Annotated in this window: 48 protein-coding genes (2 of these 48 running past the window's edge); 14 read left to right on the top strand and 34 right to left on the bottom strand. The window is 61.7% G+C overall.

What is annotated here, in order from left to right:
- The 4 genes from ABID16_RS13215 to ABID16_RS13200 form a co-directional block, all read left to right on the top strand.
- Positions 1-1,669, top strand: the 3' portion of a protein-coding gene (locus tag ABID16_RS13215) for a glycoside hydrolase family 2 TIM barrel-domain containing protein (protein ID WP_354556813.1). The gene continues 578 nt to the left of window position 1, outside the view; the window shows 1,669 of its 2,247 coding nt (coding positions 579-2,247); its start codon lies off the left edge, out of view; it ends in the stop codon at positions 1,667-1,669.
- Between the two features lie 15 nt (positions 1,670-1,684).
- A complete protein-coding gene (locus tag ABID16_RS13210; RefSeq protein ID WP_354556812.1) occupies positions 1,685-2,758 on the top strand; it encodes an ABC transporter ATP-binding protein in 1,074 nt (357 codons plus the stop codon).
- A 353-nt stretch (positions 2,759-3,111) separates the two neighbouring features.
- Complete coding sequence (gene kduD / locus ABID16_RS13205) at positions 3,112-3,894, top strand: 2-dehydro-3-deoxy-D-gluconate 5-dehydrogenase KduD (protein ID WP_354556811.1); 783 nt, start codon at positions 3,112-3,114, stop codon at positions 3,892-3,894.
- 69 nt (positions 3,895-3,963) lie between these two features.
- Complete coding sequence (locus ABID16_RS13200; protein WP_354556810.1) at positions 3,964-5,511, top strand: cryptochrome/photolyase family protein; 1,548 nt, start codon at positions 3,964-3,966, stop codon at positions 5,509-5,511.
- On the opposite strand, the gene ABID16_RS13195 is transcribed toward ABID16_RS13200, so the two are convergent.
- From ABID16_RS13195 to ABID16_RS13155, 9 genes are all read right to left on the bottom strand, one after another.
- Positions 5,508-6,749 (bottom strand): pilus assembly protein TadG-related protein, encoded by a 1,242-nt coding sequence (locus tag ABID16_RS13195; protein WP_354556809.1) that lies wholly within the window; start codon positions 6,747-6,749, stop codon positions 5,508-5,510. The genes ABID16_RS13200 and ABID16_RS13195 overlap by 4 nt on opposite strands.
- 322 nt (positions 6,750-7,071) lie before the next feature.
- Positions 7,072-8,427, bottom strand: coding sequence for an alpha-glucosidase/alpha-galactosidase (locus ABID16_RS13190; protein ID WP_354556808.1), 1,356 nt, complete (start codon positions 8,425-8,427; stop codon positions 7,072-7,074).
- A 266-nt stretch (positions 8,428-8,693) separates the two neighbouring features.
- Entirely contained in the window at positions 8,694-10,055 is a 1,362-nt protein-coding gene (locus ABID16_RS13185) for an FGGY-family carbohydrate kinase (protein WP_354556807.1), read from the bottom strand.
- Positions 10,056-10,061: 6 nt separating this feature from the next.
- On the bottom strand, positions 10,062-10,391 hold the full coding sequence (gene rhaM, locus ABID16_RS13180; protein ID WP_354556806.1) for an L-rhamnose mutarotase: 330 nt from the start codon (positions 10,389-10,391) through the stop codon (positions 10,062-10,064).
- Entirely contained in the window at positions 10,388-11,389 is a 1,002-nt protein-coding gene (locus tag ABID16_RS13175; RefSeq protein ID WP_354556805.1) for an ABC transporter permease, read from the bottom strand. The genes rhaM and ABID16_RS13175 overlap by 4 nt, the downstream gene beginning before the upstream one ends.
- On the bottom strand, positions 11,386-12,366 hold the full coding sequence (locus ABID16_RS13170; protein ID WP_354556804.1) for an ABC transporter permease: 981 nt from the start codon (positions 12,364-12,366) through the stop codon (positions 11,386-11,388). The genes ABID16_RS13175 and ABID16_RS13170 overlap by 4 nt, the downstream gene beginning before the upstream one ends.
- Positions 12,363-13,877, bottom strand: a complete 1,515-nt coding sequence (locus ABID16_RS13165; protein WP_354556803.1) for a sugar ABC transporter ATP-binding protein — start codon at positions 13,875-13,877, stop codon at positions 12,363-12,365. The genes ABID16_RS13170 and ABID16_RS13165 overlap by 4 nt, the downstream gene beginning before the upstream one ends.
- Positions 13,878-14,004: 127 nt before the next feature.
- A complete protein-coding gene (gene rhaS / locus ABID16_RS13160; RefSeq protein WP_354556802.1) occupies positions 14,005-14,997 on the bottom strand; it encodes a rhamnose ABC transporter substrate-binding protein in 993 nt (330 codons plus the stop codon).
- 36 nt (positions 14,998-15,033) lie between these two features.
- A complete protein-coding gene (locus ABID16_RS13155; RefSeq protein WP_109854711.1) occupies positions 15,034-15,837 on the bottom strand; it encodes a DeoR/GlpR family DNA-binding transcription regulator in 804 nt (267 codons plus the stop codon).
- Between the two features lie 182 nt (positions 15,838-16,019).
- Here ABID16_RS13155 and ABID16_RS13150 point away from each other — a divergent pair, with 182 nt between their 5' ends.
- Positions 16,020-18,122 carry a bifunctional rhamnulose-1-phosphate aldolase/short-chain dehydrogenase gene (locus ABID16_RS13150; protein ID WP_354556801.1) on the top strand — a complete coding sequence of 701 codons (2,103 nt, stop codon included), beginning with the start codon at positions 16,020-16,022 and terminating at the stop codon, positions 18,120-18,122.
- 110 nt (positions 18,123-18,232) lie between these two features.
- Complete coding sequence (rhaI, locus tag ABID16_RS13145; protein WP_354556800.1) at positions 18,233-19,519, top strand: L-rhamnose catabolism isomerase; 1,287 nt, start codon at positions 18,233-18,235, stop codon at positions 19,517-19,519.
- 186 nt (positions 19,520-19,705) lie between these two features.
- Here rhaI and ABID16_RS13140 read toward each other — a convergent pair whose 3' ends face one another.
- The 10 genes from ABID16_RS13140 to ABID16_RS13095 all read right to left on the bottom strand — a co-directional run bounded on the left by ABID16_RS13140 (position 19,706) and on the right by ABID16_RS13095 (position 30,710).
- A complete protein-coding gene (locus tag ABID16_RS13140) occupies positions 19,706-20,083 on the bottom strand; it encodes a DUF6165 family protein (protein ID WP_354556799.1) in 378 nt (125 codons plus the stop codon).
- The gene (locus ABID16_RS13135) at positions 20,083-21,687 is read right to left on the bottom strand and encodes a tetratricopeptide repeat protein (protein WP_354556798.1); all 1,605 of its coding nucleotides are present in this window, start codon (positions 21,685-21,687) and stop codon (positions 20,083-20,085) included. The genes ABID16_RS13140 and ABID16_RS13135 overlap by 1 nt, the downstream gene beginning before the upstream one ends.
- Before the next feature lie 82 nt (positions 21,688-21,769).
- Positions 21,770-23,365 carry an FGGY family pentulose kinase gene (locus ABID16_RS13130; RefSeq protein WP_354556797.1) on the bottom strand — a complete coding sequence of 532 codons (1,596 nt, stop codon included), beginning with the start codon at positions 23,363-23,365 and terminating at the stop codon, positions 21,770-21,772.
- On the bottom strand, positions 23,358-24,065 hold the full coding sequence (locus ABID16_RS13125) for an HAD family hydrolase (RefSeq protein ID WP_354556796.1): 708 nt from the start codon (positions 24,063-24,065) through the stop codon (positions 23,358-23,360). The genes ABID16_RS13130 and ABID16_RS13125 overlap by 8 nt, the downstream gene beginning before the upstream one ends.
- Positions 24,066-24,077: 12 nt before the next feature.
- Positions 24,078-25,556 carry a mannitol dehydrogenase family protein gene (locus tag ABID16_RS13120; protein WP_354556887.1) on the bottom strand — a complete coding sequence of 493 codons (1,479 nt, stop codon included), beginning with the start codon at positions 25,554-25,556 and terminating at the stop codon, positions 24,078-24,080.
- Between the two features lie 33 nt (positions 25,557-25,589).
- On the bottom strand, positions 25,590-26,366 hold the full coding sequence (locus tag ABID16_RS13115) for an L-iditol 2-dehydrogenase (RefSeq protein WP_354556795.1): 777 nt from the start codon (positions 26,364-26,366) through the stop codon (positions 25,590-25,592).
- Complete coding sequence (locus ABID16_RS13110) at positions 26,363-27,361, bottom strand: ABC transporter ATP-binding protein (protein ID WP_354556794.1); 999 nt, start codon at positions 27,359-27,361, stop codon at positions 26,363-26,365. Before ABID16_RS13110 ends, ABID16_RS13115 begins: the two co-directional genes overlap by 4 nt.
- Before the next feature lie 10 nt (positions 27,362-27,371).
- Positions 27,372-28,202 (bottom strand): carbohydrate ABC transporter permease, encoded by an 831-nt coding sequence (locus ABID16_RS13105; protein WP_354556793.1) that lies wholly within the window; start codon positions 28,200-28,202, stop codon positions 27,372-27,374.
- Positions 28,203-28,205: 3 nt separating this feature from the next.
- Positions 28,206-29,075: a carbohydrate ABC transporter permease gene (locus ABID16_RS13100; RefSeq protein WP_354556792.1), complete on the bottom strand. Its 870-nt coding sequence runs from the start codon at positions 29,073-29,075 to the stop codon at positions 28,206-28,208.
- Between the two features lie 321 nt (positions 29,076-29,396).
- A complete protein-coding gene (locus ABID16_RS13095; protein WP_354556791.1) occupies positions 29,397-30,710 on the bottom strand; it encodes an ABC transporter substrate-binding protein in 1,314 nt (437 codons plus the stop codon).
- Positions 30,711-31,000: 290 nt separating this feature from the next.
- Between ABID16_RS13095 and ABID16_RS13090 the strand changes: the two genes are divergently transcribed.
- Positions 31,001-33,589, top strand: coding sequence for a patatin-like phospholipase family protein (locus ABID16_RS13090; protein WP_354556790.1), 2,589 nt, complete (start codon positions 31,001-31,003; stop codon positions 33,587-33,589).
- On the opposite strand, the gene ABID16_RS13085 is transcribed toward ABID16_RS13090, so the two are convergent.
- The 6 genes from ABID16_RS13085 to ABID16_RS13060 form a co-directional block, all read right to left on the bottom strand.
- On the bottom strand, positions 33,570-34,532 hold the full coding sequence (locus ABID16_RS13085; protein ID WP_354556789.1) for a sugar-binding transcriptional regulator: 963 nt from the start codon (positions 34,530-34,532) through the stop codon (positions 33,570-33,572). The genes ABID16_RS13090 and ABID16_RS13085 overlap by 20 nt on opposite strands.
- Positions 34,533-34,581: 49 nt before the next feature.
- Positions 34,582-35,886, bottom strand: coding sequence for a plasmid replication protein RepC (gene repC / locus ABID16_RS13080; RefSeq protein ID WP_354556788.1), 1,305 nt, complete (start codon positions 35,884-35,886; stop codon positions 34,582-34,584).
- 321 nt (positions 35,887-36,207) lie between these two features.
- The gene (gene repB, locus ABID16_RS13075; protein ID WP_354556787.1) at positions 36,208-37,260 is read right to left on the bottom strand and encodes a plasmid partitioning protein RepB; all 1,053 of its coding nucleotides are present in this window, start codon (positions 37,258-37,260) and stop codon (positions 36,208-36,210) included.
- A 26-nt stretch (positions 37,261-37,286) separates the two neighbouring features.
- A complete protein-coding gene (repA, locus tag ABID16_RS13070) occupies positions 37,287-38,531 on the bottom strand; it encodes a plasmid partitioning protein RepA (protein WP_354556786.1) in 1,245 nt (414 codons plus the stop codon).
- Positions 38,532-38,795: 264 nt separating this feature from the next.
- Positions 38,796-39,497, bottom strand: coding sequence for an RES family NAD+ phosphorylase (locus ABID16_RS13065; RefSeq protein ID WP_354556785.1), 702 nt, complete (start codon positions 39,495-39,497; stop codon positions 38,796-38,798).
- A complete protein-coding gene (locus ABID16_RS13060) occupies positions 39,494-39,907 on the bottom strand; it encodes an MbcA/ParS/Xre antitoxin family protein (protein ID WP_354556784.1) in 414 nt (137 codons plus the stop codon). The genes ABID16_RS13065 and ABID16_RS13060 overlap by 4 nt, the downstream gene beginning before the upstream one ends.
- 156 nt (positions 39,908-40,063) lie before the next feature.
- Between ABID16_RS13060 and ABID16_RS13055 the strand changes: the two genes are divergently transcribed.
- Positions 40,064-41,488, top strand: coding sequence for a phosphomannomutase (locus ABID16_RS13055; RefSeq protein ID WP_354556783.1), 1,425 nt, complete (start codon positions 40,064-40,066; stop codon positions 41,486-41,488).
- A 33-nt stretch (positions 41,489-41,521) separates the two neighbouring features.
- Here the strand turns inward: ABID16_RS13055 and aroQ are convergent, their stop codons facing one another.
- Positions 41,522-41,983: a type II 3-dehydroquinate dehydratase gene (aroQ, locus tag ABID16_RS13050; protein WP_354556782.1), complete on the bottom strand. Its 462-nt coding sequence runs from the start codon at positions 41,981-41,983 to the stop codon at positions 41,522-41,524.
- A gap of 110 nt (positions 41,984-42,093) precedes the next feature.
- Entirely contained in the window at positions 42,094-43,233 is a 1,140-nt protein-coding gene (locus tag ABID16_RS13045) for an MBL fold metallo-hydrolase (protein WP_354556886.1), read from the bottom strand.
- A 257-nt stretch (positions 43,234-43,490) separates the two neighbouring features.
- Here ABID16_RS13045 and ABID16_RS13040 point away from each other — a divergent pair, with 257 nt between their 5' ends.
- The 3 genes from ABID16_RS13040 to ABID16_RS13030 all read left to right on the top strand — a co-directional run bounded on the left by ABID16_RS13040 (position 43,491) and on the right by ABID16_RS13030 (position 47,116).
- On the top strand, positions 43,491-44,519 hold the full coding sequence (locus ABID16_RS13040; protein ID WP_354556781.1) for an enoyl-CoA hydratase/isomerase family protein: 1,029 nt from the start codon (positions 43,491-43,493) through the stop codon (positions 44,517-44,519).
- Positions 44,520-44,533: 14 nt separating this feature from the next.
- Positions 44,534-45,409 (top strand): 3-hydroxyisobutyrate dehydrogenase, encoded by an 876-nt coding sequence (gene mmsB, locus ABID16_RS13035; RefSeq protein ID WP_354556780.1) that lies wholly within the window; start codon positions 44,534-44,536, stop codon positions 45,407-45,409.
- Positions 45,410-45,814: 405 nt separating this feature from the next.
- On the top strand, positions 45,815-47,116 hold the full coding sequence (locus tag ABID16_RS13030; RefSeq protein ID WP_354556779.1) for a pilus assembly protein TadG-related protein: 1,302 nt from the start codon (positions 45,815-45,817) through the stop codon (positions 47,114-47,116).
- 509 nt (positions 47,117-47,625) lie between these two features.
- On the opposite strand, the gene ABID16_RS13025 is transcribed toward ABID16_RS13030, so the two are convergent.
- Complete coding sequence (locus ABID16_RS13025; protein WP_354556778.1) at positions 47,626-50,316, bottom strand: ATP-binding protein; 2,691 nt, start codon at positions 50,314-50,316, stop codon at positions 47,626-47,628.
- A 154-nt stretch (positions 50,317-50,470) separates the two neighbouring features.
- Here ABID16_RS13025 and ABID16_RS13020 point away from each other — a divergent pair, with 154 nt between their 5' ends.
- Both ABID16_RS13020 and ABID16_RS13015 read left to right on the top strand, forming a co-directional pair.
- The gene (locus ABID16_RS13020; protein ID WP_354556777.1) at positions 50,471-50,956 is read left to right on the top strand and encodes a response regulator; all 486 of its coding nucleotides are present in this window, start codon (positions 50,471-50,473) and stop codon (positions 50,954-50,956) included.
- Between the two features lie 18 nt (positions 50,957-50,974).
- Positions 50,975-51,715, top strand: a complete 741-nt coding sequence (locus ABID16_RS13015) for an EAL domain-containing protein (RefSeq protein WP_354556776.1) — start codon at positions 50,975-50,977, stop codon at positions 51,713-51,715.
- An 18-nt stretch (positions 51,716-51,733) separates the two neighbouring features.
- Here ABID16_RS13015 and ABID16_RS13010 read toward each other — a convergent pair whose 3' ends face one another.
- A complete protein-coding gene (locus ABID16_RS13010; RefSeq protein WP_354556775.1) occupies positions 51,734-53,056 on the bottom strand; it encodes an NAD(P)/FAD-dependent oxidoreductase in 1,323 nt (440 codons plus the stop codon).
- A 228-nt stretch (positions 53,057-53,284) separates the two neighbouring features.
- On the opposite strand from ABID16_RS13010, the gene ABID16_RS13005 reads away from it, so the two are divergent.
- Positions 53,285-53,761 (top strand): Lrp/AsnC family transcriptional regulator, encoded by a 477-nt coding sequence (locus ABID16_RS13005; protein WP_354556885.1) that lies wholly within the window; start codon positions 53,285-53,287, stop codon positions 53,759-53,761.
- Positions 53,762-53,769: 8 nt separating this feature from the next.
- Here ABID16_RS13005 and ABID16_RS13000 read toward each other — a convergent pair whose 3' ends face one another.
- The 5 genes in view from ABID16_RS13000 to ABID16_RS12980 are tightly spaced (at most 9 nt apart) and all read right to left on the bottom strand, a layout consistent with a single transcriptional unit that may run on beyond the window.
- Entirely contained in the window at positions 53,770-55,425 is a 1,656-nt protein-coding gene (locus ABID16_RS13000) for an ABC transporter ATP-binding protein (RefSeq protein WP_354556774.1), read from the bottom strand.
- A 1-nt stretch (position 55,426) separates the two neighbouring features.
- Positions 55,427-56,278, bottom strand: coding sequence for an ABC transporter permease (locus ABID16_RS12995; protein WP_354556773.1), 852 nt, complete (start codon positions 56,276-56,278; stop codon positions 55,427-55,429).
- Complete coding sequence (locus ABID16_RS12990) at positions 56,278-57,228, bottom strand: ABC transporter permease (RefSeq protein ID WP_354556772.1); 951 nt, start codon at positions 57,226-57,228, stop codon at positions 56,278-56,280. The genes ABID16_RS12995 and ABID16_RS12990 overlap by 1 nt, the downstream gene beginning before the upstream one ends.
- Positions 57,225-57,473, bottom strand: coding sequence for a hypothetical protein (locus ABID16_RS12985; RefSeq protein WP_354556771.1), 249 nt, complete (start codon positions 57,471-57,473; stop codon positions 57,225-57,227). The genes ABID16_RS12990 and ABID16_RS12985 overlap by 4 nt, the downstream gene beginning before the upstream one ends.
- 9 nt (positions 57,474-57,482) lie before the next feature.
- Positions 57,483-57,671, bottom strand: partial view of an ABC transporter substrate-binding protein gene (locus ABID16_RS12980; RefSeq protein WP_354556770.1) — the 3' end only. The gene runs 1,413 nt beyond the window's last position; only the last 189 of its 1,602 coding nucleotides appear in the window; the start codon falls outside the window, past its right edge; the stop codon is at positions 57,483-57,485.

The raw sequence follows: 57,671 nt of genomic DNA, 5'->3' as shown, positions 1-57,671 counted from the left end.
GCTGTCGCTGAAATCCGCCGACGGCAAGGTCATCGCCTCGACGGAAAAGACCGTTTCGGGCGCCTCCGAAATCGTCTCCTTCACCGACATGGCAGGCCTTTCGATCTGGGAGCCGGAAAATCCGGTTCTCTATACGCTCGAAGCCGTGCTCGTGACGGCCAGCGGCACGGACAACCTATCCGCCAATTTCGGTTTCCGCACCGCGCAGTTCACGCCGGAAGGCTTCTTCCTCAATGGCAAGCCGCTGAAGATCCGCGGGCTGAACCGCCACCAGTCCTGGCCCTATACCGGCTATGCCATGGGCAAGCGCGCGCAGGAGCGGGATGCCGAGATCATGAAATATGATCTCAAGTGCAATCTGGTCCGCACCTCGCACTACCCGCAGTCCCCGTGGTTCCTCGACCATTGCGACCGCATCGGCCTTCTCGTGTTTGAAGAAATCCCCGGCTGGCAGCATATCGGCGGCAAGGACTGGCAGGCCGAAAGCGTCAAGAATGTCGAGCGGATGATCCGCCGCGACTGGAACCACCCCTCCATCATCCTATGGGGCGTGCGCATCAACGAGTCGCAGGACAATCACGACTTCTATGTCGAGACCAACAAGACCGCGCGCGCGCTCGATCCCACCCGCCAGACCGGCGGCGTACGCTACATCACCGACAGCGAATTCCTCGAAGACGTCTTCACGATGAACGACTTCGTTCTCGGCTCGGAAGAAATGCCGGGCGCGAACCGTGGCCGCATTCCGCTGCGCGACCAGCAGGAATGCACAGGCCTGAAGCAGAAGGTTCCCTACATCATCACCGAATTCGGCGGCCATATGTATCCGACGAAGCGGCATGACCAGGAGCAGCGCCAGGCCGAACACGTCACCCGCCACCTGCAGGTGCTGAACGCCATGTATGGCGATCCGTCGATTTCCGGCGCCATCGGCTGGTGCATGTTCGACTACAACACGCACAAGGACTTCGGCTCGGGCGACCGCATCTGCCATCATGGCGTGATGGATATCTTCCGCGAACCGAAATTTGCCGCTTACGCTTACAAGAGCCAGTGCGAACCGTCCGATGAAGTCGTCATGCAGCCCGCCTCCTTCTGGGCGCGCGGCGAGCGCAATATCGGTGGCATCCTGCCGCTGATCGTGCTGACCAATTGCGACGAGGTCGAGATCTCCTATGGCTCCGGCATCCGCAAGCGCGTCGGCCCGGACCGCGAGCGCTTCCCGCATCTGCCGCATCCGCCCGTCGTCATCGACCATCGCCATTTCTCCAAGGACGAACTCGGCCTCTGGGGCATGGAATGGCAGCCGGGCGAACTCGTCGGCTTCATCGACGGCAAGGAAGTCGCCCGCATGGCGATGGTCGCCGATCCGGTTCCGGCAACCCTGCAGGTCGTCGCAGACGACAAGACGCTGCCTGCCGCTACCAAGGATCAGGTCCGCTTCATCGTCCGCGCGCTCGATCAGGCGGGCAATATCCTGCCCTTCCTCGACGAGCCGGTGCATGTCGAGGTCTCGGGCGTGGCCAAGCTGCTCGGCCCGGAAACCATCATTCTGACTGGCGGTGCAACGGGCTTCTGGATCGAATCGACCGGGACAACGGGTGCCGTCACCGTGAAGGTTTCTTCGCCGCGCTTTGCGACGCAGACCCTGTCACTCTCGGCCGTTTAAGGGGACATCATGGCGATGAGCGAGCTGTCACTGAAATCCGTCCGCAAGACCTTCGGCGCGCTGGAGGTGATCAAGGGCGTCGATCTGGAGATCGAAAAGGGCGAGTTCACCGTCTTCGTCGGCCCGTCCGGCTGCGGCAAGTCGACATTGCTGCGCATGATCGCGGGGCTGGAGGACATCTCCTCCGGCGACCTCGAAATCAGCGGCCAGCGGATGAACGAGACCGACCCGTCGAAGCGCGGCATCGCCATGGTCTTCCAGTCCTATGCGCTCTATCCGCATCTCACCGTGCGGCAGAACATGGGCTTTGCGCTGCGCTTCGCCGGCGTGCCCAAAGCGGAAATCGAGAAACAGGTGATGGATGCGGCACGCATCCTCGAGCTTGAAAAGCTGCTCGACCGCAAGCCAAAGGCGCTGTCCGGCGGCCAGCGCCAGCGCGTGGCAATAGGCCGCGCCATCGTCCGCCACCCCAAGGTCTTCCTCTTCGACGAACCGCTGTCGAACCTCGATGCCGAACTGCGCGTCCACATGCGCGTCGAGATCGCCAAGCTGCACAAGAAGCTCGGCGCGACCGTCGTCTACGTCACCCACGACCAGGTCGAGGCCATGACGCTCGCCGACAAGATCGTCGTCCTGCGCGACGGCCGAATCGAACAGGTCGGCTCGCCGCTCCAGCTCTATACCGACCCCGACAACCGCTTCGTTGCCGGCTTCATCGGCTCGCCGAAGATGAATTTCGTGCCCGCCACGGCAGTCACTCAGAATGGCCAGACTCTCATCCGCCTGGACGATTCCGGCATTCTGCTGCCCGCCGGTCATCTGGCGACGACGCTTGCCGACGGTACCCGTCTGGTGGCCGGCCTGCGCCCGGAAATCTTCAAGGATGGGGGCGATTCAAGTCTTCTGCTGGATGTCGAAATCGTCGAGCATCTGGGCTCTGAAACGCTGGTCCATGCGCGCAGCGGCGAAACCCTGCTCATCGTGAAATTCGGCGGCATCCGCCCGATGAAGGATGGCGAGAAGATCCGCGCCGAGTTTGATGCGGCAGGGGTTCTGTTCTTCGGGATGGACGATCAGCGGATCAGGTAGGACGATTTTCCGTCCTGCCGTCTGGCCCCCTCACCCCGCCTCCGCTTCGCTCGGCGACCCTCTCCCCGATGGGGCGAGGAGGAACGGAGAGGCTGCGGCGCCTTCAGTCTTTCACCTTCGAAGGGACCGGCGCCCTCAACCTGAATAGGGAGCGCCAAGGACGCGGCTTGCCCGCTTCTCCCCTCCGGGGAGAAGATGCCGGCAGGCAGATGAGGGGGCTACCCCACACGCAAACGATCATTCATCGCGCCCTAAAAACCCAAGCGAACGCAAATTATTTTCAGACTTGCGTCCCCAGCGCTCAGCCTTCATGACTTCCGCCAAACGATACAAGCCACATGCGGGAGGAAACGATGACGGCGACGTTCGATTGGGCACAGGCTTTTTCGCTTGAGGGCAAGCGCGCCCTCGTGACCGGCGGGGCTGCCGGCATCGGTCAGGCGATTGCCTTGGCACTCGCCGCCTCCGGCGCAGACGTGGCCTTCACCACCCATTCGCGTCCCGGTGACGAAACATCAGCAGCGATTGCCGCCCATGGCCGCAAGGCGAAGGATGTGCATGCCGATCTCGGCACGCTGGATGCCGCAGGCGCCGAAGCGTTGGTGGAAAAGCTGGAAGCCGAATTCGGCGGCATCGACATTCTCGTCAACAATGCCGGCATCATCCGCCGCGCCGATCTCGCCGTGCATAGCGAGGAAGACTGGCGCGCCGTTCTCTCGACCAATCTCGATTCCGTCTGGTATCTCTCGCAGGCGGCCTCCCGCCGCATGCAGACCCGCAAGCACGGCCGCATCATCAACATCGCCTCGCTCCTCTCCTTCCAGGGCGGTATCCGCGTTCCGGGCTACACGGCCTCCAAACATGCCGTCGCCGGTCTCACCAAGGCGCTTGCCAACGAGCTTGCGCCGCATGGCGTGACAGTCAATTCGATTGCGCCCGGCTATATCGCCACCGACAACACCACGGCGCTGCGCGCCGATCCCGACCGCTCGCGCCAGATCCTCGAGCGCATCCCCGCCGGCCGCTGGGGCGAAGCCTCCGACATCGCCGGCACCGCCGTCTTCCTCGCCTCGCCCGCTGCCAATTACGTCACCGGCGCGGTGCTCAATGTCGATGGCGGCTGGCTGGCGCGCTGACGGCGCGGCAATCCGCGCTACCCCCGTTATCGTATTGGCTGCATGTGACCCAAGGCAAAGCCGGAGCCCATGCAGCCCACGCGCAACCTCATCGTCATTCTCGGCGACCAGCTGACACCCGTCCTCTCGAGCCTGACGGAGGCAGACCCGGCGCGCGACACCGTGCTCATGGTCGAGGTGGCGGAGGAAACGACCTATGTCCGGCATCACAAGAAGAAGCTGGTGCTCATTCTCTCCGCCATGCGGCATTTTGCCGAGGAACTTGCTGAGAAGGGCTTCAAGGTCCGGTATATCCGGCTAGATGACGAAGACAATACCGGCTCTTTCGGAGACGAGCTCGCCCGCGCCGCGAGAGCCCTGAAGCCGGAGCGGATCATCGTCACCGAAGCGGCGGAGCGACGTGTCGTCGAGGCCATGAAGGGCTGGGAAACGCAGATCGGCATCCCGGTGGAAATCCGCCAAGACGACCGCTTCCTAGCCTCGCACGCAGAGTTCCAGCGCTGGGCCGAAGGCCGGCGCGAGCTGACCATGGAATATTTCTACCGCGACATGCGCCGCAAGACCCGGCTGCTGATGGAGGGCGACAAGCCTGTAGGCGGGCGCTGGAATTTTGATGCGGAAAACCGCAAGCCCGCCACCGCGACGCTATTCAGGAAAGAGCGCAAAGGCATCAAGCCGGACAAGATCACGAAAGACGTGGCCGCGCTCGTGGAAGCACGCTTTCCCGATCACATGGGCTCAACCGAAGGCTTCTCCTTCGCCGTGACCCGGAAGGATGCAGAAGCCATCGCTGACACATTCATTGCCGACTTCCTGCCCTTCTTCGGCGAGACGCAGGACGCGATGCTGGCGGGCGATCCGTTCCTCAACCACGCGCTCCTCTCCTTCTACATCAATATCGGCCTTCTCGACCCGCTGGAAATCTGCCGCGCCGCCGAGCGCGCCTATCTGGAAGGGGATGCGCCCATCGAGGCTGTAGAGGGTTTCATACGGCAGATCATCGGCTGGCGCGAATACGTGCGCGGCATTTATTGGCTGGCCGGACCAGGCTACGAGCACAGGAATTTCTTCGAGGCCAGGCGCCCCCTGCCCGATTTCTTCTGGACCGGAAAGACGGACATGCGCTGCCTCTCGACCGTCATCGGCGAGACCATTGATCACGCCTATGCCCATCATATCCAGCGGCTGATGATCACCGGCAATTTCGCGCTGCTCGCCGGACTCGACCCTTACGCGCTGCATATCTGGTATCTGGAAGTCTATGCCGATGCCTTCGAATGGGTGGAACTCCCGAACGTCGTCGGCATGAGCCAATATGCCGATGGCGGCTTTCTCGCCTCCAAGCCCTATGCGGCAAGCGGCGCCTATGTCTCGCGCATGTCCGATTATTGCACAGGCTGCCGCTACGACGTCAAGCAGAAGACGGGCGACAAGGCCTGTCCCCTCAACGCGCTCTACTGGCACTTCCTCGACCGCCACGCCGACAAGCTTTCCCGCAATCGCCGGCTCGCGCAGCCCTATGCCACATGGCGGCGGATGGATGAGGGACAGAAGGCAGTTTACCGCGCCAGTGCGGAAGCGTTTCTGGCGCGGCTGGATGCGGGCGGGGCAGTTTAATGGGTGAGAATGGTGGAGCTTGCGAGGCTTTCCGGCGGCACCGGAACGGCGGTCGCGTCGTAACCGGAGTTCAGCACGAGGTTCACGCCTGACGTAATGTTGACCTCGTGGGCGACGATGAGCGTCCAGGCCGATTGATCGGCCACGTTGACCGGGGATTCCGGGCAGTTCACGGTTCCCACATCGGCTGGACTACAGGTTCCGGGAGCCTGTCCGACGACGAGCTTGCCGCGCGACAGATAGATCGTTCCGAGCAGTTTGGATGCGGCGCGGCTGGCGATCTGATGCGTCCTGCCGATGTCGGCGTTTCTGTCCTCGAAAAACAGGATCCCGGCCAGCGGTCCGTTGACGGGTGCACTCAAGTCAAGTGTCGTGGTGGGACTGAAATCCAGTTCGGCGTTGTGCCCGGTCAGGTAGACGGCTGCATCGACCATGATCAGACTCGAGTTTCCCTGCGCCCGCAAGTCGCCGTCTTTCATGATATAGGTTCCGTGCATCATTCGAACACGCGAATTGTCTTTGATCGTCAACCCGTTGCAATAGACGCCGGGCTTGAGCGTGACATCCTGGTTGTCTATGCGCATGTCGGTAAAATCACATTTGCCAACAACAGGTGCCGCCCGGGAGTTCAGCGGGTCTGCCACGACAGGGCAGTCTATGCTCGGCATCGGATTAAAATTCGAAGTCCCGCCCTGATAGCCGCCGCTGGAACAGATGATTTTCGCCGCGATGAATGCCTTGACGTTGGCAACAATGCCCTGGGCCGATCCGGAATTCGAATTGACGCTGCAATCCGGCGCGGTGACACGTCCGTTCTGGACATTCAGGATATGCTGCCCATCTCCGAGCGCAAGCAGGCACAGGACGCTCGAACTGCCGGCGCGTGCCGTAGCCTTTGCGCTCACCGCGTAGCCGCCATTTCCACCGATATTCAGGAAGCGCAACGGCGCTTTGGCAGTCACGACAACAGTGACCGCCCTGATCGTATCATCGACGGTGACCTCAGCCGTTGCATTCAACTTCGCCTCGTCAAATGCGGCCTGCGCTGCCGAGAGTGCCACCTGCGTGATCGCGTTGCTGTCGCTGCGGCTGAGACGGTATTGGGTGGCCCCGGTTAGCGCGGCGCTGTCGGCGATGTTCTGAATGTGGGACCGAATGCGCATGGAACTGGCGATATCGATGGCGCCACCAGCCGCCAGCATCAGGCCGCCAAAGAAGAGAACGAACATCAACGGCATGCTGCCCTGCCGCGAGCTGACTATGGAGCGCAGACCGGAGGGGCATGTTCCGATTGTCTTGGCTGCGAATAGAATTAGAAAATCGTGCATTTTCGACAGCCGATTTCGTGCGTTCGTCGTCATCCGCCCGCACGCTCGCACCTTCCGGTTTTAAATTGGTAAAATCGGCCGGTAAAACCCATGCCTTTCATAAGAATTCGATGTTTTTCTTGTCTTTAATAAATGGGTACGTCAGCAGACCAGCCCGCCCTGCTCAGGACGGACTGGCTTTTGCGGATGAAACCGGCCCATTGGACGATATGCGCGGCGGAACTGGAACGGCTTACTTAGCCCGCGCCCATTCCGGCAGCCAGTCGCCATGCGCAGCGATCAGGTCGTCCGTCATCGACCAGATCTGGTCGAGATCGAGTTCGGCCGCCGTGTGCGGGTCCATCATCGCGGCATGATAGATATGCTCGCGATTTTCCGTCATCAGCGCCTGCACGGTCAGTTCCTGCACGTTGATGTTGGTGCGAATCAGCGCCGTCAGCTGCGGTGGCAGCGCGCCGATGAAGGTCGGCTGAATGCCGTTATTGTCGACCAGGCACGGAACTTCCGCCGCGCAGTTTTCCGGCAGCGAGGTGATGCAGCCATTGTTGCGCACGTTGCCATAGATGACAGAAGGTTCGCCGGTCCAGACCGAGTTGACGATGGACGAGGCATATTCGTGGCTCGCCTTCACCTCGATCTTTTCGGCCGCCTTGTAGGCATCGGCCTGCGACTTCCAGCGCTCGATCTGCTCGATGCAGCGCTTGGGATATTCGTCCAGCGGAATGCCGTATTTCTCGATCAGGTCCTCGCGGCCTTCCTTGATGAAATAGGGTGTGTATTCGGCAAAGTGCTCCGAGCTTTCGGTGACGAAATAGCCAAGCCGGGTCAGCATCTCGTAGCGCACCTTGTTGGGGCAGCGCGGGTTCCAGTGGCTGGGCTTGGGGAAGCGGCCTTCGCGATAGCCCTTCAGCAGCTCCGGATAGAGGTTCTTGTACGAGCCATCGGCCTGGCGATGCTCGAAATTGAGATAGAAGGCCATGTGGTTGATGCCGGCGGCGCGGTAGCGGATTTCCTCGACCGGGATTTCCAGATCGCGCGCCAGTTCATAGGCCGTGCCCTGAACCGAGTGGCAGAGACCGACCTGCTTGATCGTCGGGTATTTCTCCGCAATCGCCCAGGTGTTGATCGCCATCGGGTTCACATATTGCAGCATGATCGCATTGGGGCAGACGGCGAGGATGTCTTCGCAGATCTTCCACAGATGCGGCACGGTGCGAAGCCCGCGCATGATGCCGCCAACGCCGAGCGTATCGGCAATGGTCTGGCGCAGGCCATATTTCTTCGGCACTTCGAAATCGGTGACCGTGCAGGGCTCATAACCGCCGATCTGGAAGGCGACGACGACGAAGTCGGCCTTGTCGAGCGCGCGACGCTGGTCCGAATGCGTCTCGATCTTTGCCGGTACGCCCAGCGTGTTGATCAGCTTGGAAGCGACGATCTCGCTTTCGGCCAGCCGCTGCGGGTTGATGTCCATCAGCGCAATTGTGGCGCCGGCCAGCGCCGGCCGCTGGAGGACGTCACCGATGATGTTCTTCATGAAGACTGTGGAGCCTGCGCCGATAAAGGCAATTCTCGGGTTCCGGTTCATCGTGTCTCAGGCTCCTCGCTTGTAGCCTCAAATTCTGCCGAGGCCATATTATGCTTAGTGGAACGCGCAGGGTCAATTTGCGCCCAAACGCCTATGAATGCTTGATTATCCTTGGGAAGGCGAGGATGGAAAGAGAAGGCTTGTGCTTTTATGGGTAATTTTGTGCTCTTGTCGATCGAGAGGGTCTGAGGTCGCGTTTCCTCTCAGTCCTCTTGACGGAAATGTGCATGCGAAGATTGCAAGGCTGAGGCCAGCTCACTCCGGCCTCAAGCGCTGGCCCGTGCAGTCCAGTCGGCAGCATAGGCCCGAAGCGCCACCTCGTTGGCGGGGCGCTCGATTGCACCCTTGCCGCTTGCGGGGCGTGCATGCCCGACCAGAAGCGCCGCGCCAATGCTGGTTCCGGTGCCGGCCACTGCCTCCACGGGGCGGCCGGTGGTGGCGGCGAGCATGGCGAGATAGGCGCTGTTTTCCGCGAATGGACCTTCCACGAGAACAGGGCCTTGGGCGCCGACAATGTCGAGACCCGTGGCGGTCATCAAGGCGAGATAGAAGGACACAGTGACATAGCGTTCCGCGGGCGTGAGCCGCGCCTCGTCCACGGTCCAGGCTGCGCTGCGCCCCTGGAACGGGCCGGACTGATTTTCGACCGCCGGGAGCAGCATCGCGCCGCGCGCCAGAACGGAATCGATGTCGGCGGGCGCGAAATTCTTCGGCCTCTCGCCGATCAGGCGCTCGAACTCGCGTCCGCCCATGAAGCGGGCAGACGGCACCGGATCGCCATAGGCATTGACATTGACCAGCGTGTCGCGCGCGGGATCGAGCGCGACTTTCGCGCCGCCCACGGCCATGGAGATGACCCAGGTTCCGGTCGAGACGACGGAGAACGGCGCTACACGCGCGGCGAGATGGGCGTAGAGAGAGGCGTTGGAATCGTGAATACCGCAGATGACGGGCGTGTCGCCCGCAAGCCCGGTCCTGGCCGCGATGTCCGGCAGGATCGAGCCCAGCCGGTCGGCGGCACGGGCGACGGGGGCCATCAGCTCCGTCCAGCCCTCGCGCTCGACGAGGGAGGAATATTTTCCCTCCTCCGGCATCCAGAGATCGGTGTGGCAGCCGAGCGATGTGACTTCATTGACCGCAACGCCGCTGAGGCGAAAGGCCCAGTATTGCGGATAGGTGAGGATCGTGCGGGTCCGAGCCTGCAGGTCCGGGAAGGTGCGGAACTGCCAGAAGAGCTGTGCCCCGAGATTGAGGCCGAGCGGCAGGCGGGCGGAACCGGTTTCTGCAAAGGGCGGACGGATGGCGTCATAGTCGGCCGCCAGCCTATCCGGTCCGTCGAATTCGTAATCGAGAGCGGGTGCTGCAAGCTGGCCGGCTGCATCGAGAAGAACAGCGGAGGCACCATGCGTCGTGATGGAAATCGCATCGACACCGAACTCTGTCTGAAAACGTTTCAGCCCGTCCAGAATGAATTGCCACAGGCCTTCGACGTCGTAATGCGGATAGGGCGGGCCTTGTAGCACCGCGTTCGGCCGCTTCGTCACGGCGATTTCGCTGAGGCTCTCCCGGTCCACGAGGGCGACCTTGGCATTGGTCTTGCCAATATCGATGACGGCGATGTGCTTCATGCCCGTTCATTCCATGTGAAAGACGGGCGTCAGATCGATGGCGATCGGCTCGTTTTTCTCGTTCGTCGCCATGATGTCGGCCATATGCGCCCACCATTTCTGCATGACTGCCGTCTTGGGCAGGTCTGCCATCGTGTGGTCCTTGCGCCGCCAGAACACGCCGTAGAGCACATTCGTCTCCTCATCGAGGAAGATCGAATAGTCGGAAACGCCAGCCTCGTGCAGCAGGTCGACCAGTTCCGGCCAGATCTCGTCATGCCGGCGCTGGTACTCGTCCCGCATGCCGGGATTGAGGAACATCTTGAAGGCATGTTTCTCCAGACTGGCGTGGCTCATCGGCGGCGGTTCCTGAACTTGCGGAAGAGGATCGGCAGCGCGATGACGAAGATCAGCAGCGCGCCGATGAAGATAGACATGACGATGCCCGGCACGTTGAGAAGCCCCAGGCCGAAAGTGACGAGGCCCATGATGAGGGCCGCAATCACAACGCCCTGGATCGTGCCTGCGCCGCCGAGAATGGAAACGCCGCCGAGCACGACCATGGTGACCGCTTCCAGCTCCCAGCCGACGGCAATCGAGGGGCGGGTGGAATCAAGCCGTGAGGTCAAGAGCACCGAGGCAACGCCCGACATCAGTCCCGTCAGCAGGAAGAGGATGAACTTCACCCTTTCGACGCGGATGCCGGAAAAGCGCGCAGCAACATCGTTATTGCCGATGGCGAAGACCTGCCGGCCGAAATTCGTCCGGTGCAGGAGCACGTAATAGATGAGCGAGAAGACGAGGAAGAGCACGAACTCGAAGGAGAAGACCCAGAAGACATAACCCTGGCCGAAATAGGCAAAGCTCTCCGGGTAGCCCTTAAAGGCCCCATCGCCCAACACGATGTAGGAAATACCGCGGAAGAAGCTCATCGTGCCGATGGTGACGACGATGGAGGGCAGCCCGAGACCGGTCACGAGAAAGCCATTGAACGCACCGCAGACGAGGCCGGTGACGACCCCGATCAGCACCAACTCCGGCGTCCCCGCGCCATATTGCAGCGCGAGCCCCATCATGGTCGAGGCGAGCGCGATGATCGAGGCGACCGACAGGTCGATCTCGCCGGCAATGATCAGCAGCGCCATGGCCAGCGCAATCAGCACCTTTTCGGTGAAGTTGAAGGTCGCATCCGACAGCGACCACGGCGACAGGAAGTAGGGCGAGGCGAGCGAACTGACGACGAAAAGCACTGCAAAGACAACCAGCAGCAGGCTCGGCCAGGAGAAAATCGCTGCCTTGAGCGGCGTTCCCAGCCGATCTGGAATGCGGCGGGTTTCGGTGGATTGGATGCTCATGCCGCGGCCTCCGCATTTTTGAGAATGAGGCGCTGGCCGCGCTTGGCACCGCGCCCGTTCAGCACAACGGCGAGAATGATGGCCGCGCCCGAGATCGCCATCTGCCAGAAGGGCGAGATGTTGATGACCGGCAGAGCGCCGTTGATGACGCCGAGGAACAACGACCCAAGCACCGCGCCCGCGACCGTACCGACACCGCCCGAAATCGAGATGCCGCCGATGACGCAAGCCGCAACCACGGTCAGCTCATAGCCGCGTGCCACTTCCACCGAGCCGATGACATAGCGCGACACCCAGAGATAGCCGCAGAAGCCGGAAAGCAGACCGGACAGGCAGAAGGCGTAGAAGGTCGTGCGCCCGACATCGATCCCGGCATAGACGGCAGCCGTCGGGTTGACGCCGACCGCGTAGAATGAGCGGCCGAGCGAGGTGCGCGACATGAGGATCACGAAGGCCGCGACAATCGCCACCGCATACCAGATGAGGAGCGGCAGGCCGAGGAATTCGATGCGCGTATAGGCGACGAAAGCAGCCGAAAAGGCATCGGCATTCACCCATTGCCCGCCGGCGATGAGGAAAATGACGCCGCGATAAATGGTGAGCGAACCGAGCGTGACGACGATCGCCGGAATGCCGAGCCGCCAGATGAAGAGCCCGTTGAGCGCGCCGAGCAGCAGACCGCAGGAGGTCGCGATCAGCATCAGGGCGGGCACGGGAATGCCGGGGGCTGCCTTGTTGATCAGCGCCACGATCATGCCAGAGAGCGCAAGGTTCGAGGCCATCGAGAGATCGATGGAACGGGTGAGGATCACCACCATCTGACCCAGAGCCAGGATCATGAGGATCGAGGAATCCTCCACGATACCTGCCAGCCTGCCGGGCGTGGCGAAGCCGGGCGCGCGCATGTTGGTGGCAAAGACGAGGACCGCTATCAGCACCGCCAGCCAGAACTCGCGTAATCTGAGGATCTGGCTCATGCCGCCTCTCCAATTCCTGCCGCTGCCCGCACAAGCGCTTCCGCCTTCAGGCTGGCATTGTTTTCAAATTCGGTGACGATGCGGCCCTCGCGCATCACGACGATGCGGTCGCTCATGCCCATGATTTCGGGGAGTTCGGACGAGACCATGATCACGGCAAGGCCCTGGGCAGCCAGTTCCGACATGAATTCATGCACGGCGGCTTTCGAGCCGATATCGATGCCCTTGGTCGGCTCGTCGAGAATGATCACACGCGGCTTCGTCGCAAGCCATTTGGCGATGACGACCTTCTGCTGGTTGCCGCCGGAGAGATTGCCGACATGCTGGTCGAGCGAGGCGGCGCGCAGATCGAGCCGCTCGGTATATTCTCGCGCCAGCCTGAACTCTTCCGCCAGCCGCAGGAAACCGTGTTTCGAGGTCTTGTTGAGCGAGGCGAGCGTGACGTTCTGGAAAATCGGGAGACCCGTGACCGCGCCCTGCTTGCCGCGATCTTCCGGCACATAGACGATACCACGGTCCACCGCTTCCGCCGGCGAGCGGATGACCGCGACCTCGCCATCGATGCGGACCGCGCCCTTCGACGGTTTCGTGATCCCGAACAACGCCTGCATGACTTCGCTGCGCCCCGCGCCGACGAGACCGTAGAAGCCGAGGATTTCGCCCTCGCGGAGCGAAAAGGCAATGTCGTCGAACTCGGTCGGGTGGCAATAGCCGACAACCTTGAGCACTTCCGGGCCCGCCGTGACCTGCTTCTTCGGGAAGACCTGATCGACCGCGCGGCCGACCATCATGCGGACGATCTCCTGCTGGGATGTGTCCTGCAACAGGCCCTCGCCCACCATCTCGCCGTCGCGGAAGACGGTGTAGCGGTCGGCGATGCGGTAGATCTCGTCGAACTTGTGCGAGATGAAGAGGATCGCTTTCCCTTGAGATTTCAGAAGCTCGATGAGCTCGAACAGGTCCTGGATTTCCTTGTAGGACAGTGCGGCCGTCGGCTCGTCCATGATGACGACCTCGGCATTGACCGACAGCGCGCGGGCGACGGCCACCAGATGCTTGTTGGCAATCGACAGGTCCTTCAGCTTCGTCTCAGGCGCGATATGGCCGGCGCCGATTTCGGCAAGCAGAGCCTTCGCGCGCGCGTTCATCCCGCGCCAGTCGATCAGCTTCAGCGATGTGCGGGGCGCGTGCCCCAGAAAGATGTTTTCCGCAACAGACAGCTCATCGAAAAGCACGGTTTCCTGATGGATGGCGGTAATGCCGGCCTGGAAGGCGGCATGCGGCGAGGCGAGCGTGACCGCCTTGCCGGAAACCCGGATCTCGCCTTCGTCCGGCTGGTAGATGCCGGTCATCGTCTTGACCAGCGTCGACTTGCCTGCGCCGTTTTCGCCGATCAGGGCAGTCACTTCGCCCGGATAGAGCCGCAGCGCCACCTTGTGCAGCGCGCGCACGCCGGGAAAGGACTTGGAGATGCCCGACAGCTCAATCTTTGGTTCTTTTTGGCTCGTCATCGGCCGCGTCCGGTCTGTCTTTGCAATAGGCAACAGGGGATAAAAGAAAGCCGGCGAACCGGCTTTCGCGACATCGGATCTGGTGCGGCGGAACGAGACGCTCCGCCGCTTGATGGCCTTGGGAGGCTCAGTAGATCTTCGAGAACTTCTCGATGTTCGACTTGTCGAACTGGTAGGGAGCCGCCATGGCTGCCGAGTTCGTGTCGTCGAGCTTGATCGAGCCGACCTTGCCGAGCGAGAAGGACGCACCCGGTTCAGCCTTCTTGCCCTTGATCAGCTGGTCGGAGATGTAGACGGCCGAGTAGCCGAGATCGATCGGGTTCCACAGCGCCACGCCCTGCGACGCGCCGTTGTCGATGAACTTCTTGAACTCCGACGGCAGCGCGAGACCGGTGACGTTGATCTTGCCGATCAGCTTCTGGTCGGTCACGACCTGAGCGGCAGCCACGACGCCGACCGTGGTCGGAGCAATGATTGCCTTCAGGTTCGGATAGGACGAGATCAGGCCCTTGGCTTCGTTGGTCGACTTGACCGAGTCGTCATCGCCATAGGCGACGGTGACGAGCTTGATCTTCGGGAACTTGGTCGGCAGGATCTTCTTGGCGGCGTCGATCCAGGCGTTCTGGTTGGTCGCCGTGGACGAAGCCGACAGGATTGCCACTTCGCCGCCATCCGGCAGGTGGTCGGCGGCGAGCTTGATGATCGTTTCGCCGATCAGGTTCGTGTCCGACGGGTTGAGATGCATCATGCGGCCGCCCTTGGCGACGCCCGAATCCCAGGAAATGACCTTGATGCCGCGATCCATGGCCTTCTTGAGCGCCGGAACGAGCGCGTCCGGATCATTGGCGGAAATCGCAATCGCGTCGACCTTCTGGGCGATGAGCGAATTGATGATTTCGATCTGGCCTTCAGCCGTGGCCGAAGTCGGGCCGGTATAGATGACCTCGATGCCGCCGCCGAGTTCCTTGGCGGCTTCCTGAGCACCCTTGGCAGCGGCGTCGAAGAAGCCGTTGCCGAGCGACTTGACGACGAGCGCGATTTTCTCGGCGGCAGAAGCCGGTCCGGCCATGAGTGCGGCGGCAATGGCCGTCGAGATTGCGAGTTTCTGAAGAAGTTTCATGTTTAGTCCTCCCGTTGAAGTTCCCCCCGCCTGGCGTCACGCCACGATCGGGGCCTGTTCCTTGGCTATTTTATCCACGACGATCAGGCCGACGCCCGCTTCCTCCAGCATCTGTCGGTCCTCGTCGCGAATTCCGTCATCCGTGATGATTGTCGTCACGCGGTCCAGCGGGCAGAGCACCAGGCTGGAACGCTTCTTGAATTTTGAAGAGTCGGCGAGCACGACCAGTTCGTCCGCCTGCCCGATCAGCTTCTGCTCGGCCTGGATCAGCAGCGGATCGGCCTCCATGAGGCCGAGCTTGCTGAGGCCCTGAGCCCCCATGAACATGCGCTTGGCGTAGAAATTCCGCGTCACGTCGTTCTCGAAGGGGCTCAGAATAATGTTCTGCTCGCGATAGAGCACGCCGCCCGACAGCATGATGGTGTTCTTGGAATTCTTGAGCAGATGTTCGGCAATCGGAAACGAGTTGGTGAAGATCTGCATGCGGCGCGCTGCCAGCAGATGCACCATCTGGAAGGTCGTCGTGCCGCCATTGATGATGATCGGGTCGCCATCGGCGCAGAGCTCGACCGCCTTCAGCGCAATCGCGCGCTTTTGAGCGATATTGATTGTTTCATTGACGGAATAGGGCCGGCCGGCAAGGCCGGGAAAGGCCGGCGGATTGATCGCCTCTGCCCCGCCGCGCACCCGGCGCAGCTTCTTCTGCACATGCAGCGTCGCAATGTCCCGGCGGATCGTCGCTTCAGACGATTCCGTCAGTTCAACCATTTCGCCGACGGTCACGACAGGCTTTTCCTGGACCGCTGACAGAATGATGCGATGGCGCTCTTTCTCGTGCATGAATTCCTCCCTGCGCTGAACATATTCATCGATTTTTAAAGTTGTCAATCACAATCAATCAAAAATCGTCATATTGCGCTGCAATATGATTGATAATGATCGAAATCGATTGACTTGCGTCGTGATTTGCCGCATCGATACCGCAAATCTTAGACACATGCGTTTGACGCTGGGAGGAAGACATGTCGACATCTGACGCCGGTTCGCGGCTGAAAAACCTGTGGGATAAGGCGCGCGCCAGCGGCATGAGCGAGCCTGAACTTCTACTTTATCGCTCGAATCTCCTCGGGTCCGACAAGCGCGTGACCAACTATGGCGGCGGCAATACGTCAGCCAAGGTGATGCAGAAGGACCCGCTGACGGGCGACCTCGTTGAAGTTCTCTGGGTCAAGGGCTCGGGCGGCGACGTCGGCACGATCAAGATGGACGGGTTCGCCACCCTCTACATGGACAAGCTGCGGGCGTTGAAGGGCATCTATCGCGGCGTCGAGTTCGAAGACGAGATGGTCGGCTACCTGCCGCATTGCACCTTCAACCTCAATGCGCGCGCCGCCTCCATCGACACGCCGCTGCATGCCTATGTGCCGAGGAAGCATGTCGACCACATGCATCCGGACGCCATCATCGCGATTGCGGCTTCCGCCAATTCGAAGGAACTGACGCAAAAGATCTTCGGCGGCGAAATCGGCTGGCTGCCCTGGAAGCGTCCGGGCTATGAACTGGGCCTGTGGCTTGAAAAGTTCTGCCTCGAAAACCCGACCGCCAAGGGTGTCGTGCTGGAAAGCCACGGCCTGTTCACCTGGGATGACGATGCCGAAGCCTGCTATGCGCTGACCATCGACATCATCAACCGGGCGATTGCCTGGTTCGAGACGGAAACCGCCGGCAAGGCCATCTTCGGCGGCGAGAAGCACAAGGCACTCGCTCCGGCCGAACGCCGCGCCGTTGCTGCGAGCCTCATGCCCGCCATTCGCGGCATGATCTCGAAAGAGGCCCACATGGTCGGCCATTTCGACGACCAGGATGCCGTCCTGCAATTCGTCTGCGCGAAGGACATGGAAGCGCTCGCAGCACTCGGCACCTCCTGCCCGGACCATTTCCTGCGCACCAAGATCCGTCCGCTGGTGGTCGATTTCGACCCGGCCAAGCCCGATATTGCCGCGACGCTTGAAAGCCTCGCGCCCAGCGTGGAGGCCTATCGCAAGGACTATGCGGCCTATTACGAACGCTGCAAGCATCCCGACAGCCCAGCGCTCCGCGACCCCAACGCGATCGTCTATCTCGTCCCCGGCGTCGGCATGATCACCTTTGCCAAGGATAAGGCGACGGCCCGCATTTCCGGCGAATTCTACACGAACGCCATCAACGTCATGCGCGGTGCTTCCACGGTCTCGACCTATGTCGGCCTTCCGGAACAGGAAGCCTTCGATATCGAATACTGGCTGTTGGAGGAAGCAAAGCTCCAGCGCATGCCCAAGCCGAAGTCGCTCGCCGGGCGCATCGCCATCGTCACCGGCGGTGCTGGCGGAATCGGCTCGGCCACGGCCGCCCGGCTGCTCTCCGAAGGCGCTTGCGTCGTGCTCGCCGATATCGATGAGGCAGCACTTGCCGCGACCATCGACAATCTTGCCGGCCGCTATGGCAAGGATGTCGTGCGCCCGGTGAAAATGAACGTCACCGACGAAGCGGGCGTCATATCGGCCTATGCCGACATGTCGGTCGAGTTCGGCGGCGTCGATATCGTGGTGTCGAATGCCGGCATCGCGTCGTCTGCTCCGGTAGAGGAAACCTCGCTGGATCTCTGGAACCGCAACATGTCGATCCTGTCGACCGGCTATTTCCTCGTGTCGCGTGAAGCGTTCAAGGTTCTGCGCAGCCAGGGGATCGGCGGCTCCGTGATCTTCATTGCCTCCAAGAACGGCCTTGCCGCCTCGCCGAATGCGTCCGCCTATTGCACGGCAAAAGCCTCCGAAATCCACCTCGCCCGCTGCCTCGCGCTGGAGGGTGCGGAAGCTGGCATTCGCGTGAATGTCGTCAATCCTGACGCGGTGCTGCGCGGCTCGAAGATCTGGTCCGGCGAGTGGCTCGACCAGCGCGCCTCGACCTACAAGACCGACAAGGAAGGGCTGGAGGAAATGTATCGCCAGCGCTCCATGCTGAAGCGCTCGGTCCTGCCGGAAGACATCGCGGAAGCGACCTATTTCTTCGCCTCCGAGGCCTCGGCCAAGTCGACGGGTAATATCATCAACGTGGACGCCGGCAACGTCCAGGCATTCACGCGATAAAGGCGACGCCCTCCTCTCCCCTTGTGGGAGAGGATAGCCTGCCCCAAGAGGCGTTAGCCGATTGGCTTGGCAGGCTTGGTGAGGGGTAAACGCCAAGAGGAGGAATTCCCATGACACAAATCGACAAGAGCGTCGTGGACGCTCAGAACGACAAGGCATCCGCCGCACTCAAGGCGGATTATGCGGCGCTTGGCGAACACCTTTCCCGCCGCGGCATCAACATCGACGCCATCAAGGCGAAGGTCGCACACTACGGCGTCGCCGTTCCGTCCTGGGGCGTCGGCACGGGTGGCACGCGCTTTGCCCGCTTCCCCGGCGCCGGCGAGCCGCGCAACATCTTCGACAAGATGGATGATTGCGCCGTCATTCATCGCCTGACAGGGGCGACGCCCTCCGTTTCGCTCCACATTCCTTGGGACAAGGCCGATCCCGCAGCACTCAAGGCCAAGGCGGAAGAGACCGGCCTGACCTTCGACGCGATGAATTCCAACACGTTCCAGGACCAGGCGGGCCAGAAGCATTCCTACAAGTTCGGCTCGCTCTCGCATGCAAATGCCGCAACACGGCAACAGGCGGCCGAGCACAACATCGAGTGCATCGAGATCGGCAAGGCCATCGGCTCCAAGGCGCTGACGGTGTGGATCGGCGACGGCTCCAACTTCCCCGGCCAGACGAATTTCACGAAGCAGTTCGAGCGCTATCTGGAAGCGATGCGCAGCGTCTACAAGGCGCTTCCCGACGACTGGCGCATCTTCACCGAGCACAAGATGTACGAGCCGGCCTTCTATTCGACCGTCGTGCAGGACTGGGGCACCAACTACATGATCGCCGAAGCGCTGGGCCCCAAGGCCTACTGCCTCGTCGATCTCGGCCACCATGCGCCGAACGTGAATATCGAGATGATCGTCGCCCGCCTCATTCAGGCAAAGAAGCTCGGCGGCTTTCATTTCAACGATTCGAAATATGGCGACGACGACCTCGATACGGGCTCCATCGACCCCTATCGCCTCTTCCTCGTCTTCAACGAACTGGTGGATGCGGAAATGCGGGGTGCCGCGGGCTTCAGCCCGGCCCACATGCTGGACCAGTCGCACAACGTCACCGACCCGATCGAAAGCCTGATGGTCTCGGCCATGGAAGTGCAGCGCGCCTATGCCGCCGCGCTTCTCGTCGACCGCAAGGCGCTCGAAGGCTTCCAGGAAGAGAACGACGCCCTCATGGCGACGAACACGCTGAAAAAGGCGTTCCGCACCGATGTCGAGCCGATCCTCGCCATGGCGCGTCTGGAAAAGGGCGCAGCGATCGACCCCGTCACTGCCTATCGCGCCTCCGGCTATCGCGCCAAGGTGGCGGCCGAACGTCCGGCTGTGTCCGGTGCAGGCGGCGGGATTGTGTGAACCCCTCCTCTCCCCCTGTGGGAGAGGATAGCCTGCCCCAAGAGGCGAAGCCGATTGGCGTGGCAGGCTTGGTGAGGGGTGTTCGGAGTCCACGGCAGGGGCTGACCCCTCGCCTGCGATTTCTAACACTTAGCTGACGCTAAGATGTTGAAATCGCTTCCTCTCCCACAAGGGGAGAGGATGGTCTCACGCATACGGCCGATATGACTTCTCTTCGACCAGTTCCGAGGACAGCGCGAAATTGATTTCGCGCTTCACATCCGCGCGCTGGTCATTGGTCACGTAGACGGCGCGGGCGAGTTCGATGAAGCGGGGGCCGAAATTCTGCTCGCGCTCGCAATCGCGGATCTCGTCCTCGATGTCCCAGAGCGCGGTGTTGACCTCCTTGAGGCGCAGCTTGAGCCGCAAAACCTGCGTGGCGACCGGCGAGAGCTTGCGGTTGAGGAGCCACAATTCGCGCGTCACATTGGCGAGCTTCTTCGGGTCGTCCATGCGTTCGGACTTGATTTCGAGGATCGTGATCTTGTCGACGAGTTCACCCCAGGAGATCGGCACTTCGATCATCAGTCTTTTTCCTTTTCTTGTGCGAGCACAGCAATCGATTCGGCAATACGTTCATAAAGTTCAAACCAGTCGTCACCCGCGCCTGCCCGCATCAGGCGCATGGTCGGATACCAGGGCGAATCCGTGCGCTCCAGCATCCAGCGCCATTCCGCGACATGGCGGAGCGCCACCCAGACCGGGCGGCCAAGCGCACCGGCGAGATGCGCAATCGACGTGTCGCAGGTGACGACGAGGTCGAGATTGGCCATGACGGCGGCCGTGTCCACAAAGGCGTCCGGTCCGCGATCGAAACCGTCGCCGAAGACCTGAATTCCTCGCGCGACCGTCTCCGGAAGCTCGTCTGCCCCCACATCCATATGCAGGGCATAGAGCGCGACACCGGGAAGTGCTGCGAGCGGCGCAAGTGCCTGCGGCGGGATGGACCGGCGCAGATCGACGCGAAAATCCTGGCTGCCGCGCCAGCAGAGGCCGACCTTGAAGCCAGCGCCCGGCATGCGCGCATGCCAGAGGTCTACCAGTTCCGCTTCGGCTGAAAGATAGGGCACCGCTGCGGGGATCGTCTTTTCAACCGTGGAAAAGGCGCGCGGCAGCGAGCTGATGGCAATCGTCGCGTCGAAGGCGCCGGTAAAGTCGTTCGTGTCGCGCCATGCGACCTGCGCGCCCGACGTCGCGAGCAACCGCTTCATCTTGGCAGGCCCCGCAAAGGTCACGTCGGCGCCATTGTCCGCCAGCAGCTTCACATAGCGGAAGAACTGGATCGTATCGCCCAGTCCGTGGTCGTTGACGACCAGCACGCGCTTGCCCGCCATGGTTTCGGGCCGCGCCACATCGAAGCGCATGTCGGAGCTCGGTATCGGCCGTTGGCTGTCGATCCAGCGGTTCTCGTAGCCCTCCCATCCCTCTTCGAATTGCCCGAGAAGCAGTTGCAGGCTGCCCTTGCAGCTCAGTGCCTCTTCGAGCTTCGGATCGAAGGCGAGCGCGCAGTCGTAATAGTCCATCGCCTCGCGGAACTCACCCTTGGCGCGCGCGACGACACCAAGCCCGCAATAGGCCTCAGCACAATCAGGCTTCAGCAGGGCGGCGCGCATGAAGGCCTCGCGCGCCTCGTCATCCCGTCCAAGCCGGCGCAGTGCGCTGCCAAGGTTCAACTCGGCCTCGACCAGAGCCGGATCGAGCGCAAGCGCCTTCTGCAGCATGTCCACCGCCTCGGCCAGTTTGCCGCCCTGATAAAGCGCGGCGCCCAGATTGGATTTTGCGCCGGCATCGTTTGGCGCAAGCGCAACCGCGCGGGCGAAGTCGGCCGCCGCCAGATCGAGCCGGTTGAGGGCAAATTGCAGGCAGCCGCGATTGAACAGTGCATCGAAATAATCGGGAGCGAGTTCGATGGCACGGCCGTAAAAAGCCAGCGCCCCTTCATGATGTCCCGTCGATTGCAGGATAAAGCCGCCCGAGCAGAGCGCTTCGGGAAAATCGGGCTCAGCCGCAAGGGCTGCATCGAAGAATTCTATGGCCCGTTCCAGCCGGCCTTCCGCCTTTTCCTTCAGGCCGAGGTAGTAAAGCGCACGCGCGTCTTCCTTCACGGTCCGGGCTGTGGAACTGGTCATCGATGCGGGTCCTTGGGGTACACGCGGGGCAAGCGTGCATGTCTCAACACACACAATGCCGCCAAGGACTTGCGCGAGGCTTTCAACCCGGCTGGCGCATGAGTTCGGCAAGCTCGGCGCGCTGGCGCTGCAGGGCGAGGAAGATCGCGTAGTCGCGTTCGTGAGCCCTTGCCGCCTCGGGACGTGGCGTGACCGCCTTCGTCGCTGGTGTCATGCGAGTGGAGGCGTCAGCGAGATCGCGATAGAGCCCTGCCGCCAGCCCTGCATTGACCGCCGTTCCGAGCAGGACCGCGTCGCGCCCCTCGTGGAGGCGGATCGTCCGGCCGGTCACATCGGCATAGAGCTGCGGGATCAGCGGATGGCCGGCAAAGCCGCCCGTCATGAACAGGCTCTCGATCTGCCCGCCCTGCGGCAGATGCTCGACGATCTGGCGGATGTTGCAGGCCAGCGCGATGCAGGCGCGCCAGTAGAGCTGCGCCAGTCCGTTGAAACTTTCGTCGAGCGTCAGTCCTGCCATCAGGCCGGTCTGGGCGGGATCCGGCACCGGTGAACGCGAGCCGTGAAAATCGGGCAGGATGGCAAGTGGCAATCCATAACCCACGCCCAACTCTGCCACGCGAGCGGCAATATGATCGAGCAGCTGCAGATGCTTCTCCCGTGTCGGCACCCCGCCTTGGGGGTGCGTGCGGATGATGTGGTCGAGCAGCGCGCCGGAGGCCGATTGCCCCGCCTCCATGAGCCAGAGGCCCGGCAGGCCGGCATCGCGAAAGCCGCCCCAGCAGCCGGGATGGTTGAATTCGTGGCCGGTGAAGGTGACCACGCAGGTCGAGGTGCCTGCGACCAGCGCCGCCTTGCGTTCCAGCGTTGCCAGATCGGCACCGCAGAAGACGCCAATGGCGCCGGCGTAACCGTCGATGAGCCCGGAGGCGACGACACAATCGGGGCCAAGGCCAAGCTCCGCCTGCGCTGCGGGACTTAGCCGCCCGGCCGTCTCATAGGGCGCGCGCGACCGCGCCGGCAAGCCGGCCTTTTCGGCGAGATCGCCAAGGCCGATCCTGGAATAGAAATCATCCGGCCGCGCACCGGGTGCCGCCGGGCCGTAACCCCATTTGGATGAAAGCGACGAATGTGAATGGCTGTTGCTGCCCGTGGCTCGCCCCGTGGCACACCATGTCAGGTAGTCGCAGAGGTCGAAGGCGGAGCCCATGCGCGCCCAGACCTCCGGCAGATGGCGCTTCAGCCAGAGCAGCTTCGGCAATTGCATTTCCGGCGACAGCTTGCCGCCAAAGCGGGTGACGAGCGGATCATCGATCGAGCATTCTTCCGCCTCATCGATCGAGCGATGGTCCATCCAGAGCATGGTATCGGCTTCCGCCGCACCGCCTGCGGTGACCGGCAAAGGCCGACCTTCGCTATCGCGCACAACCAGCGAGCAGGTGGCGTCGAAGCCAATGGCAGCAACCTCGGCGGGGTCGACCTGCGCCTCGTGCAAGGCAGAACGCACGCTTTGGATCACCGCCTGCCAGATTTCGTCGCTGACCTGTTCGTAATGTCCGGCCTGCGGCTCAAGCACCCGCGTGGGTGAAACGGCGCGCGCCAACTGGCGGCCGTCCAGCGTGAAGACCCCTGCCCTTGCACTGGCGGTCCCCACGTCCACCGCAACGATAAACTCACCCATGAAGGCTGTCTTCCGCACTCCTCAACCCGTCGACAAACTGCAGCAAATCCGCCATGGCGTCAAACCATGCATCGGGCTTCAATGCTGCAATCTTCTGGCGGAAGGCAGCCGATTGCGCATGCCCCCCGCCGCCAAAGGCGAGCACGCGCATGCCCGCCGCCCGCGCCGCCTCGATGCCGGCCGGGCTGTCTTCGATCACAATACAATTTGCCGGCGAAAAACCGCATTGACGAGCAGCGTGGAGAAACAGATCGGGCGCCGGCTTGCCAGCCTTCACCATGCTCGCGCTGAAGACTTTTGACCCGAAGGCTTGAGTAAGCCCGGTCACGGCAAGGCTCTTTTCGATCCGCTCCGGCAGGCTGGAGGAAGCAACGCAGGTTGCGACACCGCGTTCGGCAAGCCCCTGAAGCGCGGTGTGAATGCCCGGCATCGGAAGGAGTTCGGTCTCATAGCGGGCGAAAAGCCGCCGGCGGATCATCGCCGGAAAATCCTCCGGCAGACGATGCGCGAATTCATGCTCGACGATCTTCGCAACCGCCCCGAGACTGCGGCCGAGGAACCTGTCCGCGATCTCCTCGTCGGTTAGCGTCACCTGCTGGTCCTTCAGCATTTCGCCGAGGACCGAAAGCGCGATCGGCTCACTATCGACGAGAACCCCGTCGCAATCGAAGATTACCAGCAGGTCGCCGTCGCCTCGCATCGCCTCAAGCCTTCAGAGCTTGCCGTCGACATAATCCGACAGTGTCGCCGCCGTCCCCTTGGCGCGCAGGCTCGCCAGCCCCTTGGAAAAGCTCTCGACAAAACGAGGGTCCGTCCCGACATCGCCAAAGATATCGCCGAGCGCCAGAAACGCCTTGGGGTCATCGCGCGAAGCCAGCGCCGCCTTCTGCAGCCGCTCGGCGCTCTCGTCGTTGAAGACGATCTGTTTGCCGCTGTCCGACGTGCCTTCGAAATATTTGCACCACAGCGCAGAGACCAGCGAAAGACCGGTGACGTCCTGCCCCTTGGCGAGCCGGGCGGCGGTCGCCGGCAGGATGAATTTCGGCTGGCGGTTGGAGCCGTCCTGCGCCAGACGCGGGATCGTGTCGCCGATCTTCGGATTGGAGAAGCGGCGGTCGATAAGGTCGAAATAGTCCGCGAGACTCGTATTCGGTACGGGCGGCACCACGGGAATGATCTCGTTATGCTCGAGCCTGGCCAGAAACGCCTTGATCAGCGGGTTCTCCATCGCCTCGTGGACGAAATGGATGTCCATGAGCGACGCCGGATAAGCAATGGCCGCATGGCCGCCATTGAGGATGCGGAGTTTCATCAGCTCATAGGGCGCGACATCGGGCACGAATTCCGCGCCCGCGTCCTCAAACGCCGGGCGGCCGAGCGGGAACTTGTCCTCCAGCACCCATTGCTTGAATTCTTCGCAGAAGACAGGCCAGCCATCCTCGATGCCATAGGTGTCAAGGGCGATATCGATCTCGCGCTTGCCGGTGGCCGGCGTGATGCGGTCCACCATGGAATTCGGGAAGGCGACGTTCTTCTCGATCCAGTGGGCGAAGTCTGGATCGGAGAGCGCAGCGAGCCCCGCCACGGCCGCTTCCGTCACCTCGCCATTGCCCGGAATGTTATCGCAGGACATGACGGTGAACGGCGGATGACCCGCCGCGCGGCGTTTCTTGAGGCCCGCAATGATCAGGCCGAAGACCGTCTTCGGGTGGTCCGGGTTGGCAGCGTCGCCGACAATGGCCGGATGTTTCGGATCGAACTTGCCCGTGGCCGGATCGATGAAATAGCCACCTTCGGTGATGGTCATCGACACGATACGGATCGCCGGATCGGCGAGCCTGTCGATGATCGAGTTGAAATCGGGGGCGGCGATGAAGTCTATCATCGGCCCGGTGATCGTTGCCGCCGAGCGGGAGATATCCTGCTCCACCACCGTGGTCAGATAATCCTGCGCCTTGAGAACCTCCTTCATCTTGGCGTCCGAGGGCATGATGCCGGCGCCGATGATTGCGAAGTCGAGGTTCTTGCCCTGATTGAACAGGTCATGCAGATAGACGGCCAGATGCGCGCGATGGAAATTGCCGACGCCGAAATGGAGAATGCCGGCGGTGAGATCCTCGCGCCGATATGTCGGTACGGAGGCCTTCTCGGCTAGTTTCGGCAGGTTGACTAAGGAAAGTCTGGTCATGATTTTCTCCCCGGCTTGGCGGGCATTTCTCTCTGTTCAGCTCATCCAGTTGCCGCCGTCGACATTGTATGTCTGGGCGACAATGTAATCGGCTTCGGCGCTCGCGAGGAAGATGGCCATGCCCACAAGGTCATTTGCAGTTCCCATGCGGCCAAATGGCACTTCTTTCCCGACCAGTTTCTTCTTTTCGCCGAGCGGCCGGTTCTCGTACTTGGCAAAGAGCGCGTCGACGCCATCCCAGTGCTCGCCGTCCACGACGCCCGGCGCAATCGCGTTCACATTGATGCCGTGCTTGATGAGGTCGAGTCCTGCCGACTGCGTCAGCGAAATGACGGCCGCCTTGGTGGAGCAGTAGACCGCCACCAGCGCCTCGCCGCGCCGGCCGGCCTGGCTTGCCATGTTGATGATCTTGCCACCCCTGCCCCGCGCAATCATCGACTTCGCCGCCGCCTGCAGCGTGAAGAGCGTGCCGGCGACGTTGATCGAGAAGAGTGTGTCGAAGCTCTTGCGGCTGATCTCCACGATGGGGGCGAGATCGAAGAGCGCCGCATTGTTGATCAGGATGTCGATGCCTCCGGTCCGCGCATCGACGGCGGCAATCGCCGCGTCGATGGAGGCCTGATCCGTCACGTCCATTTTCACGGCATAGGCCTGTGGCCCAAGCTCGCGTGCGGTTTCCTCGGCGCGCTCGATATTGATATCGGCAATGGCGACAGTCGCGCCCTCGCGGATATAGGCTTCGGCGAAGGCCCGACCGATGCCGCGCGCAGACCCGGTGATCAGCGCCGATTTTCCCTGTAAGCGCCCGCTCATACGGCCAGTCCCTCATTGTTGAACTTGTGGATGCGCCGCTCGTCCGGGGTCAGGTAGATCGTGTCGCCATGTTTCAGCATGGCGTCGCCGGCGGTGCGCAAGGTGAGCGTCCCGGCGGTGTCCGTATGCACATGGCAGAACGTGTCGGAGCCGAGATGTTCGGCCACGCCAACCGTGCCCTTCCATGCCCCTTCCGTGGTCGAGACGGCGATGTGTTCCGGGCGGATGCCGATGGTCTTGACGCCATGGCTTGCCGCCGCCGCACCCTCGATCAGGTTCATTTTCGGCGAGCCGATGAAACCGGCCACGAAGAGATTGCGCGGGCGGCTGTAGAGCTCCAGCGGCGAGCCGACCTGCTCGACATTGCCGCGATTGAGCACGACGATCTTGTCCGCCATGGTCATGGCTTCCACCTGGTCATGCGTCACATAGATCATCGTCGTGCCGAGCTGCTGGTGCAGTTCGGAAATTTCGAGCCGCATGGTGACGCGCAGCGCCGCATCGAGGTTCGACAGCGGCTCGTCGAAGAGAAAGGCCGTCGGCTGACGCACGATGGCGCGGCCGATGGCGACGCGCTGGCGCTGGCCGCCGGAAAGCTGACCGGGCTTGCGCTCCAGATAGTCGGTGAGGTTCAGAACCTTCGCCGCCTCCGCCACCTTGCGGTCGATCACCGACTGCTCCTCGCCCGCCATCTTCAGCGGGAAGGCGATGTTCTTGCGCACTGTCATATGCGGATAGAGCGCATAGGACTGGAAGACCATGGCCAGCCCGCGCTTCGCCGGCGCTTCCGAGGTTACATCCTTGCCGTCGATCTCGATCGTGCCGCCGGACGTGTCTTCCAGCCCCGCGATCAGCCGCAACAGCGTGGACTTGCCGCAGCCGGACGGGCCGACAAAGACGACGAATTCGCCGTTTTCGATTTCCAGGTCGATGGAGGGAATAACCTTCATCTCGCCGAAAACCTTGGAAACCTTGTTCAATCTTATGCTGCCCATGTCGGTCTCCTTATTTGACTGCGCCGAAGGTGAGGCCACGCACGAGCTGTTTCTGCGAGAACCAGCCCATCACCAAGATTGGCGCAATGGCGAGCGTGGAAGCCGCGGAAAGCTTTGCCCAGAAGAGGCCTTCGGGACTGGAATAGGATGCAATGAAGGTGGAAAGGGGTGCTGCCTGCGAGGCCGAAAGGTTCAGCGTCCAGAAGGCCTCGTTCCACGAGAGAATGATGTTGAGAAGCACGGTCGAGGCGATGCCGGGAACCGCCATCGGCGCCAGAACATAGACGATCTCCTTGCCGAGCGTTGCCCCGTCCATGCGCGCGGCCTCAAGGATTTCGCCGGGAATTTCCTTGAAGTAGCTGTAGAGCATCCAGACGATGATCGGCAGGTTCATCATGGTGAGAATGATGATGAGGCCGAGCCTGGTGTCGAGAAGCCCGAGATTCTTGAAGGCGAGATAGAAGGGCACGAGGACCGCCACCGCCGGCATCATCTTGGTCGAAAGCATCCACATCAGGATGTCCTTCGTCCGCTTGCCGGGATTGAAGGCCATGGCCCAGGCGGCGGGAATGGAGATCAGCAGCGCAATCAGCGTCGAGCCGAAGGAGATGGCGGCCGAATTCCACACATGTAGCAGATAATCCGAGCGCTCCTGCACCTCGCGGTAGCTGTCGAGCGTCCAGTGGAAGTTGAGAAACACCGGCGGAAAGGCAATCGCGTCGCCTTCCGATTTGAAGCTGGTGATGATCGTCCAGAGGATCGGGAAGAAGAGGATGAGCGCGATCACCCAGGCAATGATGGTGAAGGTAATGCGCCGCGATGTGGTGACCGATCGTGCCATGGTTCAAGCCTCCAGGTTCTTGCCGATGATGCGCATCAGGAAGAATGCGACGATATTGGCGACGACGACCGCGATGATCCCGCCGGCGGATGCGCTGCCGACATCGAAGTTCAAAAGCGCCTGCGTGTAGACGAGGAAGGGCAGGTTCGTGCTCGCCGTGCCCGGGCCGCCATTGGTGGTGACGAGGATCTCGGCAAAGACGCCCAGCAGGAAGATCGTCTCGATGAGGATCACGACGGTGATGGCCCGCGAAAGATGCGGCAGCACCAGATAGATGAAGCGGCTGACGACGCCCGCGCCGTCCATTTCGGCGGCTTCCATCTGTTCGCCGTCCAGCGATTGCAGGGCCGTCAACAGGATCAGCGTCGCGAAGGGCAACCATTGCCAGGCGACGATCAGGATGATCGAGAGCAGCGGAATCTGCGCCAGGAAATCGACCGGCGGCAGGCCGACCAGCGAGAAGAGCCAGGCGAAAATCCCGTAGATCGGGTTCATCAGCATGTTCTTCCAGACGAGCGCCGCCACCGTCGGCATGACGAAGAAGGGCGAGATCACCAGAATGCGCACGATCCCCTGCCCGAAGATCGGCTGATCTATCAGCAGCGCCAGAAACAGGCCGCCGATAACCGTGATCAGCAGCACGCCACCAACGAGATAGATCGTGTTGAGCACGGCTGCGCCGAAGTTCGGGTCGGTAATGAAGTAATAGTAATTGTCGAGCCCGGCAAAGGAGACGACCGGATTGAGCAGCGTGTAGTTCTGGAAGGAATAATAGAGGGTTGCCGCCAGCGGCACGGCCATCCAGACCAGCAGCAGGATGACGGCCGGGGCCATCATCGCCCGCGCGGTCGTGCGCATCTGCATCGTTGCCATGGCTCTCTTCCTCTCCGAGTTATGGCGTACGGTTCCGGCGCAAAGGTCGGTCCGGGCGTCCTGGGTTTTCCTTGAATATTCGCGAGGTTTTCGGGTGGGGCACCCCTCACCCCGCCTCCGCTTCGCTCGGCGACCCTCTCCCCAAAGGGGCGAGGGTGTCCGGGGGCTGCGGCTTGCCCCCTTCTCCCCATCGGGGAGAAGATGCCGGCAGGCAGATGAGGAGGGCAGCACAAAGTGCTGCATTCAATTCCCCATCATCGCCCCCTTTGCCCAGACCGCCGCTCCTTCAAGAGCGGCGGCCCATTTCGTCAGGAGGAAGCCTTACTTGATATAGCCGCCCTTTTTCATTTCGCGCTCGGTTGCGGTCTGGGCAGCCTTCAGCGCTGCATCGACCGTTTCCTTGCCGGCAAGGGCTGCGGAGAACTGCTGGCCCACCGCCGTGCCGATGCCCTGGAATTCAGGGATGGCGACGAACTGGACGCCGACATAAGGAACCGGCTTGACCGTCGGCTTCGTCGGGTCTGCGGCATTGATCGAGTCCAGCGTCATCTTGGCGAAGGGTGCGGCCTTCTGATAGTCGGCATTGGCATAAAGCGACTTGCGCGTGCCCGGAGGAACGTTTGCCCAGCCTTCCTTGGAAGCGACCAGCTCGGTGTAATGCTTGCTGGTGGCCCAGGAAACGAACTTCTCGGCTGCGTCGATCTTCTTGGAGCCGGCGGGGATCGCAAGGTTCCAGGCCCAGAGCCAGTTGGCACGCTTGCCAAGGCCGTTGTCGGGGGCGAGCGCATAGCCGACCTTGTCGGCAACCTTCGAAGCCTTCGGATCGGAAACGAAGGAGGCTGCGACGGTCGCGTCGATCCACATGCCGCACTTGCCCTGCTGGAAGAGCGCGAGGTTCTCGTTGAAGCCGTTGGACGATGCGCCATCGGGGCCGGCGTCCTTCATCAGCTTGACGTAGAATTCCAGCGTCTTCTTCCATTCCGGCTGGTCGAATTGCGGGGTCCACTTTTCGTCGAACCAGCGTGCACCGAAGGAGTTGGCGGTCGCCGTCAGGAAGGCCATGTTCTCGCCCCAGCCGGCCTTGCCGCGCAGGCACACGCCGTTGATGCCTTCCTTGCGGTCGGTCATCTTGCGGGCCGCGTCCGCAATGAAGTCCCAGGTGGGTGCGTCAGGCATTTTCAGCCCGGCCTTCTCCATCAGGTCCTTGCGGTACATGACCATCGAGCTTTCGCCATAGAAGGGCGCGGCATAGAGCTTGCCATCGGCGCTGATGCCGTTGCGGATCGCCGGCAGAAGATCGTCGACATCGTAGTCGGCGCCGAGCTTGTCGAGTGCGACGAGCCAGCCGTTCTTGGCCCAGATCGGAACTTCATAGGTGCCGATGGTCAGCACGTCATACTGACCGCCCTTGGTGGCGATGTCCGTCGTCACCTTCTGGCGCAGCACGTTTTCTTCGAGCGTCACCCAGTTCAGCTTGATGTCCGGATTGGCCTTGGTGAAGTCGTCGGTCAGCTTCTGCATGCGGACCATGTCGCCGTTGTTGACAGTGGCGATCGTCAGGGTCGTTTCGGCATTGGCGATACCGGCCATTGCGAGCACCGAAGCGGCGCCCAGCAGCCATGTCTGAAATCTCATTGTTTCCTCCCAGAAGCGATAGTGAGCAATTGCTATGCTCATGGGCAAATGATCAGTCCAGGGCGGATTTTGTCAATGGGAAATCGTTGCTGCAGTGCGAATAAAAGCCCTATCCAATTGTTTAAAATCGCCGAATTCTGGCGTGAGGTAATTTTCTCCTCGACCGGGAGAGTTCGGCAATCTCCCGCCTTGGTTTGCCTTCTTGCCAACAATTCGCCTTAGCGTAGAATATGGGCGAACATGTCTCGCCGGGGGGACCGGCGAGACGAGTGCGGTCGAAGGGGGCGGTCATGGCAGAGATAAGAGACGGCAAGGCTGTGCACAGCGATGCGGCTGTCAGCGGCAGGTCAACGGCGCTGGATTTCGGGCAGGCCCTGAAGCTCGAACATGCGACCGCCGGCATTTCGCCCGCGCCTGTCCGGGCGTCGAAAGCAGAACCTGCACCGCATGAAGCCGAAACTGTCGAAAGACCAACAATCGGTCTTGCCCTTTCGGGGGGCGGCATCCGTTCGGCAGCCTTCTGCCTTGGTGTCCTGCAGTCGCTCAAGGCAAACGGGCCCTTCGAGGCCATCGACTATCTCTCCACGGTCTCCGGCGGCGGCTACACGGGAGCCGCCCTCATTGCCGGCATGGAACGGGAAGACGGCAAGTTTCCCTTCTCGACGGAGATCGGCGGAAGCAACCAGCCCGACAACGACATTGCCGATAGCCGTGCGGTCAAGGAAATCCGCGATCGCAGCCGCTATCTCATGCCGGAAGGCAAATTCGACCTCTTCATATCCTTCGCGATCATCCTGCGCGGCCTGATGGTCAATGCGGTCTTCATCGGGGCCGTCCCCCTCCTCGCCGCTGCCATCACCCTCTTTCTGAACCCACACCTGACCTCCGACTCGGCAACGGGAAACCTCATCCCCGAGCCGGGCTGGCTGGCAAACCATATCGGAAGCGCGTTCTGGGTGTCCAAGTTGCTGGCCATCGTCTTCGGCCTCTACCTGCTCTTCTGGGCGATCGGGCGATCGTTCAGGGAACAACGCAACGCCGATCTCTCGGACCCCGAATCGCGACCCGCAAAATACGCGGGCTGGGCGCTTCTCGGCCTGATCGTCGTTTTCTTCTGGGAATTGCAGCCGCCCATCATTCACTGGGTTTCCCAGCATTTCACGCAGTCCAACGACCAGCAAAGTGTCTGGCGGAGTATTTCAGGCATCGTGACCGGACTGTCCGCAGGCACCGGCCTGCTGGCCATCAGCTGGCGCTGGTTGATGGGTGCGATACAGACCGCCTCCAAGAGCTTCGGGCTTGGGCCGCTGATGAAAGCCCTCACCGCCAAGGCGGTCCTCTTCCTGCTGGCCGCCGCCCTGCCCGCTCTCATCTACGTGCTCTACATCTGGCTTGTTCTGGCGGGTGCTGCCGATAAAGACGGCAACCTCGTCATGACATCGGCGTCGATCAAGGACTTCGCCGGTGAAGGCACCCTTGTCTGGCTGTCTGTTGTTGTCGCCACCACGCTGCTGCTCGCGATTGCCGTATGGCAGATCAAGCACGGCCCCATCACACAGTTTCCTCCGAGGAACGGGAACGAGGCGCGGCCCATCGGTCCATTTTTCTGGACGGCTGCCATCCTCGCGACAGGCGCGGTCTGCAGCTATCTTTTCTATCAATTTTTACCGCTTGCGATGTTCCAGTCTCGTCTCGGCGGAGGAATCTATCTTTTCGGTGCGGTATGTCTGACGATCATCGCGGCGCTCTTCTCCGAGAACGCCAATTCGCTTCATCAGCTCTATCGCGACCGCCTCAACCGGGCATTCGCAATGGGGGCGGAAGGAGGCCGCTCGTTCCTGCTGTCGCGCCTCAATGATCCCTTTCCGTCCGGTGGCAAGCGAAGGCCCTATCCGATCATCAACATGGCGGTGAACCTGCAGGGATCGAAGCACAAGAACCACAGGGGCAGAGACGCCGATTTCTTCGTTGTGACGCCGGATCATGTCGGCAGCGACGCGACCGGCTATGCCGAGGTCAAGAAATTCGAGAATGCAGAACCGCATATCGACCTGGCGGCGGCGGCGGCGATCTCGGGTGCGGCCGTGGGACCCGAAATGGGACGCATCGGCGTGCCGCTTCTTGCGCCGACACTCGCGCTGCTCAATATCAGGCTCGGATATTGGGCGCGCAATCCGAAATATCTGGCGGATGAAGCGTCAGCCAGAAAGGCGGGCATAGACGACTGGCGGCTGAGCTACATCTTCCGGGAAATGTTCGGCCTTCTCAACGAAGACCTGTCCAAGGTGTTGCTGTCCGACGGCGGCCATATCGACAATCTGGGCCTGTATCAGCTCCTGAAGCGTCGCTGCGATGTCATCATCGTGGCAGACGCGGAAGCCGATCCGGCCATGACCTTTTCCTCCCTGATCGCGGTGGAAAGGTTCGCGCGCATCGATCTCGGCGTGCGTTTCGACCTGCCCTTCGCAGACCTTCGCGACAGCATCCTCAAACGCAAGAAGGCGCTTGAGGCGGGCGATCTGTCGGCAAGCTCGGATATCTGGAACCACGCCGCCATTGGCGAAATCCATTATCCCGAGAGCAAGGACGAGAAAGACCCGCAGGAGGAAAAGACCGGCATCCTCCTTTACATCAAATCTTCCGTCACGGGCGACGAAAAAGGCTATGTTCTCGACTATGAACAGCGCTATCCGGCCTTTCCCCACGAGCCGACAAGCGATCAGTTCTTTACCGAGGAACAGTTCGAGGCCTATCGGGCGCTGGGATTCCATGCCGCCGACCGGGCCTGGAAAACAACCGACGAAACACCGCGATGGCAGTTGCTGATGGACACGCTGAAAGCGAAAATTGCTACAGCGCTCAAACTTGCGCCGAAGTGAGCAACATCTTTGCGGCGGCTTCGTCGGTGATCAGCCCGTTGATGTGACCACCGAGCACCGCCGCCTTGATGGCTGCATGCTTGCGCACGCCACGGGCCAGACCGATCACGGTGGAGCTCTCGCGGCTCGGGATCGGAAGGCTCGCAACCCGCCGGTTGACGGGATGATCGAGCAGCCTGCCGTCCGCGCCGAAAATCCAGCCGCAGATTTCCCCCGCCGCACCCGCCTTCAGGATGTCATCCATCTCGTCGGGCCTTAAGAAGCCATCCAGCACCAGCGGCGCCTTGAGCGCCATTTCACCGATGCCGATGAAGGTGACGTTCGATCTTTCGGCAAGGCCGATCGCGGTTTCCATCAGCGGCTGGCGATGCATGAGGTCGCGTTCCTCCAGCGACGACACAATAACCGGAAGCGGCATGGGGAAATGCGGCGCCTTCACCGCATCCGCCATGGAGAAGATGACGTTGAAATAGGCGGCCGAACCGTCCGGACTGATATTGCCGGTCAGCGACACGATCTTGTGCTGCGGGCATTCCATGGGCGGCAGCTGATCGATGACGGCGCGCAGCGTACGCCCCGTTCCCATCGCGATGATTTGCGGCTCCGGCTGTTTCAGCCAGCGCTCCAGTTCTGCGGCTCCCGCCTCGGCGACCCCCACCGGCAGTCCGTCGGCACCGGGATCGGTGGGTACGATTTCAACCCGCTTCAGGCCAAAGCGCTCCGTCAGTTCACGCGCCAGTTCCATGCAGGCGGCAATCGGATGGTCGAGGCGGACCTTGATCAGCTTTTCCGCCACAGAAAGCGAGATCAGCCGCTGCGCGCTCTGGCGCGAAATGCCCATAATCACGGCGATTTCGTCCTGCGTTCGGCCCGCGACATAGTAGAGCCAGCCGGCGCGTGCCGCATCATCCAGCCGCGAATTGCTCTCGGATCGTCTCGCCATCAGTCTCCGCCCATTGTGTGCCGCAAGCTGCCAAGTTTCGGTATCGCTGTCAAACGACGCGGTGGGTCGAGCCTGTCGAGTGCCCATGCTGTCTGTCACCCTGACGCTCCAGCGCCTGCATCATCGCAAGACCGACTGATCTGCCGGCCCCGGCTTTTTGTGCAAGTGCCCTGAGATAGCTTCCCGGCGAACGGATATGCTCCGCCCGCTCCAGGATGGCTGCAACCGCAAAGGCCGCCTGCCCTTCCCCCATGGCCGCGCAGGCCGTGTTCCAGCATGCCGGGGAGATCCGCAGCATCGCTCGCACCAGCGCAATTGCGCCCATGAAGTCAGCCCAGTTTCTGATGCCGTTGCGGCTGTAGTCGGCGATCTGCGGGCAGGCCTTCAGAATCCGGGGAAGTGACAGATCTTGATGGTTCGACCGCTTCGACGGCGGGGTGTCCGTTTCATCCTGTGCGTCCTGGCTTACATGATTGTTAGCCGGATAGTCCCCTTCAACGTCGTCACAAGCCGATTCATGAATCTGATCTGATTCAGGGTTCTGTATGTGGTGCTCAAATTGGTGCACACAGGTGCTCATTTCCTCATCCGGAAGGGAAGACGAGACGGCGTCGAGATAGGCTGTCTCGACTTCCGCCCTGAGCTTGAGAAGCGCATTTTTCCGCTCCCTCAGCGCTGCAAACGAGGCATTGCGGGCAACCCGGCCTGAAAGGGCCTGAAGCCGCGCCTCATAGCCGTCCCAGCCCCCTGCCCTGCCCTCGTTGATGGCGGCCTGCAGGAGCTTGGCAATGTCGCGCAGATGGAGCGTCACCTCGGCGCGCAAGGCCTGCCGGGCTCTCGCCTCGGCACGGACCGTTTCGGCCCCTCTGGCGATCGTCTCCGCTGCCAGAGCCAACGGGGCGAGATCGAAGCCGAACATGTCCTGTGGTGCGCCGTGCTGATCGCGCCGGCAATAGCGTTTGCCGTTCGGACTGTCGCGCCGGAAAATGAGACCGGCGGCCACGAGGGCCGCAAGATGCCGGCGGATCGTGGCGGGCGACATGCCGCGCGTGCGCAGCGACAATTGCTGATTGGACGGAAAGACGATCAGCGGTTTCGACCCGTCAAGCTGACGCTCGGGGTGGAAGCTCAGCAAGGCCTCCAAGACCGCAATTGCGCGGTCGGAGAGATCGTAGACGGTTTTCGCTTCCGTCAGGTCGCGCAGGACCCGCCACTTGTCGATCCGCCCGTCGGCTGCCCGCGCGCCGTGTGCCGCTCGCTCGGTCTGTTCCTTAAGTACCTGTTTACGCCGCAGAATTTGGCGCGCATCAACACAGCCGCCGCCGAATGGCGTCGTTGCAATTTCCTCATTCATGGTCGCCCTCTTCCTTTTCAGAGGCAAGACGGCGCCCTCACGGCACATTCATTCGGGCATACACAAACACCGCGCATTTTTGATGCACGAAACGCTTACGCATAACTCTTTGAAAACAGGCACATTTCATCATCTCGGCGCAAAAAAGCTCTGCGCAGACTCTTGACTTTGCCCGATGGAAGTGATTCTCTTGAACTGCTAGATAGAAGAGGGCTTCCGGGATGGTGACGTTTCGGGGGCCTTTTTTCTTGCTCGCTTTGCTCCTGTTGCTCGTTTCAGTGGGCCAGGATCGGGTTTAATCCCCTTCCCCAGCCATGATCTCTATTTCGCCTTCTGCTGATGGGCGTTCCACGCCTCCTCGATCAGCGTCGTGACGGTGGCTAAAAACGCCTCGGGAACGGGCGCCGTAAACTCGATGCGCGGCTTGCCGCCGCCTGCATAAACCTTGCCAAAGGCCTTTCCGTCGCGGCCGGACAGTGGTTCGCCCCGGTCGGGTTTAGGCTTCTGCTTGCGCGAGAGCCGGTCGAACAGCATCTGGAACCGCCTGTTTGTTTCGGCGGCGCGGAAACGTTGGGAACCTGCTTCGTCGCTTGCGATTTCTTCTGCCGCCGGACGCGACGAGAAGATTGCGCCGAGCGCCATCCAGCGTTCGCGTCCGACCTTCGGCGCCGGCCCGATATCGCGGGCAATGTGGAGCGGAATGCTGTCGGCGACCTGCAGCAGGCGGGAAACCTCGCTCTTCTGCACGCCGAGCGCATCTTCCACCACCTTGCGGACAAAACCGCGCTGGACGAGCGCCTGTGCGAAAAAGGCGCGCTCGATGAAGCTGAGGTCGCGACGCTCGGCATTTTCCTTGCCCTGCGCCAGTACCAGTTCGTCATCCGTTAGCGGGCGAACGATCGCCTTCACTTTCCGATTGAGGCTTCGCACTGCGGCAAGCCGGCGGTGGCCATAGGCTGTCTGGAACTGACCGGGCTTGTCGGGATGCGGGCGCACCAGGATCGGCACCTGCTGGCCGCTCTCGCGGATGCTGTCGACCAGCCCCATGAACTCGCCATCGGTTTCGCCGCGTGCAAAACGGTCTTCGACGAAGGAGGATTCGACCAGCGTGCAATCAAGTTCGACAATGCGCTCGCCCTCTTCGAAGGCCTGGCGCAGGTTGCGCGCCTCTTCCGCCTCACGGGCGAGCGAGCCCAGCGAAAGTCCCATGGCGCGCACGGCACCGGAAGCTGCGCGCTGCGGCTCGGGGGCGCGAGATGGCGCGACGGCGGGTTCTGATGGAGCCTGTTCTGCAGACTTGATTTCAGGCGCGACAGGCCCGCCTGGTCGCCCGGTGAACAATGCCTTCAATTCGTCGCGCCGCTTGCCGCTCATAGGGGTCTTCACTTCACTTCAACTCGTCAGACGCGGCCCCAGGCCGCATGGATCAATTGTTCAATCTCGACATTCACCGCATTCAGGCTTTCCAGCGCCCGGTCATAGGTCGCGCGGGTGAAATTCTCGCGGCCCACTTCGTAAAGTGTCTGCTTCGTCAGGCCCGCATCCGAAATGGCAGTCGACTTGACCATGGGTGCTGTCAGCACACGGTCGCCGAAAAGCGAGCGCATGAAGCCCGCGATCTGCGTTTGCGGACCGTCATTCGGTTCGTAGCGGGTGACGAGATAGCGCAGGAAATCGAAATTCAGCGCGCCCCCGGCTTCCCGGACGACCGACAGAAGGTCGGAGGTCATGAAAAGGAACTGGCTCATCGAGGCGACGTCGAGCATCTGCGGATGCACGGTGACGATAACCGAGGTCGAGGCGCAGAGCGCCGAGAGCGTCAGATAGCCAAGCTGCGGCGGGCAATCGAGCACGACGACATCGTAGTCGTCGGCGACTGTCTGGAGTGCTTCCTGCACGCGGGCGAAGAACAGGGCTTCAGAATGTTCGCCGGCTTTGCGGTTTGCCAACACCTGCGGCGTGACATGCTCGAACTCCTGCAGCTCGAGATTACCCGGCACAAGATCGAGCCCGGCGAAATAGGTCTTGCGAATGACCTCTCTCATTGGGCGCCGCTCGGCGTCATACCGGATGGCGCCGTAGAGCGTATCGTTGCCGGTGAGGTCCAGTTCCGGCTGGTAGCCGAAAAGCGCCGAGAGTGAGGCTTGCGGATCGAGATCGATGGCAAGGACCCGATGGCCGCTCATGGCCAGATATTGCGCCAGATGCACGGCCGATGTCGTCTTGCCGGAGCCGCCCTTGAAGTTGGTGACGGAGATCACCTGCAAATGTTCGCCGCGCTCTGCGTCGCGCCATTTCAGGTAGCTGCGCGCCTTCTGCGCATTTCCCTTGGCCAGCGCCTGTTCGGCCAGATGCTGGCGCAGCGCATGGATGTCGGCAAGCGAATAGAAGCGGCGGCCGGCAACGCCGGTCGAGGGTTGCGGCCCCTCGCCTGCCAGCGACAATTGCCTGAGATACCCGTCCGACACGCCGATCATCCTGGCGGCCTCGCCGGAGGTGAAGCCGCGCAGGACCTTTTGCGCTGCCGGCGGAAACAGCCGCTCGCGCATGGCCTTCAACTGGTCCGACAGCGCCGAGGCGTCCGCTGCGATCGTGATATCGGCGGGCGGTAGCGTCCGGCTTGCTGCGGTTGTGATGGTTGTCACGCGTCTTCTGCCTTGTTTCGCGCAAGCTCTCTGACGCTTCGTCAAGGCGGTATGAAGGAGCATTCCCTCTTACATCGCCATTCGTCAGTTACGCTTCTGCACGGATAAATTCCAACTTGGCGTAAAAGTGAGACGAAAGGCGAGTCGCGTCAAGCGTTAATTGCCGGCCGCTTCCCTTTGTTGTGACTCGTATTTTTGCCGGTGCGGACCGTGCTCAAGGCTATTGCCGAGCTGCTGTTGACAGCTGTCAACAGCCCCGGCGCGTCATCCGCGTTCGATCCTGAAGACGGTGTCCGTCTCCCGCTCGCGGATATGGTCGATTGCCGTGCCATTCCAGTGAAGGTCGTAGATGCGGCCATGAACGGGATTGGAGGCGAGATCGGGATAGAAGAGCGCCACGCATTCGCCGCCCGGCCAGCGCGTGCTTGGATAGACGATGCCATGCGCGCCCGAGGCGTGGAGCGGTTCGGCGACCCCTTGCGCGCCGGCATAGTTTTCCGCGTGCAGCCAGGCGGAAAATTCCGGATCGCGGATATCATGGAGGTCGGCGCTGACGGAGAGCACGATTTCCTGGCAGGAGGAAACCCAGCCTGCCGCCTCGCCTGTTGCGCGCAGGAAGCGTTCGTGGTGGTGAATGGTCTGCATCAGCGCCGCCTCGAGCGAATTGGCGGCATAGAGCACGCCATAGCGCCCGGTCGAAAAGCGGCTCGGCAGATCGTAGCTGACATGGGTGAAAGGCCCCATCAGCACGCCGGTGGCGTCCTCGACTCGATGGGCCTCGGCGACCAGTTCGATATTGCCGACGGATTCGGAAAGCCGTGCATCGGTCTTGCGTTCGGCCGAGGCCAGCAATGTCCAGTCTTCAGGGGCCGCAACATCGTCGAAAATGTTGATGCAGGACGTCGCCACGCGGATGAAGCGGCGCGCCTCCGGCCAGTCGACGCGGGTGACGGAGGGAAGTTTCACCAGCCGCCCCGCCCGGAATCGAGAAAGCGGCGAATGCGCATGATGTCGGTCAGCTCGCCATTCAACATGATGTCGAGCGCTGACTTGCCGCCGAAGACGGCATTGCCCTTGGAAATCCACTCATACGTCCGCTCGGGATCGCGGAAGATCATCCTCAGCGCCTTGTGAATGCCCATGAGGTTGGAAAGCCGCGCCTTTCCGTCCCGCGAGAGCCGTCCTATCTCGCCCGCCTTCCAGCGGCGATAGGTGCGGACCGGCATGTCGACCAGGATAGACGACTGCTCGTCGGTCAGCGACCAGCTCTTGAACAGCGCGACAGCCGCCCTGAACATGGCTTCGCCCTCCTCGTCCGTGACCGGTGAGGCTACATATTCGCGTGCGAGCGTTTCAAGTGGCTGCAAAGATACCATGTGTCGTCCTTTTTGCCAGAAAATAGGAGGTCGATTGCCATATGGCAATAGCGAAGAGCATGGAACCGCAAAGGCGGCGGGGAACCTTGCTGTTTCGTTGACCGTTGATGAACACATGTTACAAAGCGGCGCAGATAATCGAGGGATGGTGGCAGAATGAGCCTGAAATTTGGAACCAGCGGCCTCAGAGGCCTGTCCGAGGACCTGAAGGGGGAGCCGTCCTTTGTCTATGCGAAGGCTTTTGCGCTCTATCTGTTTAACTCAGGTCTCGCCCAGCCGGGTGACAAGCTGCTGATCGGCCGCGATTTTCGCGAGTCCAGCCCCGAAGTCGCCGCCAACTGCATCGGCGCCTTGCAGCAGGCCGGCCTGCAGCCCATCGACTGCGGCACGGTCCCGACGCCGGCGCTCGCCCATTACGGGCTGAAACTCAAGGCGGCATCGCTGATGATCACGGGCTCGCATATTCCTGCCGACAGGAACGGCATAAAATTCTATCGACCCGACGGTGAAATCGGCAAGTCGGATGAGACTGCGATTGCGGCGGCTGCGGAACTTGTGCGCGCAGATCGGGGCGCGTTGAAGTTCTTGCCCGGTGAAGGTGCGGACGGGAGCGCTGAGGCGACCGACCTCTTCCTCGCCCGCAACAAGGCCCTTTTGAAGGTGGGCTCGCTCACAGGTCTGCGCATCGGGGTTTACCAGCATTCGACGGTTGCCCGCGACATGCTGGTGGATGTGCTAGGCTCTTACGGCGCCGATGTCGTGCCGCTTGGGCGGTCCGAGACCTTCATCCCGGTCGATACAGAGGCGGTTTCGCCGGAGTCGATCAGGCTCATGCAGGCCTGGGCGCGCGAGCATGGGCTCGACGCGATCGTTTCGGCCGACGGTGACGGTGACCGGCCGCTCGTGGCGGACGAAACGGGCCTTCCTTTGCGCGGCGACCTTCTCGGGCTCATCACCGCTCTCTTCCTGGGGGCCGATACGGTGGTGACGCCGGTGACATCCAATTCCGGCATCGAGGCGGCTGGCGACTATCGCGTTGTGCGCACCCGCGTCGGCTCGCCCTTCGTCATTGCGGGGATGGAAGAGGCGCGCGGTGCAGGTGCTGCCGCCATTGTGGGTTTCGAGGCCAATGGCGGCACGCTGACGGGTAGCGATTTTCAGGTGAACGGCGCAGCGTTTGCTGCACTTCCGACCCGCGATTGCTTCCTGCCCATTCTGGCCGTGCTTTCTCGGGCGGCTGAAGACAAGGTTTCGCTGTCGGCCCTGTCGAAGACCTTTGCACTGCCCGTCGCAGCGGCCGACCGTCTGGAGAATTTTGCCACCGAACGCAGTGCGGCTTTGATGGCCTATTTGCGCGGGTCTGCCGGGAACCTCGCACGCTTCCTTAAGCCGATTGGTGAGGCCGCTCATACGAGCGATATCGACGGGCTGCGCGTGACGCTGAAAGACGGCCGCGTCATCCATTTCCGCCCCTCCGGCAATGCGCCGGAAATGCGCTGCTATGTCGAGGCGAAAACGGAGGAAGACGCAGCGAAGCTGCTGGAAGCCGGCCTGGCGGAAATCCGCAATTTCAAGGCCTGACAAGGATCGTGACGACGGCGGTTTTAGGCGGGCTTAATGGCCCGCCTTTTCTTTTGCAGCGGCGACTTTTTCCACCACGCTGCGAAGGCCGAGCTGGTAGCCGAGCGTGCCGCAGCCTGCGATCACGCCGTCGGCGCGCAGCGAGACATAGGAATGGTGGCGGAAGCTTTCGCGCTTGTGGACGTTCGAAATGTGGACCTCGACCACCGCGCCTTCGAACGTATTCAGGGCATCGAGGATCGCCACCGACGTATGGGTGAAGGCAGCCGGGTTGATGACAATGCCGACCGCCTTTTCGCGTGCCTCGTGGATCCAGTCGATGATCTGGTGCTCGGCATTCGATTGATGAAAGCGGATATCGTAGCCGAGTTCGCCTGCGAGCTTCCGGCAGTCGGCCTCGACATCGGCCAGCGTTTCATGGCCGTAGATATGTGGCTGTCGCTTGCCGAGAAGATTGAGGTTCGGGCCATTGAGAACGAAGATCGTGTCCGGCATATGCGGGCTCCTGAAAGAAGTGATTTCGATTGCTTATCCGCTCGCGCCGCGTTTTTCAAACGGTGGTGGCGGAGGCTTCCGAGTTGACAGCTGTCAACGCCTCGCGACCGTCACCCTCTGAACACCCTCTGAACACCCTCTGAACACCCTCTGAACACCCTCTGAACACCCTCTGAACACCCTCTGAACACCCTCTGAACACCCTCCATGTCCCTCACGAACACGAGATTTCCGCGATGAATCAAGAGGTTCACATGCGCGTGCGTTTCCGAGAAGGCGAAGCTCATCTGGTGCGGATCGAGCGGCCGGGGAAAGAGAACGGGAACGAGGTCAGCCACCGTCATGGGCCGCGCCCGCACGGCAGAGAGAATGATGTCGCAGCGTTCCTCGTGATGGGCGAGAATTTCGCCGATGCGGGTGTGAAGCCCGTAGAAGGGCAGTTCGTGGCCTGGCAGCACAAACGTGTCGTCCGGCAGGCCGGCAGCAATGGCGCCGAGGCTGCGGGTGTAGAGGCCGAGCGGGTCGCCGTCGGGCTCCACAGCCCAGACGCTGACATTGGGCGTAATGCGGGCGAGCACCTGATCGGCAGCGAACAGAAGTTTTGCCGACGCATCGTAGAGCATGATCTGTTCCGGAGCGTGGCCGTCGCCGGACAGGATGTCGAAGGTGCGGCTTCCGATCTTCAGCTTCTCGCCGGCGACGAGCCGAAAAAACGTCAGCGGCAGCGGGGTGACCATGCGGAGATAGAAATTGCCCTGTGTCGAAACCGTCTCGGCGGTCGCATCGCTCATGCCATGGGCGCGGTAGAAGGCGCGATAGGCCTCGGAGCCGAGCGCGTCAGGGCTCAGCGAGATGTTGTTGCAGGCGAGAAAGCCCGTCTGGCTGGTCAGGAGCGGAATTCCAAACTCGGCACAGAGCCACCCGGCAAGACCGATATGGTCGGGGTGGTGATGCGTCACGATCAGGCGGGTCAGGCGCTTGCCCTTGAGCGGGCCCGCAAGCAGCGCCTGCCATGCGTCCTTGGTTCGGTCGTCGGCAATCCCGGTATCGACCGCCGCATATCCGTCGCCGTCTTCGATCAGATAGATGTTCACATGGTTCAGCCGGAAGGGCAGGGCCAGCCGCGCCCAGAGGATGCCCGGTGCGATCTCCATGCAGGCGCCGTTCTCGGGCGGCGTTGTCATGGGAAAGGTTATGGGGCGGGCGGCAGCGGGGGAGGCTGCAATTTCGGCTGCGGCCGAATGGGACATGGACACACGTGTTTCCTTCTGGTCTTTTCGACCGAGAGTGCCGTCATCGAGCGCTGCATGGCAAGCCCTAAGCGAGGCTTATCATCCTAAAGGTGACTTGCGAGGATGGCTTGCCTGTTCCTATAGTCGCCGCGCATAGGGAGGAGATCGCGCTCACGGGTGAATCGAACGGCTTGAATTGCGCGTGGATTCTGTAAATGGAATCAAGATTTTGAGTTGCGAAACGCGTCTGGCAGCAGGAGGAGGTGCGGCCGCAGATGGATGATGTGAAGACCAGGACAGAGGGCAGGGCGGGTATCGTCACGCTCGCGCGGCCGCAGGCGCTCAATGCGCTGTCGCATCCAATGAGCCTTGCCATCGAGGCGGCTTTTGACGCATGGCGCGACGATCCCGCCATTGCCCTTGTCATCATGGAAGCGGAGGGCGAAAAGGCCTTCTGCGCGGGGGGCGATATTGCAAGTATCTACCACCAGGCCAAGGCCGGCGCGCTGCAGCCGGCGCGTGACTTCTGGCGCGACGAATATCGCCTGAATGTTAAGATCGCCGAGTACCCCAAGCCGATTGTTTCGTTCATGCAAGGTTTCATCATGGGCGGCGGCGTAGGTCTTGGCTGCCATGGCAGCCACCGGATCGTCGGGGAGAGTTCCAGGGTTGCGATGCCCGAATGCGGCATCGGCCTCATTCCGGATGTCGGCGGATCGCTGATCCTCGCCCGCGCTCCGGGCCGGGTGGGGGAATATGTCGGGCTCACGGGCGAGCGGTTGAACGCGGCGGATGCGATTTTTGCCGGTTTTGCCAATCTTTATGTACCGGGTGAGGATTGGCCGGCGCTGAAGCGCGGGCTGATCGAGACGGGCGATGCCACGCGCGCAGAAGAGGCCGCACGCCCGGTTGAAGGCGCAACCCTGCCGGGGCTCATGCCCATGCTGGACCGGGTCTTTTCCGCTGAGACGCTGAGCGAAATCCTTGAACGGCTGGAAGGGGAGGGGGGCGAGACGGCCGAAAAGGCGCTTGCCGCCATCCGCCGCAGCTCGCCGATTTCGCTCGCCGCCACGCTCGAAATTCTGCGTCGGGCGCGGGGTTTCTCATCCGTCCGTGAGGCCGTGGCGCTGGAATATCGCTTCACCTGGCGGTCCCATGAATTAGGCGACTTCGTTGAGGGCATTCGCGCGCAATTGATCGACAAGGACCGCACGCCGCACTGGAAACATCCGGCAGCCGACGCCGCACCGGCGCCATATATTGCCATGATGCTCTCCAGCCTGGGCGAAAACGACATCCAATAACGGGAGGAATCAACATGAAGATCGGCTTTATCGGGCTCGGCAATATGGGCGGGCCGATGGCGCATAATCTGGCGAAGGAGGGACATGAGGTCCTGGGCTTCGATCTCGCTGCCCCGATGCCGGAGGGCGTGCACAAGGCTGCGACAGCCGGCGATGCCGCCCGTGGCGCCGATGTGGTGATTACCATGCTGCCGAACGGAGCTATTTTGCGCGCGGTCGCCGGCGAAATCATCCCCGTGATGCGCAAGGGAGCGGTGTTTCTCGATTGCTCGACAGTGGATGTGGCAAGCGCCCGCGCCGTCGCCGCCGACGCGGAAGCAGCAGGCATGATGGCAATCGATGCCCCTGTTTCCGGCGGGATCACTGGTGCTGCAGCCGGAACGCTCACCTTCATGGCCGGCGGTTCCGACGCTGCATTCGCGGTGGTGAAACCGCTCCTTGATATCATGGGGCAGAAGGCCGTGCATTGTGGCGGGGCAGGGGCGGGGCAGGCGGCCAAGATCTGCAACAACATGATCCTCGGCGCGACCATGATCGCGACCTGCGAGGCTTTCGCGCTTGCCGACAAGCTGGGCCTCGACCGGGCCAAGATGTTCGATGTCGTCTCCACGTCATCCGGCTATTCCTGGTCGATGAATGCCTATTGTCCGGCCCCCGGCGTCGGACCGAAGTCTCCAGCCGACAATGGCTACAAGCCCGGATTTGCCGCGGAACTCATGCTGAAGGATCTGCGGCTATCGCAGGAAGCTGCCCGAAGTGTTGACGCCGACACGCCCATGGGTGCGCGTGCGACCGAGCTTTATGCGTCATTCGTGGAAGAGGAGGGAGGCCGCAGCCAGGACTTCTCCGCCATGCTCCCGCGCTTCGAGAGGCGGGGCAGGAGCGGGTGACAGGTTTTACCGGGCTGGTTCGCTTGTGAACAATAATGGTCCGCCTGGTGCGGACATTTGGCCAGATTCGCCAGGGTACAAGAGATGATTGAGTATGAATTCTAACAGCGATTGCAAACCTTTGAGTAGAGAAGCTTAAATTTGCAACATGAGATTTATTTAGTTATTTATAACTGATGAATTGTAGCAAAAAATCGCCTATTCATCTGAATCGCGAGGTTATTTTCAGAATTAGATAACGCCTTCGTGCAATTGTGACCCCACTAATCGGGCGATGATACAGTTACGCCACGCGTCCCGCGTGTTGGAACAATATTCGTCTTGAATTATAAGGCGAAACATCTTTTGACACGCAGGTTCCTGTTCAATTTGTTTGGGGCACTCCTCCGAGGCCGGCAAGCCAGCATGCCTTTGATGTTTGCCCTGCTGTTTGGCGGTCTGATGCTCGCGGCTGGCGGTGCTCTGGATATCGCCAATGTCATGAAAGTACGTTCCAACGTTCAGAATATGGCCGATAGCGCCGCTCTTGCCGGTGCGTCCCAATACCGGCTCGGCAATAGCGACACGAACGTGGTCAAGCAGGTCGCGCTTGCCTTCGCCAGATCAGCGCTTGAGTCTGCCGGTATTCAGGGAGAGCCGACGGCGACCGTGAACGAGCAGGACAGGTCGGTCACAGTGGCGATCTCGGCTACGGTGGTCCTGCGCTTTATCCGGCTTGGCGGGGCGGTTGGCTATGGGATCAATTCGAAAGCGGTGGCCCGTGCCGGCAGTTCGAGCGTGATCTGCCTGCTCGCGCTGGGCGAAGGGTCGGTCAATCTCGGTGTGGCCAATGGCAAGGTGACAGCCAGCAAATGCAACACCCACTCAAACTCCAAGGCCAGCGACGGGCTGGTTGTTGAGGGTCTGGGAACCATTTCGTCCAAGGTCATTTGTACGAGCGGCGGCTATGTCGGAGCGGAAAATGCGTTCGATCCCGCTCCGGCAACGGACTGTCCGGTAGCCGCCGACCCCCTTGCCTCGCGGATGGCACCAAGCGAAACCAAGTGTGATTACACCAATTTCAAGGTCGAGATTGGCCTGCAGACGCTGCGTCCCGGCGTCTATTGCGGTGGTTTGGTCATCGACAAGCCGACCCGTGTGCGGATGATGCACGGGACCTATATCATGAAGGACGGCCCCTTGGTGCTGACCAATGCGGCCTCCCTCAACATGGTCGACGCCGCCGTGTATCTGACGGGGAAGGATTCCGTTCTCTATTTCGACTATACGTCGTCGCTCGATCTCAGCGCGCCGGTCTCCGGACCGCTTGCCGGCATTCTCTTCTTTGAGGACCGCAATGCTCCTGCAGGTCGCCTTCACCAGATCGGCAGCCGCATCGCACCGCAACTACTGGGTACAATCTACCTCTCCCGTGGCCGACTGGTCGTCGGTCAGCTGCCCACCGACGGGCTTCTGTCGTTCGATTGCAAGTTGCAGGGGCTCACGCAGAGCCATCCGCTGCTGGCATCCGTGCTGCCCAAGGTTGCGCTTGTGCCATGCCCGCTGCCACAGATCAGTCTGGCGTTGCAATCGGCGTGGACCCTCATCGTCGCCAGAGAGGTTTCCGTCAACGGCGGGGTGAACCTCGTGCTCAACGCCAACTATGACGCCTCGCCGGTCGCGCCTCCGGCCGAAGCCATGGCAGATTCGACGATCCTCACGCACTAAGGTTCTACCCGGCGGGATGAAAGCCTTTGCGAAATACGCTATCTCCTTGCTTTATCTGGGTTTAGACGGGAGACTGGAGCGCGGTTCCGCTACCGTTGCAATCGGCGATCAAGGCGGTGCCGGCTGAGACGACCGCCAAGCCGGAGGTCATTTTTTTGATCTCTTTCAGCGCGAGCGAAAGTAAAAAGCCATTAGGCTTTCGTTACTTTTTCTTGGCCATTCAATTCAGGAGGTTATCCCGGAGCCTACGGAGCGCCCCCGTTGGTAAAAGGACCGTTCGGGCGGATTCGCCGCGTTCATATGGGCAGGGTCGAGTGGAGGCAAGGCGGGAGGTCCCATAAAGTCATTTTGGACGCATGCCCCTGCCGGTCATGCGTCTCACCCGGCCTGGAGTGTCCCCAAGGGTTGTCCGAGCAGGGCGGTGCCTGCGCCTGGCACTGCAGCGCACCGCACCGTCTTCAGCTGCCAGGGTAAGGAACGCGTCGGAACGCCTTCGGATCGGCGGGCGCTCACATGCGCTTGCGCCAGTCGCCGATGGCGCGGATGACCGTTTCGCGGTCTTCCGCCAGCCGGTCGATTTCGGAGATTTCGACAAGGGACTGATCTTCGCGCGCAATGCGCTCGAAGCGGGCCGCGGTTTCGGCAATGGCGCGTGCGCCGACATTGAAGCTCATCGATTTCAGGGCATGGGCGACGCGGCCGAGGCGCTCGACATTTTCCGTCGTCACCGCCTCACGCAATTCGGTGATCCGGTCTGCCGACTGCGCCTCATAGAGCCCGACGATCCGGTCCACGACGGCAAACGCGCCGCCGGCCATCTTCAGTAGATCTTCGAGGACAGCAAGATCGAGCTGACCTTCGGCTGCCTCCGTCTCGATCTGGCCTTCAACCGGAACGGCATGCGTTCCGGTTGCATGGGTGCCGATCACGTCGGCCAGCCGCGCCAATGTGAAAGGCTTGTGCAGCACGCCATCCATGCCCGCCTCGCGCCACGCGTCTGCGGCTGTGCCGATGACATGGGCTGTCAGCGCAACGATCGGCGTGCGCTCGCGGTTGCCCTCGGCTTCGGCGGCGCGGATTTCGCGCGTCGCATCGAAGCCGTCGAGTTCTGGCATCGACCCATCCATGAGCACGAGGTCATAGCGGGTCTTGAGGACCGCATCGACCGCCTGCCGTCCGTCTTCGACGAAGTCGGCGACGATCCCGAGACGGCGAAGGGCTGCATCGGCGACCTCGCGGTTGACTTCGGCGTCGTCGGCAACCAGCACCTTGAGACCGGCGAATGTCGGCGTTGCCGTCTCGCGCTGGTCGGCGCCGCGCGTGTCTTCGCTGAGCGGACGACCTGCAATGAGCCGGCTGACGATCTCATCCAGCTCGAAGGCGGATGCGGGCCTGATCAGCACGCCATCGGCGCGTCGCGATGGCAGAAGCGTTTCGGCGCGCTCGTCGGCAAAGCCGACGGCCACGATCGCGCCCGAACCGTCGAGGTCCAGCCTTGGCTGTTGGGAAAGACGGTCGAACGCCGCCAAGACCAGTTGTGCGCCGACGGCGCTTTGCTCCAGCGCTTCTGCGCCGACCGTTTCCACTGCGAATCCCGCCTGTTCGAGATAATGCGCCAGCGCAGTCTCTGTCTGCTTTCCGGCGACCGAGACGACGGCGCGCGGGGCTGAAGCCTGTTCGCCGCTCCAGCGGGCCCAGCCGGATTCGGAAGAGGGTGTTGTCAGGGGAAGCGAGAAGTGGAAATTCGTACCCTCGCCAAGCGTACTCGTCACTGCGATCTCGCCGCCCATGGCGGTGACCAGCCTGCGGGCGATGGTGAGGCCGAGCCCGGTGCCGCCAAACTGGCGCGTCGTCGTCTGGTCGGCCTGCGAGAAGGCCTCGAAGATCGTGCCGAGCTTGTCTTTGGCAATGCCGATGCCGGTGTCGATGACGGAGAAGCGGATGCGGTCCTCCCCATCCGGACCGACATGAATGGTCACGCCGCCGGCTTCCGTAAACTTCAGCGCGTTGTTGACGAGGTTGCTGAGCACCTGTCCGAGCCGCGTTGGGTCGGCATCGATGCGCGTGTTGCGCGGCAACTCGATGAGCGCTGCGAGATCGAGCTTTTTCGTATGCGCACGGTCGGCAAAGAGGCGGAGTACGGTATCGACCGCCTCGAAGGGGCTCACCTCCAAATGCTCGACATCAAGCTTGCCGGCCTCGATCTTGGAGAGGTCGAGAATATCGTTGATGATGGCGAGAAGGCTGGCGCCCGAGCGGGCGATCACTTCGGCCTGCTTGCGGGAGCGCTCCGGCATGTCGCTGCCGGCCAGCAGCTCGGCCATGACGAGAATGCCGTTCATCGGTGTGCGGATTTCGTGGCTCATCGTCGCCAGGAAGTCCGACTTGGCGCGGTCGGCGGCAACAGCCTCGGAGGCGGCGCGCTGATAGTCGGCGGTGCGGTCGGCCACATCCTGTTCCAGCCGCTCGCGGTGCCTTGCGAGCCGTTCGTCGCGTTCGTGAATATCGGCGATCATGCCGTTGAAGCCTTCGACCAGAAGGCCCACTTCGTCATTGCTCTCGCGCGGCAGCACCACGCGGTAATCGTGCTTGACCTTGATCTGTGCCATGGCACCGGCCAGCCGCGTCAGCGGGCGGGTGATGGCGCCCTGCAGCCGCAATGCAATGATGATGGCGATGATGAGCGCTGCGCCGCCGCCGAGGAGGGCGGTTTCGACGGCTGCCCAGACAAGGCCCGGCAGATCGCGCGTGTCGCCGATGAGGCGCAACAGCCCGATCTGCTTTCCGGCCTGAACGACGGGAACCTGAACCTCGATGGTACGGCTGCCGAGAATGTCGCCAATCGAGATCTTCTCATCCGGATTGGTCAGCACGAGGTCGCTGGCAAGCTGTTCCGTCGCACCGAAATCGGCAAGTGTTTCGCCGTCGGGCAGGTTCAGTCCGACATAGACCAGACCCTCGATGCGGCCCATGCCGCGCATGGCGCTCTGCGCTGCCTGGACATCGTGCGTGGCAGCAGCATTGGCTGCCGTCGACGCAATGATTTGCGCAACCGAAAAGAGTGACTGGGGGCGCGATATCGCGTAGCGAGATGCTTCCTGCCAGGCCGTGAAGGTAATGACGAAGATTTCGGCAAGGGAAATGGCGCCGATAACAAGGAGTACTAATTTGGTTCTGATCGAAAATGATCTTTGCGCCATCGTCTTGGTTTCTTCAAAATTGTGCCGTTTATGGAAATGTAAACCAAGCCTCCTTACAAACTCTTAGCAGCTCGAGCGGTATATAGTTTTTGATATCTGAAGCCGTTTGGAGCCAGCCTCGTGTCGCATCCGGCACCAGACAGACGAGAATGAAATGGCAACAGTCGCGCGAAACGTAAAATTCGACTATGTCGAGACCGACACGCTGAGTATTCTGGCGGTTGATGATGATCCGATCCAGCGCGAGTTCTGCTCCGTCTACATGACGACGCCGACGGTGAGCGTGGAGACGGCCGACTGCGCGGAAGCCGGGCTGGAGCGTCTTGAAGCCCAGGAATATGGTGCGCTGCTGGTTGACGTCGATATGCCGGGCATGAGTGGCATCGAACTCGTTGGGCTGCTGCGCAGCCGGCCGGAATTCGACAGGATGCCGATCATGGTCATCACCGGCAATGAAGACGTTCCCTCCATCGATGCGGCCTATGCGGCCGGTGCGACGGCCTTCATGTGCAAGCCGGTGAACTGGCGGCTGCTGTCCCATCAGGTTCGCTTCATGGTGCGCGCGCATCGCGCGCTGCTGGCGGCGGGCGAAGGCGTTGGCGGCTTGACGGCGGACGGGACGCCGGCCGCAGCGCAATGAGGAGGCACGGGTTCCGGTTTGCAGGATAAGTTTCTCGATCATTTGACGCTGCACTACCAGCCGCAGATGACAGCCGACGGCCAGGGTGTGGCGGCGGCAGAGGCCCTGCTACGCGTGGCTCAGCCAACCGGCGATTTCACAAACACGGCCGATGTTCTGGCCTATGTCGAAAAGACCGATCAGGTCGAGGTGCTGGACTGGTGGATTGCCGAGCGTGCCTGCCGCGATGCGCTGCGCTGGCCGGGCCTGTCGATCGGTATCAACCTGTCGGCCGGCCGATTCCGCGATCCGAATTTCGCGCCGCGCTTCATCGCGATGGTGAAGGAGATCGGCGTTCCCGCGACCCAGATCGAGCTTGAGATCGTCGAAAGCTCCTATATCGAGGATTTCGAGACGGCGAACCTCAATATCAATGCGTTGCGGGCTGCCAAGATCCGCATCGCGCTTGATGATTTCGGCACCGGCTTTTCGTCGCTGACCTATCTTCTCAAGATGCCGGTCGACAAGCTGAAGATCGACAAGTCCTTTGTCGACGGGCTGGGTGATCTCAAGTCGACGGCCATCGTCCATGCCGTCGTGGCGCTGGCGCGCGCCGTGGGCCTGAAGATCACGGCCGAGGGCATCGAGAACGAGCATCAGTGGAAACTGCTGAAGCTTGCCGGTTGTCATTACATGCAGGGCTGGCATTTCTACAAGGCCATGGACCCGGATGCGCTGACCGCGCTGCTTTCCGAATTCCGCATCGTCAAACCATTCTGATCGGCGCGAAGGCCGGGCTCAGAACTCCGCCACCTTGCCCCAGGCCGACGCGTTGAAGCGGGAGGGGTGATAGGGCCTGGGATCGACAATGGGTTCGGCGCCGGTTGCGATATCGGCGATGAGATGGCCAGCACCCGGACCGATGCCGAAGCCGTGGCCGGAAAAGCCGGCGGCGAGAATGAAGCCCGGCAGGCTCTCCAGCTCGCCGATACCCGGCACACCATCCGGCGTGGAATCGATATAACCGGCCCAGGTGCCTGTGATTTTCGTGCTCTTCAGCGCTGGCAGGAGTTCCAGCGCGCGTTGATGAATGAGGCGGAGCGTGCCCTGATCCGGTTTCGGATCGAGGATGCGCATGTGCTCCATCGGCGTCGGCCGGTCGAGCCGCCAGCGGGAAACGGTTTCGTGCCCGCCTTTCATGCCTTCGAGACCGCCGGGGGAAAGCAGCTGCCAGCGCTTGAGGAACATGGGCAGAAATTGCGGCAGGAACCGCAGCTGTTGCGGTGTGAGATCGACGCGGGCGCGGCCACTGATCGAGAGCGTATAGTCGCCATTGCTGCGCGCCGTAACCGAAATATCCTTCGTGTGTAGCGCCGGCGGAATGCCCTCAGCACCGGATACGGCGACAATGGAGGACCGGATGGAGGCTTGCGGGAACCGTATGCCGAGCTGCCGGCAGAACGACGAGGCCCAGGCACCGCCCGAGAGGATCGCGATCTTGGTGCGGATCGTGCCGCGTTCGGTCACGACGGCGCTTAGGCGCCCGCCCTCGGTCTCGACGCCGCGCGCCGCGCAGTTCTGGATGACGGTGCCGCCAAGTTTCATCACGGCCCGCGCGACGGCGGGTGCTGCCTTCGAGGGATCGGCAATACCGTCGGTCGGCGAAAACACGCCGCCTTTCCAGGAGCGGCCCGTCGCCTTGCCCTTCTCGGCAGCCTCTGCGGCGGAGAGCATATGCGTCGTCACGCCTGCGGTCTTTGCGAAGTCGCGCCAGCGCGCCCAGCCTTCAATTTCGGCTTCGTTGTTGCTCAGATAGAGGAGGCCGCAACGGCGGAAGCCGATATCCTCGCCGGTTTCGGCCACAAAACGCTCCCACAGGTCGAGGCTCTTGGTGGAAATGGGGAGTTCGCGCGCGTCGCGGTTCTGCTGGCGGCACCAGCCCCAGTTCCGGCTCGACTGTTCAGCCCCGATACGGCCTTTCTCCAGCAGAACGGTCTTCAGGCCGCGCTGAGTCAGGAAATAGGCGGTAAAGACACCAACGATGCCGCCGCCGATGACGACGACATCGGCCTCTTTCGGCGGGTTTGAAGGGGTCTCGATGAGGGTCAACGGTGCGGGCATCGGAATCTCCAATTCTGAGACCCAGACTAGGCGCTTGCTGCGGGCATGCGGAACCGCAGTTACAGCCGCGACAGCAGAAAATTCCGGTCTCGTCGCGCGCATCGAAATCTTATGCGCCGTTTCATATTTGGCGGCTTGATGGACAAGCGATCCGTCTATGCTAACCTTGCTTCACACACGCGGCAGAATTTTATGCTGCAAGAGACGAGGGAAGGCGGCAGGCGCATGATGAAACTCGATCGGACGGATATCAAGATCCTCTACGAGCTGCAGAAGAACGGCCGCATCACCAATGTGGAACTGGCCGATCTCGTGCATCTGTCGCCTAGCCCTTGCCTGATGCGCGTCAAGCGCCTGCAGGCCGAAGGCTATATCGAGGGCTATTCGGCGCAGATCAATCTCGGCAAGCTCGGCCAGACGTTGACCGTCTTTACCGAGATCACGCTGAAGAACCATCGTCAGGTCGATTTCGCCCGCTTCCTGGCCGTGGTCGACAAGATCGACCAGGTGATCGAGTGCCATCTCGTCTCCGGCGGTTACGATTATCTCGTGAAATTCGTCACCGCCGGTATCGGCGAATACCAGACGATCATGGAGCGCCTGACCGACATGGATATCGGCATCGACAAATATTTCAGCTTCGTCGTGCTGAAATCGCCGATCGTGAAGTCGCACCTGCCGCTGACGAGTTTGTTTCCGGTGTAGGGCGAAGCTCAAGCCCCGCCATACTGCCGCAGCAACTCCGGCTCCAGCACCAGATTGTCGAGCCAGGTCGGGTCGAGTTTCGGCACGGAGGAGAAGAGCAGTTTCGAATAGGGATGGGCTGGCGTCTTCACGTCCTCGCGCGTCAGGTGTTCAACTTTTTCGCCGCGATACATGACCACGATCTCGTCGCAGATCGCCTCGACCACCGAAAGGTCGTGACTGATGAAGATGTAGGAGAGGTCGAGTTCGCGCTGCAATTCCTTCAGCAGTTCGATGATGGCAGCAGCGACCACGGTGTCGAGCGCTGAGGTGATCTCGTCGCAGATGATCAGCTTCGGGTTGGCGGCCAGAGCGCGTGCAAAGTTGATGCGCTGCTTCTGCCCGCCGGAAAGCTCGGACGGGTGGCGATAGCGCAGCGCCTTTGGCAGTTGCACCATGTCGAGGAGTTCTTCGACGCGGGCCGCCCGTGCCTTGCCCGACAGGCCGTGATAGAAACTCAAGGGCCGGCCGAGAATGTCCTCGATGGGCTTGGCCGGGTTGAGCGCCGTATCGGCATATTGGAAGACGATCTGCATCTCGCGCAGCGCCTCGCGGGAACGACGTCGCGCGTTGTGGTCGACTTCCTTGCCGTCGAAGATGATATTGCCGGCACTCGCAGGCAGGATGCCGGCAATGGTGCGCGCGAGCGTCGATTTCCCGCAACCGGATTCCCCAATAATGCCGAGGTTGCGGCCCTTCTCGACCGAAAGGCTTACCGAGCGCACGGCCGTCATGAAGGGCAGTCCGTCGGACTGGATGGGGCCATAGCCGGCGATCACGTTCTCGATTTCGAGAAGTGGAGCTGCCTTGTCGGTTCGTTTGCCGGCAAATTGTGTTTCCTTCGGCTCGAAGGCGGCCAGAAGTTCCTGCGTATAAGCGTGTTTGGGTGTCGAGAGGATTGTTTCCGTCGTGCCCTCTTCCTGGACCTCGCCGCCCTTGAGCACGACGATGCGATCGGCGATCTGGGCGACGACGGCGAGGTCGTGCGAGACATAGACGCCGGCAATGCCGCCGGCCTTCATCACCGACTTGAAGGCTTTCAGCACGTCGATCTGGGTCGTCACATCAAGTGCCGTGGTCGGCTCATCGAAGATGACGAGCTTGGGATCGCCGATCAGCGCCATGGCGGCGGCAAGCCGCTGCAACTGGCCGCCCGAAACTTGATGCGGATAGCGCCCGCCAATCGTTTCGGGAGAGGGAAGCGACAGGGCCCTGAAGAGTTCGATGGCGCGCTCGCGCGCCTTATCCGGTGTCATCAGGCCGTGGATACGTGTCACTTCGATGACCTGGTCCATGATTGTCTGCGACGGGTTGAAGGCGGCGGCGGCACTTTGCGGCACATAGGCGACATCCGTACCGCGCAGGGCCGAGCGCTCGCGCTCTGAAAGCTTTGCCATGTCCTTGCCATCGACCAGAATGGCGCCGCCCGCGATGCGGCAGCCGGGGCGGGTATGGCCCATCAGCGTCAGCGCAATCGTCGTCTTGCCCGAGCCGCTTTCGCCGATTAGCGCGACGATCTCGCCCCTGGCGATCTCGATATCGACGCCCTTGATGATCTCGATGCGCCGGCCGGAATCCGTGGTCGCCTCGACATGCAGGTTCTTGATTTCGACAAGCTTGCTCATATCAGGCGCTCCGGTCGCGGATCTTGCGGGGCAGGTTGTCGATCAGCAGGTTGACGCTGATCGTGAGACTGGCAATGGCAATCGAGGGCGCAATGACCGCCGCCGAGCCAAAGGACAGGCCCTGAATGTTTTCATGCACCAGTGCACCCCAGTCGGCGAGCGGCGGCTGTACGCCGAGCCCGAGGAAGGAGAGGCCCGATAGAAGCAGCACGATGAACACGAAGCGCAGCCCGAAATCGGCCAGAACCGGCCGGATGATATTGGGCAATATCTCCGACGCAGCCAGATAAAAGGTGTTTTCGCCGCGAATGCGGGCCACCGTGATGAAGTCCATCGTGTTGACGTTCACCGCCAGCGCACGGGCGAAGCGATAGGAGCCCGGAATGTAGATGACCGCGAGCGTCATGATCAGGGCGGGCAGCGACGAGCCGACGGCGGCCACGACGACCAGACCGAAAAGCTTGCTCGGAATGGAGATCATCGCATCCATGAACCGGCTGAGCACGGTATCGAACCAGCCGCCGATGACGGCTGCCGCCATGCCAAGGATGACCCCGCTGCCGGAGGCGACGAGAACGCCGGCTAGCGCAATGCCCAGCGTGTAGCGGGCGCCGAGAATGATGCGCGAGAGCATATCGCGCCCAAGATAATCCGAACCCAGCCAGAGCTTCGAACTGATCGGACCGAAATAGTCCATGTCGATGATCTTGCCGATCGGATAGGGCGCGATATGCGGCGCCAGAATGGCGACGATGGCCCAGAAGAGAATCACCACAAAGGCGACCATGCCGACGGGGCTGAACGTGTAGCCGAAATAGCCGGAGCGGGTGGGCGACAGGGCGCTTTGCGTCATCAGCGGAGCCTCGGATTGGACAGGATGGCGATGATATCGGCAATGGTGATCAGGATCAGGTAGCCGAGGCAGAAGATCAGCGCGCAGGTCTGGATCAACGGGAGGTCGCGCGTGGCGACCGCATCGACCATGAGCTTGGCGATGCCGGGATAGTTAAAGATCGTCTCGATGATGATCACCCCCCCGATGAGATAGGAGAGCGAGAGTGCCAGCGCATTGACGATGGGCCCGAGCGAATTGGGCAGCGCGTGCCTCAGCACGATCCGGCTGCGCGAGGCGCCCTTCAGCAGCGCCATCTCGACATAAGGGGTCGACAGCGTCTCGATCACGGCGGCACGGGTCATGCGGATGATTTGGGCGGAGACGACGAAGGTCAGCGTCACGACCGGCATCGCATACATGCGCAGCAGATCGTAGATCGAATGAACCTCATTGACGAAGGAAATGGCAGGCAGCCATTTCAGATAGACCGCGAAGATCAGCACGGCCGTGGAGGCGACAACGAATTCGGGAACCGAGATCACGCCGATGGTCAGCACCGTGACGATGCGGTCATACACCGAGCCGCGCAGGACGGCGGCGGTGATGCCAAGCGTCAAGGCGAGCGGAACTGCCACCAGGGCCGTGATGCCGGCGAGTTCCATTGTGTTGACGAACCGATATCCGATCAACTGTGCGATGGGCATGTTATTGGCATAGGACGTGCCGAAATCGCCGGTCAGAACTCCTGCCAGCCAACGCAGAAACCGCAACATTGCCGGTTCGTCCAGATGCATGGCATGACGAAGCCCCGCAACCGCTTCCGGTGTTGCGGCCTGGCCGAGCAGAATGGCCGCTGTGTCCCCCGGCAGCATGTTGGTTGCGAAGAAGACCGCGAAAGAAACGATGAGGAGGGTGATCACGCTGAGGAACAGCCGCTTTCCGATCATGCTTGCGATTTCAGCGTTCATGAGATCTCTCCAGCCGCATAGTCGAGGAACGACAGCCAAACCACGTTTTGGATTTTTGGATTAAAGCATGCCGAGCCGAAATAAGCTGCGGTCTTGTTCGACGGAGCGTGCCCGACCGCACTCCATAAGCGGAGCTGGCCGCTGCCACCCGGTACATGCGAAGGCCGCTTGCCGGCCTTCGCATGCCGCATGAATGAAAGTTGGTCCTGGAGGGCCTCAAGCCCTCCGAACGTTTTCATGTCCATTGGGCCCGATCAGGCTTCCAGCCAGACATATTCTGCCATGGCGTAACCCATCATGCCACCGAGCGGGTTGACCTCAAGCCCCTTGACCTTGGCGGAAACGCCGTCGGCATTGGTCGTGTAGGCCGGGATGATGGTGCCGGCTTCTTCGGAGATCATGGTCTGCATCTCGTTGTAGATCTCGTGGCGCTTGGCGTCGTC

It is taken from the genome of Limnomicrobium aquaticum (assembly GCF_040545545.1).
GTDB classification, from domain to species: domain Bacteria; phylum Pseudomonadota; class Alphaproteobacteria; order Rhizobiales; family Rhizobiaceae; genus Ensifer_A; species Ensifer_A aquaticum.
This window is presented reverse-complemented; position numbering and strand designations above follow the sequence as displayed.

What these genes read in the sequence shown, in the direction of transcription:
- ABID16_RS13175 (WP_354556805.1), bottom strand. Translation starts at nt 11,389, where the DNA reads ATGAGCATCCAATCCACCGAAACCCGCCGCATTCCAGATCGGCTGGGA.
- ABID16_RS13045 (WP_354556886.1), bottom strand. Translation starts at nt 43,233, where the DNA reads ATGTCCCATTCGGCCGCAGCCGAAATTGCAGCCTCCCCCGCTGCCGCC.
- repB (WP_354556787.1), bottom strand. Translation starts at nt 37,260, where the DNA reads ATGAGCGGCAAGCGGCGCGACGAATTGAAGGCATTGTTCACCGGGCGA.
- ABID16_RS13125 (WP_354556796.1), bottom strand. Translation starts at nt 24,065, where the DNA reads ATGCGAGGCGACGGCGACCTGCTGGTAATCTTCGATTGCGACGGGGTT.
- rhaS (WP_354556802.1), bottom strand. Translation starts at nt 14,997, where the DNA reads ATGAAACTTCTTCAGAAACTCGCAATCTCGACGGCCATTGCCGCCGCA.
- ABID16_RS13165 (WP_354556803.1), bottom strand. Translation starts at nt 13,877, where the DNA reads ATGACGAGCCAAAAAGAACCAAAGATTGAGCTGTCGGGCATCTCCAAG.
- ABID16_RS13020 (WP_354556777.1), top strand. Translation starts at nt 50,471, where the DNA reads ATGGCAACAGTCGCGCGAAACGTAAAATTCGACTATGTCGAGACCGAC.
- ABID16_RS13185 (WP_354556807.1), bottom strand. Translation starts at nt 10,055, where the DNA reads ATGAAGCACATCGCCGTCATCGATATTGGCAAGACCAATGCCAAGGTC.
- ABID16_RS13055 (WP_354556783.1), top strand. Translation starts at nt 40,064, where the DNA reads ATGAGCCTGAAATTTGGAACCAGCGGCCTCAGAGGCCTGTCCGAGGAC.
- ABID16_RS13010 (WP_354556775.1), bottom strand. Translation starts at nt 53,056, where the DNA reads ATGCCCGCACCGTTGACCCTCATCGAGACCCCTTCAAACCCGCCGAAA.
- ABID16_RS13195 (WP_354556809.1), bottom strand. Translation starts at nt 6,749, where the DNA reads ATGCCGTTGATGTTCGTTCTCTTCTTTGGCGGCCTGATGCTGGCGGCT.
- ABID16_RS13030 (WP_354556779.1), top strand. Translation starts at nt 45,815, where the DNA reads ATGCCTTTGATGTTTGCCCTGCTGTTTGGCGGTCTGATGCTCGCGGCT.
- ABID16_RS13085 (WP_354556789.1), bottom strand. Translation starts at nt 34,532, where the DNA reads ATGGCGAGACGATCCGAGAGCAATTCGCGGCTGGATGATGCGGCACGC.
- ABID16_RS13150 (WP_354556801.1), top strand. Translation starts at nt 16,020, where the DNA reads ATGTCGACATCTGACGCCGGTTCGCGGCTGAAAAACCTGTGGGATAAG.
- ABID16_RS13135 (WP_354556798.1), bottom strand. Translation starts at nt 21,687, where the DNA reads ATGACCAGTTCCACAGCCCGGACCGTGAAGGAAGACGCGCGTGCGCTT.
- ABID16_RS13025 (WP_354556778.1), bottom strand. Translation starts at nt 50,316, where the DNA reads ATGGCGCAAAGATCATTTTCGATCAGAACCAAATTAGTACTCCTTGTT.
- ABID16_RS13130 (WP_354556797.1), bottom strand. Translation starts at nt 23,365, where the DNA reads ATGGGTGAGTTTATCGTTGCGGTGGACGTGGGGACCGCCAGTGCAAGG.
- ABID16_RS13170 (WP_354556804.1), bottom strand. Translation starts at nt 12,366, where the DNA reads ATGAGCCAGATCCTCAGATTACGCGAGTTCTGGCTGGCGGTGCTGATA.
- aroQ (WP_354556782.1), bottom strand. Translation starts at nt 41,983, where the DNA reads ATGCCGGACACGATCTTCGTTCTCAATGGCCCGAACCTCAATCTTCTC.
- ABID16_RS13115 (WP_354556795.1), bottom strand. Translation starts at nt 26,366, where the DNA reads ATGAGCGGGCGCTTACAGGGAAAATCGGCGCTGATCACCGGGTCTGCG.
- ABID16_RS13005 (WP_354556885.1), top strand. Translation starts at nt 53,285, where the DNA reads ATGAAACTCGATCGGACGGATATCAAGATCCTCTACGAGCTGCAGAAG.
- ABID16_RS13155 (WP_109854711.1), bottom strand. Translation starts at nt 15,837, where the DNA reads ATGCACGAGAAAGAGCGCCATCGCATCATTCTGTCAGCGGTCCAGGAA.
- ABID16_RS13140 (WP_354556799.1), bottom strand. Translation starts at nt 20,083, where the DNA reads ATGATCGAAGTGCCGATCTCCTGGGGTGAACTCGTCGACAAGATCACG.
- ABID16_RS13100 (WP_354556792.1), bottom strand. Translation starts at nt 29,075, where the DNA reads ATGGCAACGATGCAGATGCGCACGACCGCGCGGGCGATGATGGCCCCG.
- ABID16_RS13040 (WP_354556781.1), top strand. Translation starts at nt 43,491, where the DNA reads ATGGATGATGTGAAGACCAGGACAGAGGGCAGGGCGGGTATCGTCACG.
- ABID16_RS13105 (WP_354556793.1), bottom strand. Translation starts at nt 28,202, where the DNA reads ATGGCACGATCGGTCACCACATCGCGGCGCATTACCTTCACCATCATT.
- rhaI (WP_354556800.1), top strand. Translation starts at nt 18,233, where the DNA reads ATGACACAAATCGACAAGAGCGTCGTGGACGCTCAGAACGACAAGGCA.
- kduD (WP_354556811.1), top strand. Translation starts at nt 3,112, where the DNA reads ATGACGGCGACGTTCGATTGGGCACAGGCTTTTTCGCTTGAGGGCAAG.
- ABID16_RS12985 (WP_354556771.1), bottom strand. Translation starts at nt 57,473, where the DNA reads ATGGACATGAAAACGTTCGGAGGGCTTGAGGCCCTCCAGGACCAACTT.
- ABID16_RS13060 (WP_354556784.1), bottom strand. Translation starts at nt 39,907, where the DNA reads ATGGTATCTTTGCAGCCACTTGAAACGCTCGCACGCGAATATGTAGCC.
- ABID16_RS13110 (WP_354556794.1), bottom strand. Translation starts at nt 27,361, where the DNA reads ATGGGCAGCATAAGATTGAACAAGGTTTCCAAGGTTTTCGGCGAGATG.
- ABID16_RS13200 (WP_354556810.1), top strand. Translation starts at nt 3,964, where the DNA reads ATGCAGCCCACGCGCAACCTCATCGTCATTCTCGGCGACCAGCTGACA.
- ABID16_RS13000 (WP_354556774.1), bottom strand. Translation starts at nt 55,425, where the DNA reads ATGAGCAAGCTTGTCGAAATCAAGAACCTGCATGTCGAGGCGACCACG.
- ABID16_RS12995 (WP_354556773.1), bottom strand. Translation starts at nt 56,278, where the DNA reads ATGACGCAAAGCGCCCTGTCGCCCACCCGCTCCGGCTATTTCGGCTAC.
- ABID16_RS13210 (WP_354556812.1), top strand. Translation starts at nt 1,685, where the DNA reads ATGAGCGAGCTGTCACTGAAATCCGTCCGCAAGACCTTCGGCGCGCTG.
- ABID16_RS13090 (WP_354556790.1), top strand. Translation starts at nt 31,001, where the DNA reads ATGGCAGAGATAAGAGACGGCAAGGCTGTGCACAGCGATGCGGCTGTC.
- rhaM (WP_354556806.1), bottom strand. Translation starts at nt 10,391, where the DNA reads ATGAGCCACGCCAGTCTGGAGAAACATGCCTTCAAGATGTTCCTCAAT.
- ABID16_RS12990 (WP_354556772.1), bottom strand. Translation starts at nt 57,228, where the DNA reads ATGAACGCTGAAATCGCAAGCATGATCGGAAAGCGGCTGTTCCTCAGC.
- ABID16_RS13190 (WP_354556808.1), bottom strand. Translation starts at nt 8,427, where the DNA reads ATGAACCGGAACCCGAGAATTGCCTTTATCGGCGCAGGCTCCACAGTC.
- ABID16_RS13095 (WP_354556791.1), bottom strand. Translation starts at nt 30,710, where the DNA reads ATGAGATTTCAGACATGGCTGCTGGGCGCCGCTTCGGTGCTCGCAATG.
- repC (WP_354556788.1), bottom strand. Translation starts at nt 35,886, where the DNA reads ATGAATGAGGAAATTGCAACGACGCCATTCGGCGGCGGCTGTGTTGAT.
- mmsB (WP_354556780.1), top strand. Translation starts at nt 44,534, where the DNA reads ATGAAGATCGGCTTTATCGGGCTCGGCAATATGGGCGGGCCGATGGCG.